General features: G+C 51.8%; 52 protein-coding genes and 7 tRNA genes (1 of these 59 running past the window's edge). 48 read left to right on the forward strand and 11 right to left on the reverse strand.

Annotated elements, in window-relative coordinates:
• Positions 1-270: 270 nt before the first annotated feature.
• A complete protein-coding gene (locus ACJHX3_RS13150; protein ID WP_000424926.1) occupies positions 271-477 on the reverse strand; it encodes a YbfA family protein in 207 nt (68 codons plus the stop codon).
• A gap of 312 nt (positions 478-789) precedes the next feature.
• On the opposite strand from ACJHX3_RS13150, the gene kdpF reads away from it, so the two are divergent.
• The 6 genes from kdpF to kdpE are packed head-to-tail and all read left to right on the forward strand — an operon-like array spanning position 790 to position 8,555.
• Positions 790-879 (forward strand): K(+)-transporting ATPase subunit F, encoded by a 90-nt coding sequence (gene kdpF / locus ACJHX3_RS13155; protein WP_001365534.1) that lies wholly within the window; start codon positions 790-792, stop codon positions 877-879.
• A complete protein-coding gene (kdpA, locus tag ACJHX3_RS13160; protein WP_094321792.1) occupies positions 879-2,552 on the forward strand; it encodes a potassium-transporting ATPase subunit KdpA in 1,674 nt (557 codons plus the stop codon). Before kdpF ends, kdpA begins: the two co-directional genes overlap by 1 nt.
• Before the next feature lie 22 nt (positions 2,553-2,574).
• Positions 2,575-4,623, forward strand: a complete 2,049-nt coding sequence (gene kdpB, locus ACJHX3_RS13165; protein ID WP_024216568.1) for a potassium-transporting ATPase subunit KdpB — start codon at positions 2,575-2,577, stop codon at positions 4,621-4,623.
• An 8-nt stretch (positions 4,624-4,631) separates the two neighbouring features.
• Positions 4,632-5,204 (forward strand): K(+)-transporting ATPase subunit C, encoded by a 573-nt coding sequence (gene kdpC, locus ACJHX3_RS13170; RefSeq protein ID WP_001366451.1) that lies wholly within the window; start codon positions 4,632-4,634, stop codon positions 5,202-5,204.
• The gene (gene kdpD / locus ACJHX3_RS13175) at positions 5,197-7,881 is read left to right on the forward strand and encodes a two-component system sensor histidine kinase KdpD (RefSeq protein WP_001301349.1); all 2,685 of its coding nucleotides are present in this window, start codon (positions 5,197-5,199) and stop codon (positions 7,879-7,881) included. The genes kdpC and kdpD overlap by 8 nt, the downstream gene beginning before the upstream one ends.
• On the forward strand, positions 7,878-8,555 hold the full coding sequence (gene kdpE / locus ACJHX3_RS13180) for a two-component system response regulator KdpE (protein ID WP_000186073.1): 678 nt from the start codon (positions 7,878-7,880) through the stop codon (positions 8,553-8,555). The genes kdpD and kdpE overlap by 4 nt, the downstream gene beginning before the upstream one ends.
• A 111-nt stretch (positions 8,556-8,666) precedes the next feature.
• Here the strand turns inward: kdpE and ACJHX3_RS13185 are convergent, their stop codons facing one another.
• The 3 genes from ACJHX3_RS13185 to seqA form a co-directional block, all read right to left on the reverse strand.
• Positions 8,667-9,161, reverse strand: coding sequence for a hypothetical protein (locus ACJHX3_RS13185; protein WP_001308486.1), 495 nt, complete (start codon positions 9,159-9,161; stop codon positions 8,667-8,669).
• 204 nt (positions 9,162-9,365) lie between these two features.
• The gene (gene pgm / locus ACJHX3_RS13190; protein ID WP_001297249.1) at positions 9,366-11,006 is read right to left on the reverse strand and encodes a phosphoglucomutase (alpha-D-glucose-1,6-bisphosphate-dependent); all 1,641 of its coding nucleotides are present in this window, start codon (positions 11,004-11,006) and stop codon (positions 9,366-9,368) included.
• Positions 11,007-11,031: 25 nt separating this feature from the next.
• Positions 11,032-11,577 carry a replication initiation negative regulator SeqA gene (seqA, locus tag ACJHX3_RS13195; protein ID WP_000848387.1) on the reverse strand — a complete coding sequence of 182 codons (546 nt, stop codon included), beginning with the start codon at positions 11,575-11,577 and terminating at the stop codon, positions 11,032-11,034.
• A 184-nt stretch (positions 11,578-11,761) separates the two neighbouring features.
• Between seqA and ybfF the strand changes: the two genes are divergently transcribed.
• The 5 genes from ybfF (at position 11,762) to fur (ending at position 14,363) form a co-directional block, all read left to right on the forward strand.
• Positions 11,762-12,526 carry an esterase gene (gene ybfF, locus ACJHX3_RS13200; RefSeq protein WP_024042057.1) on the forward strand — a complete coding sequence of 255 codons (765 nt, stop codon included), beginning with the start codon at positions 11,762-11,764 and terminating at the stop codon, positions 12,524-12,526.
• 139 nt (positions 12,527-12,665) lie between these two features.
• Positions 12,666-12,959 carry a LexA regulated protein gene (ybfE, locus tag ACJHX3_RS13205; protein ID WP_001300829.1) on the forward strand — a complete coding sequence of 98 codons (294 nt, stop codon included), beginning with the start codon at positions 12,666-12,668 and terminating at the stop codon, positions 12,957-12,959.
• A gap of 139 nt (positions 12,960-13,098) precedes the next feature.
• Positions 13,099-13,629, forward strand: coding sequence for a flavodoxin FldA (gene fldA, locus ACJHX3_RS13210; RefSeq protein ID WP_001018618.1), 531 nt, complete (start codon positions 13,099-13,101; stop codon positions 13,627-13,629).
• 208 nt (positions 13,630-13,837) lie between these two features.
• On the forward strand, positions 13,838-13,924 hold the full coding sequence (uof, locus tag ACJHX3_RS13215; protein ID WP_001695552.1) for a fur leader peptide: 87 nt from the start codon (positions 13,838-13,840) through the stop codon (positions 13,922-13,924).
• Positions 13,917-14,363, forward strand: a complete 447-nt coding sequence (gene fur, locus ACJHX3_RS13220) for a ferric iron uptake transcriptional regulator (protein ID WP_000131702.1) — start codon at positions 13,917-13,919, stop codon at positions 14,361-14,363. Before uof ends, fur begins: the two co-directional genes overlap by 8 nt.
• Before the next feature lie 83 nt (positions 14,364-14,446).
• Here the strand turns inward: fur and chiQ are convergent, their stop codons facing one another.
• The 4 genes from chiQ to nagE all read right to left on the reverse strand — a co-directional run bounded on the left by chiQ (position 14,447) and on the right by nagE (position 20,491).
• Positions 14,447-14,773 carry a ChiQ/YbfN family lipoprotein gene (chiQ, locus tag ACJHX3_RS13225; RefSeq protein WP_000733588.1) on the reverse strand — a complete coding sequence of 109 codons (327 nt, stop codon included), beginning with the start codon at positions 14,771-14,773 and terminating at the stop codon, positions 14,447-14,449.
• Between the two features lie 49 nt (positions 14,774-14,822).
• Complete coding sequence (chiP, locus tag ACJHX3_RS13230) at positions 14,823-16,229, reverse strand: chitoporin ChiP (protein ID WP_001258828.1); 1,407 nt, start codon at positions 16,227-16,229, stop codon at positions 14,823-14,825.
• A 448-nt stretch (positions 16,230-16,677) separates the two neighbouring features.
• Entirely contained in the window at positions 16,678-18,342 is a 1,665-nt protein-coding gene (glnS, locus tag ACJHX3_RS13235) for a glutamine--tRNA ligase (protein ID WP_024042059.1), read from the reverse strand.
• Positions 18,343-18,544: 202 nt separating this feature from the next.
• Positions 18,545-20,491, reverse strand: coding sequence for a PTS N-acetyl glucosamine transporter subunit IIABC (gene nagE / locus ACJHX3_RS13240; RefSeq protein WP_001023129.1), 1,947 nt, complete (start codon positions 20,489-20,491; stop codon positions 18,545-18,547).
• A gap of 332 nt (positions 20,492-20,823) precedes the next feature.
• On the opposite strand from nagE, the gene nagB reads away from it, so the two are divergent.
• From nagB to ACJHX3_RS13300, 12 genes are all read left to right on the forward strand, one after another.
• Positions 20,824-21,624 (forward strand): glucosamine-6-phosphate deaminase, encoded by an 801-nt coding sequence (nagB, locus tag ACJHX3_RS13245; RefSeq protein WP_001237072.1) that lies wholly within the window; start codon positions 20,824-20,826, stop codon positions 21,622-21,624.
• A 59-nt stretch (positions 21,625-21,683) separates the two neighbouring features.
• Positions 21,684-22,832 (forward strand): N-acetylglucosamine-6-phosphate deacetylase, encoded by a 1,149-nt coding sequence (gene nagA / locus ACJHX3_RS13250; RefSeq protein WP_000271153.1) that lies wholly within the window; start codon positions 21,684-21,686, stop codon positions 22,830-22,832.
• Positions 22,833-22,840: 8 nt separating this feature from the next.
• Complete coding sequence (gene nagC / locus ACJHX3_RS13255; RefSeq protein ID WP_000187594.1) at positions 22,841-24,061, forward strand: DNA-binding transcriptional regulator NagC; 1,221 nt, start codon at positions 22,841-22,843, stop codon at positions 24,059-24,061.
• Between the two features lie 47 nt (positions 24,062-24,108).
• Complete coding sequence (gene nagD, locus ACJHX3_RS13260) at positions 24,109-24,861, forward strand: ribonucleotide monophosphatase NagD (RefSeq protein ID WP_000153129.1); 753 nt, start codon at positions 24,109-24,111, stop codon at positions 24,859-24,861.
• 256 nt (positions 24,862-25,117) lie between these two features.
• Complete coding sequence (gene asnB / locus ACJHX3_RS13265) at positions 25,118-26,782, forward strand: asparagine synthase B (protein ID WP_000337063.1); 1,665 nt, start codon at positions 25,118-25,120, stop codon at positions 26,780-26,782.
• A 379-nt stretch (positions 26,783-27,161) separates the two neighbouring features.
• Positions 27,162-27,238 (forward strand) — tRNA-Met (locus ACJHX3_RS13270).
• Between the two features lie 8 nt (positions 27,239-27,246).
• Positions 27,247-27,331: transfer RNA gene (locus tag ACJHX3_RS13275), tRNA-Leu, on the forward strand.
• Positions 27,332-27,354: 23 nt separating this feature from the next.
• Positions 27,355-27,429: transfer RNA gene (locus ACJHX3_RS13280), tRNA-Gln, on the forward strand.
• Between the two features lie 34 nt (positions 27,430-27,463).
• A tRNA-Gln gene (locus ACJHX3_RS13285) sits at positions 27,464-27,538 on the forward strand.
• Between the two features lie 15 nt (positions 27,539-27,553).
• Positions 27,554-27,630 (forward strand) — tRNA-Met (locus tag ACJHX3_RS13290).
• 48 nt (positions 27,631-27,678) lie between these two features.
• A tRNA-Gln gene (locus tag ACJHX3_RS13295) sits at positions 27,679-27,753 on the forward strand.
• A 37-nt stretch (positions 27,754-27,790) separates the two neighbouring features.
• A tRNA-Gln gene (locus ACJHX3_RS13300) sits at positions 27,791-27,865 on the forward strand.
• 153 nt (positions 27,866-28,018) lie between these two features.
• Here ACJHX3_RS13300 and ubiF read toward each other — a convergent pair.
• Positions 28,019-29,194: a 3-demethoxyubiquinol 3-hydroxylase gene (ubiF, locus tag ACJHX3_RS13305; RefSeq protein ID WP_024043727.1), complete on the reverse strand. Its 1,176-nt coding sequence runs from the start codon at positions 29,192-29,194 to the stop codon at positions 28,019-28,021.
• A gap of 145 nt (positions 29,195-29,339) precedes the next feature.
• Here ubiF and miaB point away from each other — a divergent pair, with 145 nt between their 5' ends.
• The 5 genes from miaB to lnt all read left to right on the forward strand — a co-directional run bounded on the left by miaB (position 29,340) and on the right by lnt (position 34,955).
• Positions 29,340-30,764 (forward strand): tRNA (N6-isopentenyl adenosine(37)-C2)-methylthiotransferase MiaB, encoded by a 1,425-nt coding sequence (gene miaB, locus ACJHX3_RS13310; protein WP_000162740.1) that lies wholly within the window; start codon positions 29,340-29,342, stop codon positions 30,762-30,764.
• A gap of 152 nt (positions 30,765-30,916) precedes the next feature.
• Positions 30,917-31,957, forward strand: coding sequence for a PhoH family protein (locus ACJHX3_RS13315; protein ID WP_001018040.1), 1,041 nt, complete (start codon positions 30,917-30,919; stop codon positions 31,955-31,957).
• Entirely contained in the window at positions 31,954-32,421 is a 468-nt protein-coding gene (gene ybeY / locus ACJHX3_RS13320) for an rRNA maturation RNase YbeY (protein ID WP_000084469.1), read from the forward strand. The genes ACJHX3_RS13315 and ybeY overlap by 4 nt, the downstream gene beginning before the upstream one ends.
• Positions 32,422-32,510: 89 nt before the next feature.
• Positions 32,511-33,389 (forward strand): CNNM family magnesium/cobalt transport protein CorC, encoded by an 879-nt coding sequence (gene corC / locus ACJHX3_RS13325; protein WP_001278605.1) that lies wholly within the window; start codon positions 32,511-32,513, stop codon positions 33,387-33,389.
• Between the two features lie 24 nt (positions 33,390-33,413).
• Complete coding sequence (gene lnt / locus ACJHX3_RS13330; protein WP_000853017.1) at positions 33,414-34,955, forward strand: apolipoprotein N-acyltransferase; 1,542 nt, start codon at positions 33,414-33,416, stop codon at positions 34,953-34,955.
• A gap of 132 nt (positions 34,956-35,087) precedes the next feature.
• On the opposite strand, the gene ACJHX3_RS13335 is transcribed toward lnt, so the two are convergent.
• Positions 35,088-36,965, reverse strand: a complete 1,878-nt coding sequence (locus ACJHX3_RS13335; RefSeq protein WP_001276778.1) for a rhomboid family intramembrane serine protease — start codon at positions 36,963-36,965, stop codon at positions 35,088-35,090.
• Positions 36,966-37,419: 454 nt separating this feature from the next.
• Between ACJHX3_RS13335 and gltI the strand changes: the two genes are divergently transcribed.
• The 5 genes from gltI (at position 37,420) to rihA (ending at position 41,690) form a co-directional block, all read left to right on the forward strand.
• The gene (gltI, locus tag ACJHX3_RS13340) at positions 37,420-38,328 is read left to right on the forward strand and encodes a glutamate/aspartate ABC transporter substrate-binding protein GltI (RefSeq protein WP_001177085.1); all 909 of its coding nucleotides are present in this window, start codon (positions 37,420-37,422) and stop codon (positions 38,326-38,328) included.
• 169 nt (positions 38,329-38,497) lie between these two features.
• The gene (gene gltJ / locus ACJHX3_RS13345) at positions 38,498-39,238 is read left to right on the forward strand and encodes a glutamate/aspartate ABC transporter permease GltJ (RefSeq protein ID WP_000020941.1); all 741 of its coding nucleotides are present in this window, start codon (positions 38,498-38,500) and stop codon (positions 39,236-39,238) included.
• Positions 39,238-39,912, forward strand: a complete 675-nt coding sequence (gltK, locus tag ACJHX3_RS13350) for a glutamate/aspartate ABC transporter permease GltK (protein WP_000272822.1) — start codon at positions 39,238-39,240, stop codon at positions 39,910-39,912. Before gltJ ends, gltK begins: the two co-directional genes overlap by 1 nt.
• Positions 39,912-40,637, forward strand: coding sequence for a glutamate/aspartate ABC transporter ATP-binding protein GltL (gltL, locus tag ACJHX3_RS13355; protein ID WP_000631384.1), 726 nt, complete (start codon positions 39,912-39,914; stop codon positions 40,635-40,637). The genes gltK and gltL overlap by 1 nt, the downstream gene beginning before the upstream one ends.
• A gap of 117 nt (positions 40,638-40,754) precedes the next feature.
• Positions 40,755-41,690 (forward strand): pyrimidine-specific ribonucleoside hydrolase RihA, encoded by a 936-nt coding sequence (rihA, locus tag ACJHX3_RS13360; protein ID WP_001207487.1) that lies wholly within the window; start codon positions 40,755-40,757, stop codon positions 41,688-41,690.
• A gap of 44 nt (positions 41,691-41,734) precedes the next feature.
• Here rihA and ACJHX3_RS13365 read toward each other — a convergent pair whose 3' ends face one another.
• The gene (locus tag ACJHX3_RS13365; protein WP_094308229.1) at positions 41,735-42,217 is read right to left on the reverse strand and encodes a zinc ribbon-containing protein; all 483 of its coding nucleotides are present in this window, start codon (positions 42,215-42,217) and stop codon (positions 41,735-41,737) included.
• A 234-nt stretch (positions 42,218-42,451) separates the two neighbouring features.
• On the opposite strand from ACJHX3_RS13365, the gene leuS reads away from it, so the two are divergent.
• The 15 genes from leuS to lipA all read left to right on the forward strand — a co-directional run.
• The gene (gene leuS, locus ACJHX3_RS13370) at positions 42,452-45,034 is read left to right on the forward strand and encodes a leucine--tRNA ligase (RefSeq protein ID WP_001366479.1); all 2,583 of its coding nucleotides are present in this window, start codon (positions 42,452-42,454) and stop codon (positions 45,032-45,034) included.
• Positions 45,035-45,048: 14 nt separating this feature from the next.
• The gene (lptE, locus tag ACJHX3_RS13375) at positions 45,049-45,630 is read left to right on the forward strand and encodes an LPS assembly lipoprotein LptE (protein ID WP_001269673.1); all 582 of its coding nucleotides are present in this window, start codon (positions 45,049-45,051) and stop codon (positions 45,628-45,630) included.
• A complete protein-coding gene (gene holA, locus ACJHX3_RS13380; RefSeq protein WP_000620511.1) occupies positions 45,630-46,661 on the forward strand; it encodes a DNA polymerase III subunit delta in 1,032 nt (343 codons plus the stop codon). Before lptE ends, holA begins: the two co-directional genes overlap by 1 nt.
• A 1-nt stretch (position 46,662) precedes the next feature.
• Positions 46,663-47,304 (forward strand): nicotinate-nucleotide adenylyltransferase, encoded by a 642-nt coding sequence (nadD, locus tag ACJHX3_RS13385; RefSeq protein WP_094308231.1) that lies wholly within the window; start codon positions 46,663-46,665, stop codon positions 47,302-47,304.
• Between the two features lie 23 nt (positions 47,305-47,327).
• On the forward strand, positions 47,328-47,939 hold the full coding sequence (locus ACJHX3_RS13390; protein ID WP_001241875.1) for an adenosylcobalamin/alpha-ribazole phosphatase: 612 nt from the start codon (positions 47,328-47,330) through the stop codon (positions 47,937-47,939).
• A 259-nt stretch (positions 47,940-48,198) separates the two neighbouring features.
• Entirely contained in the window at positions 48,199-48,516 is a 318-nt protein-coding gene (gene rsfS / locus ACJHX3_RS13395; RefSeq protein WP_001161664.1) for a ribosome silencing factor, read from the forward strand.
• Between the two features lie 3 nt (positions 48,517-48,519).
• Complete coding sequence (gene rlmH, locus ACJHX3_RS13400; protein WP_000776104.1) at positions 48,520-48,987, forward strand: 23S rRNA (pseudouridine(1915)-N(3))-methyltransferase RlmH; 468 nt, start codon at positions 48,520-48,522, stop codon at positions 48,985-48,987.
• Positions 48,988-49,017: 30 nt separating this feature from the next.
• Entirely contained in the window at positions 49,018-50,919 is a 1,902-nt protein-coding gene (gene mrdA / locus ACJHX3_RS13405) for a peptidoglycan DD-transpeptidase MrdA (RefSeq protein WP_000776191.1), read from the forward strand.
• 2 nt (positions 50,920-50,921) lie between these two features.
• Positions 50,922-52,034: a peptidoglycan glycosyltransferase MrdB gene (gene mrdB / locus ACJHX3_RS13410; protein WP_000131719.1), complete on the forward strand. Its 1,113-nt coding sequence runs from the start codon at positions 50,922-50,924 to the stop codon at positions 52,032-52,034.
• A 10-nt stretch (positions 52,035-52,044) separates the two neighbouring features.
• On the forward strand, positions 52,045-53,133 hold the full coding sequence (gene rlpA, locus ACJHX3_RS13415) for an endolytic peptidoglycan transglycosylase RlpA (RefSeq protein WP_001231418.1): 1,089 nt from the start codon (positions 52,045-52,047) through the stop codon (positions 53,131-53,133).
• A gap of 139 nt (positions 53,134-53,272) precedes the next feature.
• Positions 53,273-54,484, forward strand: a complete 1,212-nt coding sequence (dacA, locus tag ACJHX3_RS13420; protein ID WP_001092082.1) for a D-alanyl-D-alanine carboxypeptidase DacA — start codon at positions 53,273-53,275, stop codon at positions 54,482-54,484.
• Between the two features lie 109 nt (positions 54,485-54,593).
• Complete coding sequence (gene ybeD / locus ACJHX3_RS13425; protein WP_000850550.1) at positions 54,594-54,857, forward strand: DUF493 family protein YbeD; 264 nt, start codon at positions 54,594-54,596, stop codon at positions 54,855-54,857.
• Positions 54,858-54,957: 100 nt separating this feature from the next.
• Positions 54,958-55,599 carry a lipoyl(octanoyl) transferase LipB gene (lipB, locus tag ACJHX3_RS13430; RefSeq protein ID WP_000284027.1) on the forward strand — a complete coding sequence of 214 codons (642 nt, stop codon included), beginning with the start codon at positions 54,958-54,960 and terminating at the stop codon, positions 55,597-55,599.
• 259 nt (positions 55,600-55,858) lie between these two features.
• Positions 55,859-56,812, forward strand: a complete 954-nt coding sequence (locus ACJHX3_RS13435) for a YbeF family transcriptional regulator (RefSeq protein WP_094308232.1) — start codon at positions 55,859-55,861, stop codon at positions 56,810-56,812.
• A 208-nt stretch (positions 56,813-57,020) separates the two neighbouring features.
• Positions 57,021-57,671: the 5' portion of a lipoyl synthase gene (lipA, locus tag ACJHX3_RS13440; protein WP_000042632.1), read on the forward strand. Its footprint extends 315 nt past the window's final position; 651 of the gene's 966 nt are visible here — the first part of the coding sequence; it begins with the start codon at positions 57,021-57,023; its stop codon lies off the right edge, out of view.

The raw sequence follows: 57,671 nt of genomic DNA on the forward strand, positions 1-57,671 counted from the left end.
CTGACGCGCCGCCGGTTTTCCGCTCATCTGCTCATCCTTGTTTTATCGGGTTATTTGTCTGCTGACAGGCGAAACCCTACAGATTTATAAGAAAGCCTTAAGTGAGATATCTGTCAGATAAGAACAATTAGGAAAATATTTATATATGTTTCATGAATATATGTTTCGATTGGTATAACGGTGTCTAAATATTCCTCTGAACATCTTCCTGATACAAAAAAACCGCCAGCGTTTCCGCTGGCGGTTTTCAATGTATTCAGAACTCAGCAATCAGTAAAAATCACCAGTTGCCTTTTCTGCCTGATCCATCCACACCGGTTTCTCGCTGGTTTTCGACCAGACGCGGTGCAGGTAGCTGTAAAAGCGGGCGCGGTCTTTCCAGAAAAGCATGAAAGGCAGCGCCAGAACGCCCGCTGCAACCGCATAAGTACGGCGTAAAAAGATAAGCCATGCAGGATATTCTCTGTAGAGTTCCATACTTTTCTCCCCCTTTTGTATCTACCCGGTGAATGGCACCGGAAAAATGAATTTGTTTATCTGATGAAAATAGTACCGCCTTTTGTGTAATTTTACTACTCATCCGACCACTTATTTTTGCTTATTGATGGTTTATTTACATTCACCGTGTAATTAAGTTACACAAAAGTTAAATTAATACTAACCATCAGTTAAATCATGGCTTTTGCCATTTTTATACTTTTTTTACATCCCGCCCGAAGATTTTTGCGAAATCTTTGCAGCCAGAATTCTACCCTTCCGGTATCACTTTTAGGCCACTGGAGGTGCACTGTGAGTGCAGGCGTGATAGCCGGCGTGTTGCTGGTGTTTTTATTACTGGGTTATCTGGTTTATGCCCTGATCAATGCGGAGGCGTTCTGATGGCTGCGCAAGGGTTCTTACTGATTGCCACGTTTTTACTGGTGTTAATGGTGCTGGCACGTCCTTTAGGCAGCGGGCTGGCGCGGCTGATTAATGACATACCTCTTCCCGGTACAGCGGGTGTTGAACGCGTACTTTTTCGTTTACCTGGCGTCTCTGACAGTGAGATGAACTGGAAGCAGTATCTCTGTGCCATTCTCGGCCTGAACATGCTGGGGCTGGCGGTGCTGTTTTTTATGTTGCTCGGTCAGCACTATCTGCCGCTTAATCCACAGCAGTTGCCGGGGCTGTCGTGGGATCTGGCGCTGAATACTGCCGTCAGCTTTGTCACCAATACCAACTGGCAATCTTACAGCGGTGAAACCACGTTGAGCTATTTCAGCCAGATGGCGGGCTTAACGGTGCAAAACTTTCTTTCTGCCGCCAGCGGGATTGCGGTGATTTTTGCCCTCATCCGTGCGTTTACCCGCCAGAGCATGAGCACACTCGGGAATGCCTGGGTCGATCTGCTACGCATCACGTTATGGGTGCTAGTCCCTGTGGCGTTGTTGATCGCATTGTTTTTTATTCAACAAGGTGCGCTGCAAAACTTTCTGCCCTATCAGGCGGTGAATACCGTTGAAGGAGCGAAACAGCTGTTACCAATGGGGCCGGTGGCTTCTCAGGAAGCGATCAAGATGCTCGGCACTAACGGTGGTGGCTTCTTTAATGCCAACTCGTCGCATCCGTTTGAAAACCCAACCGCACTGACCAACTTCGTGCAGATGCTGGCGATCTTCTTGATCCCAACAGCGCTGTGCTTTGCCTTTGGTGAAGTGGCGGGCGATCGCCGCCAGGGGCGCATGTTGCTGTGGGCGATGTCAGTGATTTTTATCATCTGCACAGGCGTGGTGATGTGGGCAGAAGTTCAGGGTAATCCGTATCTGCTGGCACTGGGCGCGGACAGCAGCATCAATATGGAAGGTAAAGAGAGTCGTTTCGGCGTGCTGGTCAGTAGCCTGTTTGCGGTCGTGACTACGGCGGCTTCCTGCGGCGCGGTGATTGCGATGCATGATTCGTTTACCGCTCTTGGTGGCATGGTGCCGATGTGGCTGATGCAAATTGGTGAAGTGGTGTTCGGCGGTGTCGGTTCTGGTCTTTACGGCATGATGCTGTTTGTCCTGCTGGCGGTGTTTATTGCCGGGCTGATGATTGGTCGTACACCGGAATATCTGGGTAAAAAAATCGACGTACGCGAGATGAAACTGACTGCACTGGCAATTCTGGTTACCCCGACGCTGGTGCTGATGGGCGCGGCGTTGGCGATGATGACCGACGCCGGACGTAGCGCCATGCTCAACCCTGGCCCGCATGGTTTTAGCGAAGTGCTGTACGCCGTGTCATCCGCCGCTAACAACAACGGCAGCGCCTTTGCCGGATTAAGCGCCAACTCTCCGTTCTGGAACTGTTTACTGGCGTTCTGCATGTTTGTCGGTCGCTTCGGGGTGATTATCCCGGTGATGGCAATTGCCGGTTCGCTGGTGAGTAAAAAGAGCCAACCCGCCAGCTCCGGCACGCTGCCAACGCACGGCCCGCTGTTTGTTGGCCTGTTAATCGGCACCGTGTTGCTGGTTGGCGCACTGACCTTTATCCCTGCCCTGGCGCTTGGTCCGGTGGCGGAATATCTCTCCTGATGATATTGAGTGAGCACTGAATATGAGTCGTAAACAACTGGCGCTATTCGAACCAACACTTGTCGTTCAGGCGCTGAAAGAAGCGGTGAAAAAATTAAACCCGCAGGCGCAATGGCGCAATCCGGTGATGTTTATCGTCTGGATCGGCAGTCTGCTGACCACCTGTATTAGCATCGCGATGGCAAGCGGTGCGATGCCCGGCAATGCGCTGTTTAGCGCGGCCATTAGCGGTTGGCTGTGGATCACCGTACTGTTCGCTAATTTCGCCGAGGCGCTGGCAGAAGGCCGCAGTAAAGCGCAGGCCAACAGTCTGAAAGGGGTGAAAAAAACTGCCTTTGCCCGCAAGCTGCGTGAGCCGAAATATGGCGCTGCGGCGGACAAAGTTCCTGCCGATCAACTTCGTAAAGGCGATATCGTACTGGTAGAAGCTGGCGATATTATCCCCTGCGATGGTGAAGTCATTGAAGGCGGCGCATCGGTCGATGAAAGCGCCATCACCGGGGAATCGGCACCGGTGATCCGTGAATCCGGCGGCGATTTTGCCTCCGTCACTGGCGGCACGCGTATTCTTTCTGACTGGCTGGTGATTGAGTGCAGCGTTAACCCCGGCGAGACATTTCTGGATCGGATGATCGCGATGGTGGAAGGCGCGCAGCGACGCAAAACGCCGAACGAGATTGCCCTGACCATCCTGCTGATTGCCCTGACCATCGTCTTTTTACTGGCAACCGCCACGCTGTGGCCATTTTCCGCGTGGGGCGGTAATGCAGTCAGCGTAACGGTACTGGTGGCGCTGCTGGTCTGTCTGATCCCAACGACCATTGGCGGTCTGTTGTCAGCGATCGGCGTCGCCGGGATGAGTCGGATGCTGGGCGCGAATGTGATTGCCACCAGCGGACGTGCTGTTGAAGCGGCGGGTGACGTTGACGTCCTGCTGCTGGATAAAACCGGCACAATCACGCTAGGTAACCGTCAGGCATCGGAGTTTATCCCTGCACAGGGCGTGGATGAAAAAACGCTGGCCGACGCCGCACAACTGGCTTCGCTGGCTGATGAAACGCCGGAAGGTCGCAGTATTGTGATCCTCGCCAAGCAGCGTTTTAACCTGCGCGAGCGCGATGTGCAGTCGCTCCACGCAACCTTTGTACCGTTTACTGCGCAAAGCCGGATGAGCGGGATCAACATCGACAACCGCATGATCCGTAAAGGTTCTGTCGATGCCATTCGCCGCCATATTGAAGCTAACGGCGGTCACTTCCCTGCCGATGTCGATCAAAAAGTCGATCAGGTTGCGCGTCAGGGGGCCACGCCGCTGGTGGTGGTGGAAGGTTCCCGTGTGCTGGGCGTTATTGCGCTGAAAGATATCGTCAAAGGCGGCATTAAAGAACGCTTCGCGCAACTGCGCCAAATGGGCATTAAAACGGTGATGATTACCGGCGATAACCGTCTGACTGCCGCCGCGATAGCTGCGGAAGCGGGTGTCGATGATTTTCTCGCCGAAGCGACACCAGAAGCCAAGCTGGCATTGATTCGTCAGTATCAGGCAGAAGGCCGTTTAGTGGCGATGACCGGCGACGGCACCAACGATGCTCCGGCGCTGGCGCAGGCAGATGTCGCGGTGGCGATGAACTCCGGTACTCAGGCGGCGAAAGAAGCGGGCAATATGGTGGATCTCGACTCTAACCCGACCAAGTTGATCGAGGTGGTACATATTGGCAAACAGATGCTGATGACCCGTGGCTCGCTCACTACCTTCAGCATTGCCAACGATGTAGCGAAATACTTCGCCATTATTCCGGCGGCGTTCGCGGCAACATATCCGCAGTTAAATGCGCTGAACATCATGCGCCTGCATTCGCCCGACTCCGCAATCCTCAGTGCGGTCATTTTCAACGCCTTGATTATCGTCTTTTTGATTCCCCTGGCGTTAAAAGGCGTGAGTTATAAACCGCTTACCGCTTCTGCCATGTTGCGCCGTAACTTATGGATTTACGGTCTGGGTGGGCTGCTGGTGCCATTTATTGGTATCAAAGTCATTGATTTACTGCTGACCGTTTGCGGTCTGGTGTGAGGTTTACCATGCGTGGATTACGTCCGGCATTATCGACATTTATCTTTCTGTTATTGATTACTGGCGGCGTTTACCCGCTGCTAACCACCGCGCTGGGGCAATGGTGGTTTCCCTGGCAGGCCAACGGTTCGTTGATTCGTGAAGGTGATACGGTGCGCGGTTCGGCATTAATCGGGCAGAATTTTACCGGCAACGGCTATTTTCATGGTCGCCCGTCGGCAACGGCAGAAATGCCCTATAATCCACAGGCTTCTGGCGGGAGCAATCTGGCGGTCAGTAATCCTGAGCTGGATAAACTAATAGCCGCACGCGTTGCTGCATTACGGGCCGCTAACCCGGATGCCAGCGCGAGCGTTCCGGTTGAACTGGTGACGGCATCGGCAAGCGGGCTGGACAATAACATCACCCCGCAAGCGGCAGCCTGGCAGATCCCACGTGTGGCGAAAGCGCGTAATCTCAGCGTTGAACAGCTCACGCAACTGATCGCAAAATACAGCCAACAACCGCTGGTGAAATATATCGGCCAGCCGGTCGTCAACATTGTCGAACTCAATCTGGCGCTGGATAAGCTTGATGAATAACGAACCCTTACGTCCCGATCCCGATCGTCTGCTGGAACAAACTGCCGCGCCGCATCGGGGGAAGCTGAAAGTTTTCTTCGGTGCCTGCGCAGGCGTCGGGAAGACCTGGGCGATGCTGGCAGAAGCCCAGCGACTGCGGGCGCAAGGGCTGGATATTGTGGTTGGCGTGGTAGAAACCCACGGGCGGAAAGATACCGCCGCAATGTTGGAAGGGCTGGCTGTTCTGCCGCCCAAACGCCAGGCGTACCGTGGGCGGCACATCAGCGAGTTTGATCTCGATGCCGCCCTCGCCCGCCGTCCGGCACTGATCTTAATGGACGAACTGGCGCACAGTAATGCGCCAGGTTCTCGTCATCCTAAACGCTGGCAGGACATCGAAGAGCTGCTGGAAGCTGGCATTGATGTTTTCACAACCGTCAACGTTCAGCATCTGGAAAGTCTGAATGATGTGGTCAGCGGCGTCACCGGAATTCAGGTACGGGAAACCGTGCCCGATCCTTTTTTTGATGCCGCCGACGACGTAGTGCTGGTGGACTTGCCCCCGGACGATCTGCGCCAGCGACTGAAAGAAGGCAAAGTCTATATTGCCGGGCAGGCGGAGCGCGCCATTGAACATTTTTTTCGTAAAGGTAATCTGATCGCCCTGCGCGAACTGGCACTGCGCCGTACTGCCGATCGCGTTGATGAGCAAATGCGCGCCTGGCGGGGGCATCCTGGCGAAGAGAAAGTCTGGCACACGCGCGACGCGATCCTTTTATGCATCGGGCATAACACCGGCAGCGAAAAACTGGTCCGCGCGGCGGCGCGGCTGGCGTCACGGCTGGGAAGCGTCTGGCACGCGGTGTATGTTGAAACCCCTGCCCTGCACCGCTTACCGGAGAAAAAACGTCGGGCAATTCTCAGCGCCTTACGTCTGGCGCAGGAGCTGGGCGCAGAGACGGCAACACTTTCTGATCCAGCGGAAGAGAAAGCGGTAGTGCGTTATGCCCGTGAACATAATCTCGGCAAGATTATTCTCGGTCGCCCAGCCTCGCGCCGCTGGTGGCGTCGGGAAACGTTTGCTGACCGACTGGCGCGCATCGCCCCCGATCTCGATCAGGTGCTGGTCGCGCTTGATGAACCACCCGCCCGCACGATTAACAACGCGCCGGATAGCCGCTCTTTTAAAGACAAGTGGCGGGTACAGATTCAGGGATGCGTGGTTGCCGCCGCGTTATGCGCCGTTATCACCTTAATTGCCATGCAGTGGCTGATGGCGTTTGATGCCGCCAACCTGGTGATGCTGTATCTGCTTGGCGTGGTGGTGGTGGCGCTATTTTATGGACGCTGGCCTTCGGTGGTTGCCACCGTCATTAATGTGGTGAGTTTCGATCTCTTTTTTATCGCCCCACGCGGCACGCTCGCCGTCTCTGATGTGCAATATCTGCTGACCTTCGCGGTGATGTTAACCGTCGGGCTGGTGATCGGGAACCTTACTGCTGGCGTGCGTTATCAGGCGCGGGTAGCCCGTTACCGCGAGCAACGCACACGGCACTTATATGAAATGTCGAAAGCTCTGGCTGTGGGCCGCAGTCCGCAGGACATCGCCGCCACCAGCGAACAATTTATTGCCTCCACGTTTCATGCCCGCAGCCAGGTGTTGCTGCCTGATGACAACGGTAAATTGCAGCCGTTAACACATCCGCAAGGAATGACGCCGTGGGACGATGCCATCGCGCAGTGGAGTTTTGATAAAGGCCTGCCTGCGGGTGCGGGCACCGACACGTTACCCGGCGTGCCGTACCAGATTTTGCCGTTAAAAAGCGGTGAGAAAACCTACGGACTGGTGGTGGTGGAGCCGGGGAATCTGCGCCAGTTGATGATCCCGGAACAGCAGCGCCTGCTGGAGACGTTTACGCTGTTAGTCGCCAATGCCCTTGAGCGGCTGACGCTAACCGCCAGCGAAGAACAGGCGCGGATGGCAAGCGAACGAGAACAGATCCGCAACGCTCTGCTGGCGGCACTTTCGCATGATTTACGCACGCCGCTCACGGTGTTATTCGGTCAGGCAGAAATCTTAACGCTCGATCTGGCAAGCGAAGGATCGCCCCACGCCCGCCAGGCCAGCGAGATTCGTCAGCATGTGCTGAACACGACCCGACTGGTGAATAATCTACTGGATATGGCGCGAATTCAGTCCGGCGGCTTTAATTTGAAGAAAGAGTGGTTAACGCTGGAAGAAGTGGTCGGCAGCGCGCTGCAAATGCTGGAACCGGGTTTATCGTCGCCCATCAATCTTTCTCTGCCAGAACCGCTGACCTTAATCCACGTTGACGGGCCACTGTTTGAACGGGTGCTGATTAATCTGCTGGAGAACGCGGTGAAATACGCGGGTGCGCAGGCCGAAATTGGTATCGATGCCCACGTTGAGGGCGAAAATCTACAACTGGATGTCTGGGATAATGGCCCCGGTCTTCCGCCAGGCCAGGAGCAGACGATATTTGATAAGTTTGCTCGCGGGAATAAAGAGTCGGCGGTGCCGGGTGTAGGGCTTGGGCTGGCAATTTGTCGGGCGATTGTGGATGTACACGGCGGCACCATTACCGCGTTCAACCGACCGGAAGGTGGTGCCTGTTTTCGTGTTACACTTCCCCAGCAAACTGCCCCTGAACTTGAAGAATTTCATGAGGATATGTGACAAACGTTCTGATTGTTGAAGATGAACAGGCTATTCGTCGCTTTCTGCGCACAGCGCTGGAGGGCGACGGGATGCGCGTCTTTGAGGCCGAAACGCTGCAACGCGGCTTGCTGGAAGCGGCAACCCGTAAGCCAGATTTGATTATTCTCGATCTCGGCCTGCCCGATGGCGATGGAATTGAGTTTATCCGCGACCTGCGCCAGTGGAGCGCAGTGCCGGTGATTGTGCTTTCCGCACGTAGCGAAGAGAGCGACAAAATCGCCGCGCTGGATGCCGGAGCGGATGATTACCTGAGTAAGCCATTTGGTATTGGCGAATTGCAGGCACGTCTGCGCGTCGCTTTACGCCGCCACTCCGCCACCACCGCGCCCGATCCGCTGGTGAAATTTTCCGATGTTACCGTCGATTTAGCGGCTCGTGTGATCCATCGCGGTGACGAAGAGGTGCATCTCACCCCGATTGAGTTCCGCCTGCTGGCAGTGTTGCTTAATAATGCGGGAAAAGTGCTCACCCAGCGCCAGCTCCTCAACCAGGTGTGGGGGCCAAACGCGGTCGAACACAGTCATTATTTGCGTATTTATATGGGGCATCTGCGACAAAAACTGGAGCAAGATCCCGCCCGCCCCCGCCACTTCATTACTGAAACCGGTATTGGGTATCGGTTTATGCTTTAGGGTCTGAATTGCCGGATGCGGCGTGAACGCCTTATCCGACCTACATATCGTCCCGTAGGCATGATAAGACGCGTCAGCGTCGCATCAGGCATGGCACTCATCGCGATATGTTTAATGCGTATTTATCTGTTTCAACTCTTGCTGGCATTTTTCTGACTGGCAGCGTCGCAACTCGATAATCCCGACATGCATCATCGAGCCAAAAAATCCGCTTTCGCTGACATAATCCTCATTAACAATCGGTCGAGTGCCAGGCTTGCCCTGGCAAACCCGCATAAAAAATGAGGTGTAGCACTGCCAGCCACGATTTAAACTGCTCTTTTCTTGTGGTGACATATCGTGAAGATAAGTAAGTTCTTTTTCGTTCCCGCCTGACAACTGCCAGCGGCGGGTATTATCAGGTAAGTTATCGCCACGGCAATTTGTCTTACACCGGGAAGGCGCAATATTTACCGCAATGCTCCCCGTTAATCCTCTGGTTTTATCTTTAGGGGTCAGTAACCAGTCACCAGCTAATGATGATTGTTCAGGTTGGGCGCATGCTGTCAGCAGTAGTGTGGCGGTAATTAATGTCACTCTGACGACCAGACTCCTTTTGGTCTTCATTTTGAATTCCCTTGAGCTATTCAGTTTGTTGACAAATTGCTCGTTGTTCATGCCGGATGCGGCGTGAACGCCTTACCCGGCCTACAAAATCGCGTAAATTCAATATATTGCACCATCTTCCCAGGCCTGATAAGCGTAGCGCATCAGGCAGTCATAAGTAAAAAAGGGCGATCTTCCGACCGCCCTTTTTCTTATTAAATGTGTTTACGCGTTTTTCAGAACTTCGCTAACAATCTCAACCGCTTCTTTCTCAATCTGCTTGCGATGTTCTTCCCCGAGGAAGCTTTCACAATAGATCTTATAGGCGTCTTCCGTGCCTGACGGACGCGCGGCGAACCAGCCGTTGTCAGTCATCACTTTCAGACCGCCAATAGAAGCACCATTACCCGGAGCCGCCGTCAGGCGTGCGGTGATCGGGTCACCTGCCAGGGTGCTGGCGCTCACCATTTCCGGAGACAGCTTAGACAGCGCCGCTTTTTGTGCGGAAGTCGCTGCTGCCTGCAAACGGTTGTAGCTCGGCGCACCAAAGCGTTTTGCCAGTTCGTTGTAGTGTTCTTGCGGGTTCTTACCGGTAACGGCAGTGATTTCCGCCGCCAGCAGACACATAATGATGCCGTCTTTGTCGGTGGACCACGGCGTGCCGTCGAAACGCAGGAAGGAAGCCCCTGCGCTCTCTTCGCCGCCAAAGCCGAAGCTGCCGTCGAACAGACCATCAACAAACCATTTGAAACCTACCGGGACTTCTACCAGCTTACGGCCCAAGTCATTGACCACACGGTCGATCATCGCAGAAGAAACCAGCGTTTTACCGACAGCAACATCTTTGCCCCACTGCGGACGATGCTGGAACAGGTAGTTGATCGCCACCGCCAGGTAGTGGTTCGGATTCATCAAACCTGCCGGAGTGACGATACCGTGACGGTCATAATCCGGGTCGTTAGCAAACGCCAGATCGAACTTATCACGCAGTGCCAGCAGGCCCGCCATCGCACACTCGGAGGAGCAGTCCATACGGATCGCACCGTCTTTATCGAGGTGCATAAAGCGGAAGGTTTGATCGACCTGATCGTTAACGATGGTCAGGTTGAGGTTGTAATACTCGCCAATGCGCTTCCAGTATTCGATACCGGAACCACCCAGCGGATCAACGCCCAGCGTCAGGCCCGCTTTCTGAATCGCCGCCATATCAACGATATCGGCCAGCCCTTCCACAAACGGCTGCACCAGATCCTGCTCTTTCACATGACCGGATGCCATCGCTTCGTCGAGGGAGATACGCTTCACGCCTTTCAGGCCATCAGCCAGCAGTGCGTTGGCTCTGTCTTCCACCACTTTAGTGACGTTGGTATCAGCCGGGCCACCATTTGGCGGATTGTACTTGATACCACCATCTTCCGGCGGGTTATGGGACGGTGTAATCACGATACCGTCTGCCAGCGGGCCACCTTTTTTATTGTGAACCAGGATGGCATTGGAAACGGCAGGCGTCGGAGTGAAGCCATTGTTTTCCTGCACAATAACATCTACGCCGTTCGCTGCCAGCACTTCCAGTACGGAAATGAACGCAGGCTCGGACAGGGCGTGAGTATCTTTACCCACATAGCAAGGGCCAGTGATGCCGTTTTTCGCACGTTCTTCAGCAATTGCCTGAGCGATCGCCAGAATGTGCGGCTCGTTAAAGCTGTGGCGCGCTGCACTGCCACGGTGACCGGAAGTACCGAATTTCACCGCGTGCTCCGCATTCCCTGCTTCTGGTTTCAGTACATAATATTGCGCCGTCAGTTGGGCGACGTTAATCAAATCACTCTGTTGTGCAGGTTGGCCTGCACGATTGTGGATTGCCATTGCTTTGTCCTTTGTCTGCAACGTTTTAGATAGTTCCGCAAACCTTCTCAATCAATTCCGCCGGGAATTGCATCGACTGCATGATGTGTTCGATCATGCTGCATTTACGGCCGGTGTTGGTGTTGGTGATCACCCAATACGGCGTGCCAGGCACATGTTTCGGCTTGGTCTGATTACCATTTTTCAGCAGCGTTTGTTCATCTGCCGCAAAGTAAACGCGTGTACGACCGTGCAACGATTCCGTTGCCTCGGCAAACGCCTGGGCGTCAAGAGAATATAGTGTAGACAACAGCAGCATAAAGCGATTGACCGCTCGCTTTTGCTCTGCGTATTCATCCGAAAGCAGAAGTTCACGCATTGCGCGAACCTTGTCTTTAATCGTTTTGACCGGCTTCGCTTCGACGATAGCAGGTGACGCAACGCGAACCTCTTTCGTCACCGGAGCAGCAGGCTGTGATGCGGCGGAAAATTTCAACATACGCCGTAAAATGTCGGATGCGCTCTCGCCGATATGCTTAGTGTGGCTGGCAATATAGCTGTAGAGTTCATCATCAACTTCAATCGTTTTCATCTTAATCCAGTGCAGTGTCTTAGCTGAATACAAGTCGCCAGGAGTATATGAATAAATCCCGGCAGCGGATAGCGTCAAGCCTGGCTTGCAGAAAAACTCGGAATAAACCTTATTTGTTGCAGCCCTGTGGCACAATGGTCAACATAATACCCTAACCCGACAACGCGAAAAAAAGAACTTTGCCATGAAATTGAATATCCGCGCGCAAACTGCACAAAACCAGCACAATAATTCTCCCATCGTTCTTGTCCACGGTCTGTTTGGCAGCCTCGACAACCTTGGCGTACTGGCTCGCGATCTGGTAAACGATCACAATATCATCCAGGTTGATATGCGTAACCACGGTCTTTCACCGAGAGATCCGGTAATGAATTACCCGGCGATGGCCCAGGATCTTGTTGATACCCTGGATGCACTGCAGATCGACAAAGCAACATTTATCGGTCACTCCATGGGCGGTAAAGCGGTAATGGCACTTACTGCACTGGCCCCCGATCGCATCGATAAATTGGTGGCGATTGACATCGCGCCGGTCGACTATCACGTACGCCGTCATGATGAGATTTTCGCGGCTATCAACGCCGTCAGTGAATCGGACGCACAAACTCGCCAGCAAGCAGCAGCAATAATGCGCCAGCATCTTAATGAAGAAGGGGTGATTCAGTTTCTGTTGAAATCTTTTGTTGACGAGGAGTGGCGCTTTAACGTGCCGGTATTGTGGGAACAGTATCCGCATATTGTGGGTTGGGAGAAAATCCCGGCATGGGATCACCCTGCCCTGTTTATCCCAGGCGGCAATTCTCCGTATGTTAGCGAGCAGTATCGTGATGATTTACTGGCGCAATTTCCACAGGCGCGTGCACATGTGATTGCTGGCGCGGGTCACTGGGTCCATGCTGAAAAACCGGATGCGGTATTACGCGCTATCCGTCGCTATCTCAATGATTAACGTAACTGATTAAAAACCCAGCGTCCGCGTCGCTTTCCGCGCGTGGGCGTTGGCGTGACTCATCGCGCTGATGTATTATGGCGCGCTATCCATCCGGGCAGAAGCCTGGCTGATTGTTTCCCCCGAAGTCACCAAGATCATGGCCAAAGAACAAACGGACCGTACGACATTAGATCTGTTCGCGCACGAGCGTCGACCGGGACGACCGAAAACTAATCCGCTTTCGCGCGATGAACAGCTGCGTATTAATAAACGCAACCAGCTAAAACGCGACAAAGTACGTGGCCTTAAGCGTGTCGAACTGAAGCTGAACGCGGAAGCTGTCGAGGCACTGAACGAGCTGGCAGAATCGCGCAATATGAGCCGTAGCGAACTGATCGAAGAGATGTTAATGCAGCAACTGGCGGCGCTGCGTAGTCAGGGCATCGTTTAAATTTCCACTTTCATGTAGCACAGTGTGCAGTCCTGCTCGTTTGCTGATTCCGCAAGACTGCCTGTTCTGCTATGATTGCCTTTATCCGTGGGCAATTTTCCACCCCCATTTCAATAAGTTTCAAGAGGTTATTTCACTCATGGCTATCACTGGCATCTTTTTCGGCAGCGACACCGGTAATACCGAAAATATCGCAAAAATGATTCAAAAACAGCTTGGTAAAGACGTTGCCGATGTCCATGACATTGCAAAAAGCAGCAAAGAAGATCTGGAAGCATATGACATTCTGCTGCTGGGCATCCCAACCTGGTATTACGGCGAAGCGCAGTGTGACTGGGATGACTTCTTCCCGACTCTCGAAGAGATTGATTTCAATGGCAAACTGGTTGCGCTGTTTGGTTGTGGTGACCAGGAAGATTACGCAGAATACTTCTGCGATGCATTGGGCACCATCCGCGACATCATTGAACCGCGCGGTGCAACCATCGTTGGTCACTGGCCAACCGCGGGCTACCACTTCGAAGCGTCAAAAGGTCTGGCAGATGACGACCACTTTGTCGGTCTGGCTATCGACGAAGACCGTCAGCCGGAACTGACCGCTGAACGTGTAGAAAAATGGGTTAAACAGATTTCTGAAGAGTTGCATCTCGACGAAATTCTCAATGCCTGATGTGATGCGGCGTAGACTCATGTCTACGCCGTATTAATAGATAATGCCAATCAAAATAATTGCTACAAATTTGTAACTTTTGCTGTTGTACCTGTACAATGTCCCGGTGTTCAAGTGGCCTTGCCGTTGTAAATGTAAGCAGTGCCACGTTTTATTAACAATATTTGCCAGGGACTTGTGGTTTTCATTTAGGCGTGGCAATTCTATAATGATACGCATTATCTCAAGAGCAAATTCTGTCACTTCTCCTAATGAAGTGAACCGCTTAGTAACAGGACAGATTCCGCATGACTGATAACAATACCGCCCTAAAGAAAGCTGGCCTGAAAGTAACGCTTCCTCGTTTAAAAATCCTGGAAGTTCTTCAGGAGCCGGACAACCATCACGTCAGTGCGGAAGATTTATACAAACGTCTGATCGATATGGGTGAAGAAATTGGTCTGGCTACGGTATATCGCGTACTGAACCAGTTTGACGACGCTGGTATCGTCACCCGCCACAATTTTGAAGGCGGTAAATCCGTATTTGAACTGACACAGCAACATCACCACGATCACCTGATCTGCCTCGACTGCGGCAAGGTTATCGAATTTAGTGATGATTCCATCGAAGCGCGTCAGCGTGAAATTGCCGCAAAACATGGCATTCGCCTGACTAACCACAGTCTCTATCTTTACGGTCACTGTGCCGAAGGCGATTGCCGCGAAGATGAGCACGCGCACGAAGGCAAATAAGCCAGCCGGAACGAGAAAAGCCAACCTGCGGGTTGGCTTTTTTATACACGGGAAATAAGAAAAGCGAGAGTTACAGCTCTCACTTATTTGTTATTACTGCGAATTTCCTGCCAGACCTTATCACAGTCGGCTTTTACCGCCTGATCATTTCCGGTTTGCGTTGCGCGCAGACACTGCTGATAATCCAGTACGCGTACACTTTCCTGGTCGGCAAAATGCTGATGTTGTTTCTCTTTCTTCAGCACGTTTAACACGCTCTGGCAGGCTTCAATTTTTTCCGGCGAACCTTGCGCGGTGTTGATACAGGCGCTGTAAGCCTCTTTCAGACGACTGTCTTCCTGTGGCGCGGTTGATTGCGCACAAGCCACCAGCCCCGATGCCATCATGGCGATGAGAATCAGTTTTTTCATAGCAAATTCCTCAAATGTGCGGCAGGCACAAAACCTGCCGCGTCAGGCATCAGAAGATGGTGAATGGTGCGATTACCATAAATTTCACGTCACGCTCATCCTGGAAGATGTTGCCGTAACCACCGCCCCAGCTTGGGATGTCGGAGTGGTTGTCGTATTCGGTGAAGTGCAGTTTGAACATCGTGCCTTTGGCGCGGCCGTCCTGAATGGTGTACACCGCATCCAGGCTGTAGGCAGACTCTTCAATAGTCCGGTTTTTATCGTAGTACGCATCCGGATTGCTCTGCCAGGTCGCAGGTTTAGCATCCCATGCGTAAACGTAGGAAGCGCCGATGGCGAAGCCTGGAAGATTCCAGTTTTTCAGGTCATACATCGCACCGAAGAAGACCGCTTTTTCGCCGTTAGCGTTGAAGTCAGAACGGTTATCCCACCAGATATCCAGGCGACCGTTCGAGGAAGCGTAGGTTGGAGTCATACGTTGCAGGAAGTATCCCTGCTGACCGTCAGCTTTAACCCAGGTGCCTTCGAGGCGCAAATCCACTACGTCAGCCGCCCGGTAACCAAAGGTCAACGCTTGCAGCCAGGCGGTGCCGTCATAAAGATCGTTGACGCTGCGATCGTCAACTTTATCGCGGGTACCGTAGAACTGGTAGCTGGTGGTTAACGGGCTACCGGCGATATCAAATTTGTAGCTGGCTTTGGCAAAATATTGATCGATATACCCTTCTGCCTGACCAAATGCCGCTTCCAGTACAAAGTTATTTTTGAAGTCGTACTTCGCACCAATAGAATGCAGATAATCAACTTTGGTGGTTTTATCGTTCTGATAAAACTCATCCATTTCCAGATGCCACGGTGCTTTGTATTCGTTGGTCCACATGTAGGAGAAACTCAACGCACCAGCATCGCCGTAATCAAAATTCGCTCCGGCTTCCGCACCCTGATAAGTACCTGGCATAAAGCTCCAGTGCGGCGCTAACAGCGTCTGACCGGTTGGCTGAATATAACCTGCCCTCGCCCAAACCGGACCGTATTTAAATTTGGCCGCAGCTTTATACAGGCTTATACCGCTTTTGTCGCCGGACCAGTCTTCGTCATAGGCTTTATTACTTTTTGAAAACGCGATTTCGTTCGGGTGAGAGCTGTCGCCGTTTTCCGCCATTTCAATCGCCGTAAACGCAGCAATATCAAGGCCGAACATATCAGCAGCATAACCGGACTGAAAATCGAGGTTGGCATTCCAGGTGGAGTGAGAAAGGTTGGTTTTGTATTTGTCGCCGTCGGTAACATCTTTACGGTCGCGTTCACGCTGCCAGTAATAGATACCGCCGGTTAAGGTTGAATCGTCGATGAATCCTTCGGCGCGAGCCTCCGGCATTGCCATAAAGCCCGACATTGCTGTAACACCGGCGATAGCCAGCGCCAGCGTACTACGTTTGCCACTAAACGTACGCATGGGTTAATCCTCTTTGACGTATAAATTGCTGCACCAAAGGTGAACAGCGAAAAAAATAAAAATTAAAAAAGTAGCGTTGAGAAAAGTCTCGCTGACTACAGGAACAGACTATTTTTCGCGACGCGAATTATCAATCTCTTTCTGTAACCAGAATGTAAGAACATGAGCAACCGCACATATTTTGATGATTTTTGTTACAAGGCTTAAGTTTGCAGTTGAAAGGCTTGCAGAAGAATAAAAGCGTGAAATTCCAGCAAGATGAAAGCGGTTACATTTTATTTAATTATGGCTTGTAATTTTAAATTTGTTTTATGGATAAATTGCGAAGCGGAATTAATTCGCGAAGAAAAGCAGAAAAAAACGCCGCAGAGCGCGGCGTTTTGGATTGTTTGCATGTTTCATGCCGGATGCGGCGTAAACGCCTCACCCGGCCTGGTAGAACGTAAAATTACTCGCCAACCTTCGCCCAGGTATCACGCAGCCCAACGGTGCGGTTAAATACCAGTTTTTCCGCCGTGGAATGGCGGCTGTCGAGGCAGAAGTATCCTTCACGCTCAAACTGGAATGCTTTACCCGCTACCGCATCTTTCAGCGACGGTTCCGCAAAGCCCTGTTTGATCACCAGCGATTCTGGGTTAATCACCGACAGGAAATCATCCGCAGCACCTGGGTTAGGCACGCTGAACAGACGGTCATACAAACGGATTTCAACCGGCAGCGCATGTGCCGCGCTCACCCAGTGAATAACACCTTTGACTTTACGACCATCTGCCGGATCTTTGCTTAAGGTGTCGGCGTCATAAGTACAGAAGATGGTGGTGATATTACCTTCGGCATCTTTCTCGACACGTTCAGCCTTAATGACGTAAGCATTACGCAGACGCACTTCTTTACCCAGCACCAGACGTTTGTACTGCTTGTTAGCTTCTTCGCGGAAATCGGCGCGATCGATCCAAATCTCACCGCTAAATGGCACCTGGCGGCTGCCCATTTCCGGTTTGTTCGGATGGTTCGGCATAGTGACCATTTCGCCTTCGCCCTGATAGTTTTCGATAACCAGTTTCACCGGATCGATAACCGCCATTGCGCGCGGCGCATTTTCGTTGAGATCTTCACGGATGCAGGATTCCAGCGACGCCATCTCAATGGTGTTGTCCTGCTTGGTCACGCCGATGCGTTTGCAGAACTCACGAATAGAAGCCGCAGTGTAACCACGACGACGCAGACCGGAAATGGTCGGCATACGCGGGTCATCCCAGCCTTCAACGTGCTTGTCGGTCACCAGCAGGTTCAGCTTACGCTTGGACATCACAGTGTATTCCAGATTCAGGCGCGAGAATTCGTACTGGCGCGGGTGAACAGGAATGGTGATGTTGTCCAGCACCCAGTCGTACAGGCGACGGTTGTCCTGGAACTCAAGCGTACACAGAGAGTGCGTAATACCTTCCAGCGCATCGCTGATGCAATGGGTGAAGTCGTACATCGGGTAGATGCACCACTTGTTGCCAGTCTGGTGGTGTTCAGCAAATTTAATGCGGTACAGCACCGGATCGCGCATTACGATAAATGGCGACGCCATGTCGATTTTAGCACGCAGGCAGGCTTTACCTTCTTCAAAACCACCGGTACGCATTTTTTCGAACAGCGCCAGGTTCTCTTCAACGCTGCGGTCGCGGTACGGGCTGTTTTTACCCGGCTGCGTCAGGGTGCCGCGGTATTCGCGGATCTGTTCCGGTGTCAGTTCATCAACGTACGCCAGGCCTTTATTGATCAGTTCGATCGCATAGGCGTGGAGCTGATCAAAATAATCGGAGGAGTAACGGACGTTACCAGACCAGTGAAAACCTAACCACTCAACGTCGTTTTTGATCGACTCAACATACTCGATATCTTCTTTTACCGGGTTAGTGTCGTCGAAACGCAGGTTGCACTGGCCTTTATAGTCCTGGGCGATCCCGAAGTTCAGGCAGATAGATTTCGCATGGCCAATATGCAGATAGCCATTCGGCTCCGGCGGGAAACGGGTGTGTACTGTGGTGTGCTTACCACTGGCCAGATCTTCATCGATGATCTGACGAATAAAGTTAGTCGGGCGGGCTTCTGCCTCACTCATCGTGGATTCCTCAAAGCGTAAACAACGTATAACGGCGTATGATCTTATAAGCGGGACAGGCTGACAACTGTTAGTTAGTGAAAATCGAAAATCTCACTGAGATTATGGGAATGATTGATGAAAAAAAAAGCGGCAGAGAAGATCTCCACCGCTTGTCATTGTTGGATGCGACGCTCAAGCGTCGCATCAGGCATAAAGAAGATTACTTTTTGATTTCATACAGCGGCGTTTGACCCGCCACGACATGGCCCTGAGCTTTAATGATCAAGCCGCTGAAATCGTCGATATTGCTGCAAACCACCGGGCTAATCATCGAGCGGGCGTTTTCGTTCAGATAATCCAGATCCATTTCCAGAATCGGTTGCCCTGCGCTTACTTGCGCGCCCTCTTCCACCAGACGTTTAAAGCCTTTACCTTCCAGCGCTACGGTGTCGATACCCATATGGACGACGATCTCCGCGCCTTTTTCGGTTTCCAGGCAGAACGCGTGGTTGGTATTGAAGATTTTCACGATTGTCCCTGCGGCTGGTGATACGACGATTTTATCTGTCGGTTTCACCGCCACACCGTCACCCACCGCTTTGCTGGCGAATGCTTCGTCAGGAACCTGATCCAGTGCCACAACATCACCGGTAATCGGCGATACCAGCTCCGCGATAGACACCGCGTTTGGTACAGCCTGCGGTTTTGCTACAGGCGCGGCAGTTGCAGGCGCAGTTTCAGCTGACGCAGCGGCTACCGGACCACGGGCAACAACTTTCTTCATTGCATCGCCAATGGATTCCGCTTTCGCGCCAACAATCACCTGAATAGTCTGTTTGTTCAGTTTCACTACCCCAGAAGCACCCAGCCGTTTACACATCGCATCGTTGACGCGAGCCGAGTCAACCACGGTCAGGCGCAGACGAGTAATACAGGCGTCAATTGCTTTCAGGTTGTCAGTACCGCCAACCGCAGCAATATAGTTGGTCGCCAGTTGAGTCAGACCTTCTTCCGTGTTGCTGTTGGCTTCTTCAGTAACGATCTCGTCTTCTTTATCTTCACGGCCCGGCGTTTTCAGGTTGAACATACGGATAACCAAACTGAACACCACGAAGTAGATAGCGAAGAAGACAACACCCATCACCAGCAGCATCCAGACGTTCTGGCTGGCGGCCGGCAGGTTATACATCAACGCGTAGTCGATAGCCCCCGCAGAGAAGGAGAAGCCCGCGTGGATACCCAGCAGCGTTGCCACAAACAGGCTGATACCGGTCAGCAGTGCGTGCAGGAGGTACAGCAGCGGCGCAAGGAACATGAACAGGAATTCCAGCGGCTCAGTCACACCGGTCAGGAACGCAGTAACAGCAACAGAAAGCAGCATACCGCCAACCATCGGACGACGCTCTTTCGGTGCTGCAAAGTACATCGCCAGCGCCGCACCCGGCAGACCGAACATCATGATCGGGAAGAAGCCGGACATGAACATCCCCGCGGTGCCGTCACCGGCATAGAAGCGGTTAATGTCGCCGTGGAAAACCGTACCCGCCGCGTTGGTGAATTCACCAATCTGGAACCAGGCGATGGTGTTCAGTACCTGATGCAGACCGGTTGGGATCAGCAGACGGTTGATGAAACCAAAGATACCGGAACCCAGCGCGCCCGCAGAAACGATCCACTCGCCGCCTGCATGGATAGCGTGCTGTACCGGCGGCCAGACGTAACCAAAAATGGCCGCCAGCACCAGGCAGAAGAAGCCGGTGGCAATCGGCACAAAGCGTTTGCCGCCGAAGAAGCTCAGGAAGTCAGGCAGTTTAATATCGGACCAACGGTTATAGGCTGCGCCACCAACCAGACCGGTTATGATACCCGCCAGTACACCCATGTTAATTTCTGGGTTGATGGTCACCATCGCTTTGGTTAACACAAAGTAACCTACCGCACCCGCCAGCGCCGCCGCACCCGCGCTGTCTTTCGACCAGCTGGATGCCACACCGATGGCGAAGATTAATGCGAGGTTATCAAAAATCGCACCGCCCGCCTGGGCAATAAACGCAACGTTAAGTAAATCTGGCTGACCGAATCGCAGCAACAGCGCCGCCACCGGCAGCACCGCGATAGGGAGCTGTAACGCCCTACCGAGTCGCTGGAAAAAACCTAAAATATTCATCTTATTCCCCCTACGAGAACCCTATTTGGCTCGTTTAAAGCCGTATTTTTATTTTGCTGCAAATTGTACTGCCGATGTTCTGTAATCAGATTGTTAGATCATCTGCTACAGAGTGTGTGAAAATTTAATTCGTATCGCAAATTAAACGCGTGTCTTTTGTGAGTTTTGTCACCAAATATCGTTATCACCACTCCCTTTTACTGGCTAAACCAGAAAACTTATTTTATCATTCAAAAAATCAGGTCGGATTGACGCCTGTCTGCGCAAATCCAGGTTACGCTTAAAGATGCCTAATCCGCCAACGGCTTACATTTTACTTATTGAGGTGAATAATGAGACTGATCCCCCTGACTACCGCTGAACAGGTCGGCAAATGGGCTGCTCGCCATATCGTCAATCGTATCAATGCGTTCAAACCGACTGCCGATCGTCCGTTTGTACTGGGCCTGCCGACTGGCGGCACGCCGATGACCACCTATAAAGCGTTAGTCGAAATGCATAAAGCAGGCCAGGTCAGCTTTAAGCACGTTGTCACCTTCAACATGGACGAATATGTCGGTCTGCCGAAAGAGCATCCGGAAAGCTACTACAGCTTTATGCACCGTAATTTCTTCGATCACGTTGATATTCCAGCAGAAAACATCAACCTTCTCAACGGCAACGCCCCGGATATCGACGCCGAGTGCCGCCAGTATGAAGAAAAAATCCGTTCTTACGGAAAAATTCATCTGTTTATGGGCGGTGTAGGTAACGACGGTCATATTGCATTTAACGAACCGGCGTCTTCTCTGGCTTCTCGTACTCGTATCAAAACCCTGACTCATGACACTCGCGTCGCGAACTCTCGTTTCTTTGATAACGATGTCAATCAGGTGCCAAAATATGCCCTGACTGTCGGTGTTGGTACATTGCTGGATGCCGAAGAAGTGATGATTCTGGTGCTGGGTAGCCAGAAAGCACTGGCACTGCAGGCCGCAGTTGAAGGTTGCGTGAACCACATGTGGACCATCAGCTGTCTGCAACTGCATCCAAAAGCGATCATGGTGTGCGATGAACCTTCCACCATGGAGCTGAAAGTTAAGACTTTAAGATATTTCAATGAATTAGAAGCAGAAAATATCAAAGGTCTGTAATAGTTATCCCTGCCCTGACACCTTGCTCAGGGCAATATTTTTTAAAATCGGGGGTCAGAATGTATGCATTAACCCAGGGCCGGATCTTTACCGGCCACGAATTTCTTGATGACCACGCGGTTGTTATCGCTGATGGCCTGATTAAAAGCGTCTGTCCGGTAGCGGAACTGCCGCCAGAGATCGAACAACGTTCACTGAACGGGGCCATTCTCTCCCCCGGTTTTATCGATGTGCAGTTAAACGGCTGCGGCGGCGTGCAGTTTAACGATACTGCTGAAGCGGTCAGCGTGGAAACGCTGGAAATCATGCAGAAAGCCAATGAGAAATCAGGCTGTACTAACTATTTGCCGACGCTTATCACCACCAGCGATGAGCTGATGAAACAGGGCGTGCGCGTTATGCGCGAGTACCTGGCAAAACATCCGAACCAGGCGTTAGGTCTGCATCTGGAAGGTCCGTGGCTGAATCTGGTAAAAAAAGGCACCCATAATCCGAATTTTGTGCGTAAGCCTGATGCCGCGCTGGTCGATTTCCTGTGTGAGAACGCCGACGTGATTACCAAAGTGACCCTGGCACCGGAAATGGTTCCTGCGGAAGTCATCAGCAAACTGGCAAATGCCGGGATTGTGGTTTCTGCCGGTCACTCCAACGCGACGTTAAAAGAAGCGAAAGCCGGTTTCCGCGCGGGGATTACCTTTGCCACCCATCTGTACAACGCGATGCCGTATATTACCGGTCGTGAACCGGGTCTGGCAGGCGCGATCCTCGACGAAGCCGATATTTATTGCGGTATTATCGCTGATGGACTGCATGTTGATTACGCCAACATTCGTAATGCTAAACGTCTGAAAGGCGACAAACTGTGTCTGGTTACTGACGCCACCGCGCCAGCAGGTGCCAACATTGAACAGTTCATTTTTGCGGGTAAAACAATATACTACCGTAATGGACTTTGTGTGGATGAGAACGGTACGTTAAGCGGTTCATCCTTAACCATGATTGAAGGCGTGCGTAATCTGGTCGAACATTGCGGTATCGCACTGGATGAAGTGCTGCGTATGGCGACGCTCTATCCGGCGCGTGCGATTGGCGTTGAGAAACGTCTCGGCACACTCGCCGCAGGTAAAGTAGCCAACCTGACCGCATTCACACCTGATTTTAAAATCACCAAGACCATCGTTAACGGTAACGAGGTCGTAACTCAATAAGAGAAAGTATGACACCAGGCGGACAAGCTCAGATAGGTAATGTTGATCTCGTAAAACAGCTTAACAGCGCGGCGGTTTATCGCCTGATTGACCAGTATGGGCCAATCTCGCGGATTCAGATTGCCGAGCAAAGCCAGCTTGCCCCCGCCAGCGTAACCAAAATTACGCGTCAGCTTATCGAACGCGGGCTGATCAAAGAAGTTGATCAACAGGCCTCCACCGGGGGCCGCCGCGCTATCTCTATCGTCACCGAAACCCGCAATTTCCACGCAATCGGTGTACGGCTTGGTCGTCACGACGCCACCATTACTCTGTTCGATCTCAGTAGCAAAGTGCTGGCAGAAGAACATTACCCGCTGCCGGAACGTACCCAGCAGACGCTGGAACATGCCCTGCTGAATGCCATTGCTCAGTTTATTGATAGCTACCAGCGCAAGCTGCGCGAGCTGATTGCCATTTCCGTGATCCTGCCAGGGCTTGTTGACCCGGACAGCGGCAAAATTCATTACATGCCGCATATTCAGGTAGAAAACTGGGGGCTGGTAGAAGCACTGGAAGAGCGTTTTAAAGTGACCTGTTTTGTCGGCCACGATATCCGTAGTCTGGCGCTGGCAGAGCACTACTTCGGTGCAAGTCAGGATTGCGAAGACTCCATTTTAGTGCGTGTCCATCGCGGGACCGGGGCAGGGATTATCTCTAACGGGCGCATTTTTATTGGCCGCAACGGTAACGTCGGTGAAATTGGCCATATTCAGGTCGAACCGCTGGGTGAACGCTGCCACTGCGGCAACTTTGGCTGCCTGGAAACTATTGCTGCCAACGCTGCTATTGAACAACGGGTGTTGAATCTGTTAAAGCAGGGCTACCAGAGCCGCGTGCCGCTGGACGACTGCACCATAAAAACTATCTGCAAAGCTGCGAACAAAGGCGATAGCCTGGCGTCGGAAGTGATTGAGTATGTCGGTCGTCATCTGGGCAAAACCATCGCCATTGCGATCAACTTATTTAATCCGCAAAAAATTGTTATTGCCGGTGAAATCACCGAAGCCGATAAAGTGCTGCTCCCTGCTATTGAAAGCTGCATTAATACCCAGGCGCTGAAGGCGTTTCGCACTAATCTTCCGGTGGTACGTTCTGAGTTGGATCACCGCTCGGCAATCGGCGCTTTTGCGCTGGTAAAACGCGCCATGCTCAACGGTATTTTGCTCCAGCATTTGCTGGAAAATTAATGTGCTTTTATAGTGGCGCTTATTGTTGTCAATATTCTGGGTAGTCCATGACCATTAAAAATGTAATTTGCGATATCGACGGCGTGCTGATGCACGATAACGTCGCCGTACCGGGTGCAGCGGAATTTTTGCACGGGATTATGGATAAAGGCCTGCCGCTGGTGTTGCTGACCAACTATCCTTCGCAGACCGGGCAAGATCTGGCGAATCGCTTTGCCACTGCGGGTGTCGATGTGCCGGACAGCGTGTTTTATACCTCCGCGATGGCAACCGCCGATTTCCTGCGTCGCCAGGAAGGCAAGAAAGCATATGTGGTGGGCGAAGGCGCACTGATTCATGAACTGTACAAAGCCGGTTTCACTATTACCGATGTGAACCCTGATTTTGTGATTGTTGGCGAAACGCGTTCCTACAACTGGGACATGATGCATAAAGCAGCCTATTTCGTCGCTAACGGTGCACGCTTTATCGCCACCAACCCGGACACCCACGGGCGCGGTTTTTATCCGGCCTGTGGCGCGCTATGCGCGGGGATCGAAAAAATCTCCGGACGTAAACCGTTCTATGTTGGTAAGCCGAGTCCGTGGATCATCCGCGCAGCATTAAACAAAATGCAGGCGCATTCGGAAGAAACGGTGATTGTTGGCGATAACCTGCGTACCGATATTCTGGCGGGCTTCCAGGCCGGTCTGGAGACGATTCTGGTACTCTCCGGTGTTTCGTCGCTCGACGATATCGACAGTATGCCATTCCGCCCCAGCTGGATTTACCCATCGGTCGCCGAAATCGACGTTATCTGAATAGCAACCACGCCTCAGGGCGTGGTTTCTTATTTTTACCCATCACTAAAATTCGCCCATTCAATAAAACCCGCCAAAAATTATCGATTCATCAATAAATACACCTCCACACCCTACCCTTTTTCATTAATCAGCAATCACCATTACGTTTTTTATTTACCCCCTGCCAAATCGCTTGCGCACAGTGCTGCTTTGCGGCATTTTTTTAAACAAGCAAACACAACAAGCAACAAATACCAGGTTAACGGAGAAGGTTATGTGTTCAATTTTTGGCGTATTCGATATCAAAACAGACGCAGTTGAGCTGCGCAAGAAAGCACTCGAGCTGTCACGCCTGATGCGTCATCGTGGCCCGGACTGGTCCGGTATTTATGCCAGCGATAACGCCATTCTCGCCCACGAACGTCTGTCCATTGTTGACGTTAACGCGGGGGCGCAACCTCTCTACAACCAACAAAAAACCCACGTGCTGGCAGTAAACGGTGAAATCTACAACCACCAGGCATTGCGCGCTGAATATGGCGATCGTTACCAGTTCCAGACCGGGTCTGACTGTGAAGTTATCCTCGCGCTGTATCAGGAAAAAGGGCCGGAATTTCTCGACGACTTGCAGGGCATGTTTGCCTTTGCCCTGTACGACAGCGAAAAAGATGCGTATCTGATTGGTCGCGACCATCTGGGGATCATCCCACTGTATATGGGCTATGACGAACATGGTCAGCTGTATGTGGCCTCAGAAATGAAAGCCCTGGTGCCGGTATGCCGCACGATTAAAGAGTTCCCGGCGGGGAGCTATTTGTGGAGTCAGGACGGCGAAATCCGTTCTTATTATCACCGCGACTGGTTCGACTTTGATGCAGTGAAAGATAACGTGACCGACAAAAACGAGCTGCGTCAGGCACTGGAAGATTCCGTTAAAAGCCATCTGATGTCTGATGTGCCTTACGGTGTGCTGCTTTCTGGTGGTCTGGATTCCTCAATTATTTCCGCGATCACCAAGAAATACGCCGCCCGTCGCGTGGAAGATCAGGAACGTTCTGAAGCCTGGTGGCCGCAGTTACACTCCTTTGCTGTAGGTCTGCCGGGTTCACCGGATCTGAAAGCAGCCCAGGAAGTGGCAAACCATCTGGGCACTGTGCATCACGAAATTCACTTCACTGTACAGGAAGGTCTGGACGCCATCCGCGACGTGATTTACCACATCGAAACCTATGATGTGACCACTATTCGCGCTTCAACACCGATGTATTTAATGTCGCGTAAGATCAAAGCGATGGGCATTAAAATGGTGCTGTCCGGTGAAGGTTCTGATGAAGTGTTTGGCGGTTATCTTTACTTCCACAAAGCACCGAATGCCAAAGAACTGCATGAAGAGACGGTGCGTAAACTGCTGGCCCTGCATATGTATGACTGCGCGCGTGCCAACAAAGCGATGTCAGCCTGGGGCGTGGAAGCACGCGTTCCGTTCCTCGACAAAAAATTCCTTGATGTGGCGATGCGCATTAACCCACAGGATAAAATGTGCGGTAACGGCAAAATGGAAAAACACATCCTGCGTGAATGTTTTGAAGCGTATCTGCCTGCAAGCGTGGCCTGGCGGCAGAAAGAGCAGTTCTCCGATGGCGTCGGTTACAGTTGGATCGATACCCTGAAAGAAGTGGCGGCGCAGCAGGTTTCTGATCAACAGCTGGAAACTGCCCGCTTCCGCTTCCCGTACAACACGCCGACGTCCAAAGAAGCGTATCTGTACCGGGAGATCTTTGAAGAACTGTTCCCACTTCCGAGCGCCGCTGAGTGCGTGCCGGGCGGTCCTTCCGTCGCGTGTTCTTCCGCTAAAGCGATCGAATGGGATGAAGCGTTCAAGAAAATGGACGATCCATCTGGTCGTGCGGTTGGTGTTCACCAGTCGGCGTATAAGTAAGAAATGCGAAACAGCCCCGGTGAAATCCGGGGCTGTTTCAGTTATTGTGCTGCTTGTTGATTCTGATATGCAGTAAGGAAATGTTCCGGGTTTGCCACATCACTGTTTGACAACTCATCACTGTAGGCCAGTATTTCATAGATTAATTTCCCACCACTATTGTTGAATTCCGAATTTCATCCTGTATGACAAAAGAATGGCTGTAGGGTGGGGAAAAAACACAAAGTAAACAATAATTGACGAATATAGCGCCACGCTGTTCGCAACCTAACCAAACAGTCACTTTCGAGCAATTTTCCTTGAAAAAGAGGTTGACGCTGCAAGGCTCTATACGCATAATGCGCCCCGCAACGCCGATAAGGTATCGCGAAAAAAAGATGGCTACGTAGCTCAGTTGGTTAGAGCACATCACTCATAATGATGGGGTCACAGGTTCGAATCCCGTCGTAGCCACCATCTTTTTTGCGGGAGTGGCGAAATTGGTAGACGCACCAGATTTAGGTTCTGGCGCCGCAAGGTGTGCGAGTTCAAGTCTCGCCTCCCGCACCATTCACCAGAAAGCGTTGTACGGATGGGGTATCGCCAAGCGGTAAGGCACCGGTTTTTGATACCGGCATTCCCTGGTTCGAATCCAGGTACCCCAGCCATCTTCTTCGAGTAAGCGGTTCACCGCCCGGTTATTGGGGTATCGCCAAGCGGTAAGGCACCGGTTTTTGATACCGGCATTCCCTGGTTCGAATCCAGGTACCCCAGCCATCGAAGAAACAATCTGGCTACGTAGCTCAGTTGGTTAGAGCACATCACTCATAATGATGGGGTCACAGGTTCGAATCCCGTCGTAGCCACCAAATTCTGAATGTGTCGAATATGTTCGGCAAATTCAAAAACCAATTTGTTGGGGTATCGCCAAGCGGTAAGGCACCGGATTCTGATTCCGGCATTCCGAGGTTCGAATCCTCGTACCCCAGCCAATTTATTCAAGACGCTTACCTTGTAAGTGCACCCAGTTGGGGTATCGCCAAGCGGTAAGGCACCGGATTCTGATTCCGGCATTCCGAGGTTCGAATCCTCGTACCCCAGCCACATTAAAAAAGCTCGCTTCGGCGAGCTTTTTGCTTTTCTGCGTATATTCAATGCCGAATGCGATGTTGACTCGTCTTATCCTTCAAAGTCGGATGCGACGCTGCCGCGTCTTATCCGACCTACGGTTGGCATGCATCCAGCAATGTTGTGAGGCTACAACCCTAACGCATATTTCAGCGCCTGACGTTTCAACATGCCAGCACGCTCCGCCGCCATCAAACCAAGATTACGCACAAAACGCAGTGGTGGCAGATTATTGCTGAATCCGGCATAGAACAGATCCATACCGCTCTGCATAATGAAGTTATCCGCCATGCGCCGCATCTGGTAACGCTTGAGGATCGGATAACTGGCCCACGCTTCGCCACGGCTGCGAGCGTTGACCAGAACGTCAATCAGGGCATCGACATCACGATAACCAAGATTCACCCCCTGCCCCGCCAGCGGATGGATGGTATGCGCGGCATCGCCCACCAGCGCAAGCCCCGGCTGCACATACTGCAACGCATGGCGGCGCGTCAGCGGAAAAGCGCCAGCGGCAAGCGGTGTTACATACCCAAGACGCGACGGGAAATGCTTCGCGATTTCCGCCTGTAACTGCGCCATATTCATATTCTGCAACTGGCGAATGCGTGCCGGAGAGTCATACCACACCAGCGATGCCCAGTTATCAAACAACGGCAGAAACGCACGAGGTCCATCCGGGGTAAATTGCTGCCAGGTGCTGTCGCCGGGATCGTTCTCACACTGTACGCTAATCAACATGCACGACTGCGCATACTGCCAGGCATGAACGCCAATTCCCGCCATCTGCCGCACCTGCGAATTTGCGCCGTCGGCACCAATCACCAGCTTCGCGCGGATCGTTTCACCGCCCTTCAGTTCCAGCTCCTGAAGATCATCATGGCGATGCAGCGCAATCAGCGAGGTTGGCACACGTAACGTTACTTTCGGATGCGCTTCCAGCGCCTGCCACAACGCCTGTTGCAGGACAGTGTTTTCCACCATATAGCCAAGCAGCGGTAGCTTAAGTTCAGCGGCGTCAAACACCACATGCGCCGTTTCCCACTCCCACGTTTCCAGCCTTCGATAAGGATGGCAACGCATGGCCTGTACCGCGTCCCAGACACCTAAACCTTTAAGCAGAGACACCGACGCGGCGCTGATCGCTGAGATCCGCACGTCCGGTTGGCTGTCAGCGATAAACGGTGCAGGTTCTGCGTGCTCGATCACCGTTACCGAAAATCCGTGCTGTGCCAGCCCCAGCGCCAGTGCGCCGCCGACCATTCCTCTGCCGACAATGGCAATTTCCGTTGGTTGATTTGTCATGGTCAATCATCCTGTTAGCAATATGCTTTAAGTTTACAGGATTTTTACCCCTAAGGGCTGATAACGCTCATACTGGTCACAACGGCAGCAAAGCATTACACTATGCGCCCTGCATTCCTGGCTACTATTTCGCAAGAGCAAGTCGATGACCAAAAAACTCCATATTAAAACCTGGGGCTGTCAGATGAACGAGTACGATTCATCGAAGATGGCCGATCTGCTGGATGCCACCCACGGCTATCAACTGACCGACGTGGCGGAAGAAGCGGATGTGCTGCTGCTGAACACCTGCTCAATCCGCGAGAAGGCTCAGGAAAAAGTCTTCCATCAGTTGGGTCGCTGGAAACTGTTAAAAGAGAAGAATCCAGACCTGATTATCGGCGTCGGCGGCTGCGTGGCATCGCAAGAAGGCGAGCACATTCGCCAGCGCGCCCACTATGTCGATATTATTTTTGGACCGCAAACGCTGCACCGTCTGCCGGAGATGATCAACTCCGTGCGCGGCGACCGCAGCCCGGTTGTAGATATCAGCTTCCCGGAAATCGAGAAGTTTGACCGTCTGCCGGAACCGCGCGCCGAAGGGCCGACCGCGTTTGTCTCCATCATGGAAGGCTGCAATAAATATTGCACCTACTGCGTAGTGCCTTACACCCGTGGTGAAGAGGTAAGCCGTCCGTCCGACGATATTCTGTTTGAGATCGCCCAGCTTGCGGCTCAGGGCGTGCGTGAAGTCAACCTGCTCGGTCAGAACGTGAACGCCTGGCGTGGTGAAAACTACGACGGCACCACCGGATCGTTTGCCGATCTGCTGCGTCTGGTTGCGGCGATCGACGGGATCGATCGTATTCGCTTTACCACCAGCCATCCGATCGAATTCACCGACGATATCATCGAAGTGTACCGCGACACGCCGGAGCTGGTGAGCTTCCTGCATCTGCCGGTACAGAGCGGTTCCGATCGCATTCTGAACCTGATGGGACGTACCCATACAGCGCTGGAGTACAAAGCGATCATCCGTAAACTGCGTGCAGCGCGTCCGGATATTCAGATCAGTTCTGACTTCATCGTTGGCTTCCCTGGTGAAACCACCGAAGACTTCGAGAAAACGATGAAGCTGATTGCCGACGTCAATTTCGACATGAGCTACAGCTTTATCTTCTCTGCACGTCCGGGTACGCCAGCCGCCGATATGGTTGATGATGTTCCGGAAGAAGAGAAGAAGCAGCGTCTGTATATTCTACAAGAACGTATTAATCAGCAAGCGATGGCATGGAGCCGCCGGATGCTCGGCACCACCCAGCGTATTCTGGTAGAAGGTACATCGCGTAAGAGCATCATGGAGCTTTCCGGTCGCACTGAAAATAACCGCGTGGTCAACTTCGAGGGCACACCGGATATGATCGGTAAATTCGTCGATGTAGAAATTACCGACGTCTACCCGAACTCTCTGCGCGGTAAAGTGGTGCGAACTGAAGATGAAATGGGTCTGCGCGTGGCAGAAACACCGGAATCGGTCATTGCCCGTACCCGCAAAGAAAACGACCTTGGCGTGGGTTATTATCAGCCGTAATTCTCAGGCCCGCCGTTCCGGTGGGCCTTGTTTTTTCTCTCTTTATCCCCATCTTTATCGCAATGCTTGCGCCTTTTTCCTGTGGCGTGAATAATTTCCTTATAGGCCGGTGAATGTTCAGCTTCCGGCGACATACAGATAAGAGGAACGGTTTGAACATAGACACTCGCGAAATCACCCTGGAGCCAGCAGACAATGCGCGTCTGTTGAGCCTGTGCGGCCCGTTTGATGACAACATCAAACAGCTCGAACGCCGTCTCGGCATCGAGATCAATCGCCGCGATAACCACTTTAAACTGACCGGCCGTCCGATTTGCGTCACCGCTGCGGCAGACATTCTGCGTAGCCTGTATGTCGATACAGCCCCGATGCGCGGTCAGATTCAGGATATTGAACCGGAACAGATCCACCTTGCGATTAAAGAAGCGCGGGTACTGGAGCAAAGCGCGGAGAGCGTGCCGGAGTACGGCAAAGCGGTCAATATCAAAACCAAACGTGGCGTAATCAAGCCGCGCACGCCAAACCAGGCGCAGTACATCGCCAATATTCTCGACCATGACATCACCTTCGGCGTTGGCCCGGCGGGTACGGGTAAAACCTACCTGGCAGTGGCTGCGGCAGTTGATGCCCTAGAGCGTCAGGAAATTCGCCGTATTCTGCTGACTCGTCCGGCGGTAGAAGCCGGTGAGAAACTGGGCTTCCTGCCTGGCGATTTAAGCCAGAAAGTAGACCCGTATTTGCGCCCGCTGTACGACGCGCTGTTTGAAATGCTGGGCTTTGAGAAAGTCGAGAAACTGATTGAGCGCAACGTTATTGAAGTCGCGCCGCTGGCCTATATGCGTGGCCGTACGCTGAACGACGCGTTTATCATTCTCGATGAGAGCCAGAACACTACCATCGAACAGATGAAGATGTTCCTGACCCGTATCGGTTTTAACTCAAAAGCGGTTATCACCGGCGACGTCACGCAGATCGACCTGCCGCGTAATACCAAGTCAGGCTTACGTCATGCCATCGAAGTGCTGGCTGACGTCGAAGAGATCAGCTTTAACTTCTTCCACAGCGAAGACGTGGTTCGTCACCCGGTGGTGGCGCGTATCGTTAACGCTTATGAAGCCTGGGAAGAAGCAGAACAAAAACGTAAAGCGGCGCTGGCAGCAGAACGCAAGCGCGAAGAACAGGAACAAAAATGAGTCAGGTGATCCTCGATTTACAACTGGCATGTGAAGATAATTCCGGGTTACCGGAAGAGAGCCAGTTTCAGACATGGCTGAATGCGGTGATCCCGCAGTTTCAGGAAGAATCGGAAGTGACGATTCGCGTGGTCGATACCGCCGAAAGCCACAGTCTGAATCTGACCTATCGTGGTAAGGATAAGCCGACCAACGTGCTCTCCTTCCCGTTTGAAGTACCGCCTGGCATGGAAATGTCGCTACTGGGCGATCTGGTTATCTGCCGTCAGGTGGTTGAGAAGGAAGCACAGGAGCAAGGCAAACCACTGGAGGCGCACTGGGCGCATATGGTGGTGCACGGCAGTCTGCATTTGTTAGGTTACGATCACATCGAAGATGACGAAGCAGAAGAAATGGAAGCCCTCGAAACAGAGATTATGCTTGCTCTGGGCTATGAGGATCCGTACATTGCCGAGAAAGAATAATTTGCCAGGCATTTGACTGGCAGACGTCCCCGCCGTTGGTGATTAACGACGGCGTTTTGATTAACTAACATGAGAACCCATACGACGCCATGAGCGACGACAATTCACACAGTAGTGACACGATAAGCAACAAGAAGGGATTTTTCTCCCTGTTACTCAGCCAACTTTTCCACGGTGAACCGAAAAACCGTGACGAACTGCTGGCGCTGATCCGTGATTCCGGGCAGAACGACCTTATCGACGAAGATACGCGCGATATGCTCGAAGGGGTGATGGACATCGCAGACCAACGCGTCCGCGACATAATGATCCCCCGCTCCCAGATGATTACCCTGAAACGCAACCAGACGCTGGACGAATGCCTTGATGTCATCATCGAGTCCGCCCACTCACGTTTCCCGGTGATTAGCGAAGACAAAGATCACATTGAAGGGATTCTGATGGCGAAAGACTTGCTGCCGTTTATGCGCAGCGATGCTGAAGCCTTCAGCATGGACAAAGTGTTACGTCAGGCAGTTGTCGTTCCTGAAAGTAAGCGCGTAGACCGGATGCTGAAAGAGTTTCGCTCTCAGCGTTACCACATGGCGATCGTCATTGACGAATTCGGTGGGGTTTCCGGTCTGGTGACCATTGAAGACATCCTGGAACTGATTGTTGGTGAGATTGAAGACGAGTATGACGAAGAAGATGATATCGACTTCCGTCAGCTGAGTCGTCATACCTGGACCGTGCGCGCACTGGCTTCCATTGAAGACTTCAACGAGGCGTTCGGCACCCACTTTAGCGATGAAGAGGTCGACACTATCGGTGGTCTGGTGATGCAGGCATTTGGGCATCTTCCGGCGCGTGGCGAAACCATCGACATCGACGGTTACCAGTTCAAAGTGGCGATGGCCGACAGTCGGCGTATTATTCAGGTTCATGTCAAAATCCCGGATGACTCACCCCAGCCGAAGCTGGATGAATAAAACCGAAACTGGATAGATAACTACATGGCTTTTGCCTCATTAATTGAACGCCAGCGCATTCGCCTGCTGCTGGCGTTATTATTCGGTGCCTGCGGAACGCTGGCCTTCTCTCCTTACGACGTCTGGCCTGCGGCGATTATTTCGCTGATGGGGCTTCAGGCGCTGACCTTTAACCGCCGTCCACTCCAGTCTGCCGCTATTGGCTTTTGCTGGGGATTTGGCCTCTTTGGCAGCGGTATTAACTGGGTCTATGTCAGCATCGCTACTTTTGGCGGAATGCCTGGCCCGGTTAACATCTTCCTGGTGGTGCTGCTGGCGGCGTATTTGTCGCTGTATACCGGACTGTTTGCTGGCGTGCTGTCGCGTCTGTGGCCGAAAACCACCTGGCTGCGCGTGGCGATTGCCGCCCCTGCTCTCTGGCAAGTGACCGAGTTTCTGCGCGGTTGGGTGCTGACCGGCTTCCCGTGGTTACAATTCGGCTATAGCCAGATTGATGGCCCGTTAAAAGGGCTGGCACCGATAATGGGCGTGGAAGCCATTAACTTCCTGCTGATGATGGTTAGTGGCCTGCTGGCACTGGCGTTGGTCAAACGCAACTGGCGTCCGCTGGTAGTGGCCGTCGTGCTGTTTGCCCTTCCCTTCCCGCTGCGTTACATCCAGTGGTTTACCCCGCAACCGGAGAAAAACATTCAGGTTTCGATGGTTCAGGGCGATATTCCGCAATCACTGAAATGGGACGAAGGCCAGCTTCTTAATACGCTGAAGATTTACTACAACGCAACGGCACCGCTGATGGGCAAATCATCGTTGATTATCTGGCCGGAGTCGGCGATAACCGATCTGGAAATTAATCAGCAACCGTTCCTCAAAGCACTGGACGGTGAGTTGCGTGATAAAGGTAGCTCGCTGGTCACCGGGATTGTCGACGCGCGTCTCAATAAGCAGAACCGCTACGATACCTACAACACCATCATCACGCTGGGTAAAGGTGCACCGTACAGCTACGAATCAGCCGATCGCTATAACAAAAACCATCTGGTGCCATTTGGCGAGTTTGTCCCGCTGGAGTCGATTCTGCGTCCGTTAGCGCCGTTCTTTGATCTGCCGATGTCGTCGTTCAGCCGTGGGCCATATATCCAGCCACCGCTGTCGGTAAACGGTATTGAGCTTACTGCGGCTATTTGCTACGAGATCATACTTGGCGAGCAAGTGCGTGATAACTTCCGCCCGGATACCGATTATCTGCTGACTATCTCCAACGATGCGTGGTTTGGTAAATCTATTGGTCCATGGCAGCACTTCCAGATGGCGCGAATGCGTGCGCTGGAGTTGGCTCGCCCACTGCTGCGTAGCACCAACAACGGCATTACGGCGGTGATTGGTCCGCAGGGTGAGATTCAGGCGATGATCCCGCAATTCACCCGCGAGGTGTTAACCACTAACGTGACGCCGACCACCGGACTCACACCGTACGCACGTACCGGCAACTGGCCGCTGTGGGTACTGACGGCATTGTTTGGTTTTGCCGCCGTGTTGATGAGTCTGCGTCAGCGACGTAAACGTTGATGTGAATGATGCGCTGGCCTGCAAAATTGCATCAATTTTGCAGGCCAGATAAACCGTTCACACCGCATCCGGTATCAACAAAACGTACTTCCTCATTGAGCTGTGGGGCGTGATTATCATGCCCCTTTTTTCTTACGGTTCAGGGATACAAGCCACATCGCCATATTGGGGATGCCGAATAATTGCCTGCGGATCAAGCGAGCGCGTCCTGTCCATTTGGATTAACCCGTTCTTCGCCATAACAAATATCTTTCTACTATCCGCTGAAAAACGAAGATGATTAACGTAGCTGGCAGGATAAACGCCAACAATCTGCCCGGCATTAATATTGAGCAGGATGACATAACCTTGCAGGCCATATGACACCAACGCTAAATACTGACCGTCCGGGCTAATACCCTCAACGGAATAAACGCTCCTGCTACACCATTGCGTCATAATGCTGGCTTGTTGATCCTCAGCTCTTATACGTGAAATCCCCTGGCTATCGGCAAAAATTACATCCCCGTTTTCAGGTCGAAAACGCATCGCCGATATCGTTCCACGCGCATCACTAGCCGGATAGCTTTCTTTCTGATGCGTGATGGTATTGATCCGTACAATGTCACCTCTGACCATACCGGGTATCAACAATGTTTTTTCATCCGGGGAAAGTGCCATAACCCAGGCACCTGGTTTACCGCTCGTCCCCGTCCCGTCGTATTTCTCCATCGGGATATCCGCCACATGCTGATAAGTCACCAGATCAATGGCTGACACACTATTACTGGTGCGATTAATCACCCAGGCTTTTGTGCCATCGCGCGAGAGGATAAGGCTGTCAGGATGTGCGCCGGTGGTAATCGACTGAATAATCTCCCCCGTCGCCACGTTAATGACCGATAACGCATTCGCTTCAAATGACGTCGCATAAAGTAACGTTTCATCCGGGCTTAACGCCAGCGCTCTGACACCCTGATCTTTACAGCCACCACAATGTTTGAGTGACTTTTCTTTCGCTATAGGCGCTGTAAAGGTATGCAGGATTTTCTTTTGTCCGAGGTCGAAAACAACAATGCTGTTGGTGTTTTCAATTGCGGCATACAACGTATTACCATCCCGACTGATCGCCATATCATGGATATCGGCAATCTCAGCGAGTAAATCACCACTGGCCTGCTCACGACTTACCGGAGCGGATAATGTTTCCCTGAGGGCGTTGCGCTCCTCCACTAACTGCTGCTTTTTTTGTCGTCGCTCTTGTTCAATCTCCTGCGGATAAAACTCTTCACGCAGGCTTTGCCTGACCTGTAAAACTGATTCATCAATCTGCTGCTGCACAAGCCAGATAGCCCCGGTCGGAAGAAGAGTGACCGCAACAATAATCCCGCCTTCCGTAACGAATCGGTTCTGCCCAACTAAACGCGCGCTCAGCCAACCCAACGCGCCACCCGCAATCAGGCCGCCAATGTGGCAAGCGTTATCTATTCCTGTTTGCCGGGCACCGTACAACAGTGTCAGCGCCACCATACCCAACAGAGGAAATACTCGCCGCTGGTTTTTATGGTGTGTGCCCGCACCTGAAGCAAGCTGTGTTGCTATCGCAGCGCCAGCTATTCCCATAATCGCCCCGGATGCCCCAACGCTGATGACTATCTGCTCACTTTCGCGTAACGCATAACAGGCACTGATTAGCCCACCAAAGACGCCAGAGAATAGCCAGACAATCAGGAGTCGCCATTTCCCCAGTATCCGTTCCGCCACTGCCCCCACCACCAGGAGTGCAAACATATTGATCAGCAAATGGGGAAAACTACTGTGCAGAAAGACACTGCTCAATAAGCGCCAGGATTCACCCGACAACGTGAGAGAAGCAACGTTAGCACCAAGATGGATGAGTGCGGATTGATCGACTTCTTCATAACTCATCCATTGTGCGAGATAACAAAATATCCCAACACAAAGCGCAAAAAGGATAAGAGTTATTGCGGGTAATTGAACATTTAACGGCTTAACCGAAGATGCAGACATGAGGTAATTCTTCCTTGAAAAGACAGGTAAAAAGCATTTTTCTCGTGTGCAGTTACCATCCCGGCAAACGTCCCATACCGAAAAGTTAACCCTGTCCGAAATATGACTTTTTCAGCCTGAAATTACAATCGTAATTAATTCCCCCCTAACTATTTTTTGGCATGTAAGTTGCTTTATTTACTGTGTAAGCAATGAAATCAGCCGCGACGCAACCGGGTTGCACCACCACAAATCAGCGGTAGCACCAAAAAGGTGCGATTTAAGAATTTTGCTTCGGAATGGTGCGGCGCATCTCGCAAAAACAAACAATAAAACAGCAATATCTTTACATTTAGCCAAACTAAATGTTACCTAACAAGCACAACACTGCACAATAAAGTTGCAGATGATAACAACACAAACACTCACAACGGGTATCCATGCGTTCTTAACGCAGAAGATAAAGGAGTTGGATATGCAATTACGTAAACCTGCCACAGCAATCCTGGCCCTGGCGCTTTCCGCAGGACTGGCACAGGCAGATGACGCCGCCCCGGCAGCGGGCAGTACGCTGGACAAAATCGCCAAAAACGGTGTGATTGTCGTCGGTCACCGTGAATCTTCAGTACCTTTCTCTTATTACGACAATCAGCAAAAAGTGGTGGGTTACTCGCAGGATTACTCCAACGCCATTGTTGAAGCAGTGAAAAAGAAACTCAACAAACCGGACTTGCAGGTGAAACTGATTCCGATCACCTCACAAAACCGTATTCCTCTGCTGCAAAACGGCACTTTCGATTTTGAATGTGGTTCTACCACCAATAACGTCGAACGCCAGAAACAGGCGGCTTTCTCTGACACTATTTTCGTGGTCGGTACGCGCCTGCTGACCAAAAAGGGCGGCGATATCAAAGATTTTGCCGACCTGAAAGGCAAAGCCGTAGTCGTCACTTCCGGCACTACCTCTGAAGTTTTGCTCAACAAATTGAATGAAGAGCAAAAAATGAATATGCGCATCATCAGCGCCAAAGATCACGGTGACTCTTTCCGCACCCTGGAAAGCGGTCGTGCTGTTGCCTTTATGATGGATGACGCTCTGCTGGCAGGTGAACGTGCGAAAGCGAAGAAACCGGACAACTGGGAAATCGTCGGCAAGCCGCAGTCTCAGGAAGCCTACGGTTGTATGTTGCGTAAAGATGATCCGCAGTTCAAAAAGCTGATGGATGACACCATCGCGCAGGTGCAGACCTCCGGTGAAGCGGAAAAATGGTTTGATAAGTGGTTCAAAAATCCCATTCCGCCGAAAAACCTGAACATGAATTTCGAGCTGTCAGACGAAATGAAAGCACTGTTCAAAGAACCGAATGATAAGGCACTGAACTAATTACAAGAACCAGGGGCGGAAATTCCAGCCCTCTCGATTGTTACGTAGCACGGACAGACTATACGCCTGATGGTCGTTCCCCATCGGGCCTGAAAACCGCAATACGCTGGGTAACAATCTTCGAGGGTAGCAGTTAACGCTGCTACCCTCTTTTTTCTGGAGTAGATTTATGTCTATAGACTGGAACTGGGGTATTTTTTTACAACAAGCCCCGTTCGGCAACACCACCTATCTTGGTTGGATCTGGAGTGGCTTTCAGGTGACGATCGCTTTGTCGATCTGCGCCTGGATTATCGCTTTCCTCGTCGGTTCATTTTTCGGCATTTTACGTACCGTTCCAAACCGTTTTCTCTCCGGTCTGGGTACGTTGTATGTCGAACTGTTCCGCAACGTGCCGTTGATTGTGCAATTCTTTACCTGGTATCTGGTGATCCCGGAGCTGTTGCCGGAGAAAATCGGCATGTGGTTTAAGGCCGAGCTGGATCCCAATATTCAGTTTTTCCTTTCATCCATGCTCTGCCTGGGGCTGTTTACCGCCGCCCGTGTTTGCGAACAGGTACGCGCCGCGATTCAGTCGTTGCCGCGTGGGCAAAAGAACGCCGCGCTGGCAATGGGTCTGACGCTACCGCAGGCTTACCGCTATGTACTGTTGCCTAATGCTTATCGCGTTATCGTCCCGCCGATGACTTCCGAGATGATGAACCTGGTGAAAAACTCCGCCATCGCCTCGACTATCGGTCTGGTGGATATGGCAGCGCAGGCCGGTAAATTGCTTGATTACTCAGCCCACGCCTGGGAGTCGTTTACCGCCATTACGCTTGCGTATGTGTTGATTAACGCTTTTATCATGCTGGTGATGACGCTGGTTGAACGTAAAGTTCGCCTGCCCGGCAACATGGGGGGCAAATAATGTACGAGTTTGACTGGAGTTCTATTGTCCCTTCCCTGCCCTATCTGCTGGATGGACTGGTGATCACCCTGAAAATCACCGTCACGGCAGTGGTGATTGGTATTTTGTGGGGCACCATGCTGGCGGTGATGCGCTTGTCCAGCTTTGCGCCTGTTGCGTGGTTTGCCAAAGCCTACGTTAACGTATTCCGCTCGATTCCTTTAGTCATGGTTTTGCTGTGGTTTTACCTGATTGTGCCGGGTTTTCTGCAAAACGTGCTGGGATTATCGCCAAAAAATGATATCCGTTTAATTTCGGCAATGGTGGCGTTTTCGATGTTTGAAGCGGCCTACTATTCAGAGATTATCCGTGCCGGTATTCAAAGTATTTCCCGTGGTCAGTCGAGCGCCGCGCTGGCGTTGGGGATGACTCACTGGCAGTCGATGAAACTGATTATTCTGCCGCAGGCTTTCCGCGCGATGGTGCCGCTGCTGCTCACTCAGGGCATCGTACTGTTCCAGGATACCTCACTGGTGTATGTGTTATCTCTGGCCGATTTCTTCCGTACCGCTTCAACCATTGGTGAGCGTGATGGTACGCAGGTCGAGATGATCCTGTTTGCCGGATTTATTTATTTCGTTATTAGCCTTAGCGCATCGTTGTTGGTCAGCTACTTGAAAAGAAGGACAGCATAATGATTACCCTGAAAAATGTTTCAAAATGGTATGGTCACTTTCAGGTGCTGACCGACTGCTCAACCGAAGTGAAAAAAGGCGAAGTGGTGGTGGTTTGCGGCCCGTCTGGTTCCGGCAAATCAACGCTGATTAAAACCGTCAACGGCCTCGAACCGGTGCAGCAAGGTGAAATCACCGTCGATGGCATCGTGGTTAACGATAAGAAAACCGATCTGGCAAAGCTGCGTTCCCGCGTCGGGATGGTGTTCCAGCATTTCGAGTTGTTCCCCCATTTGTCGATTATTGAAAACCTGACCCTGGCGCAGGTGAAAGTGCTTAAACGCGATAAAGCACCCGCTCGTGAAAAAGCATTGAAATTGCTGGAGCGCGTCGGGCTTTCCGCTCATGCCAATAAGTTTCCGGCGCAGCTTTCCGGCGGTCAGCAGCAGCGTGTGGCGATCGCTCGCGCATTGTGCATGGATCCTATCGCGATGCTGTTCGACGAACCGACATCGGCGCTGGATCCGGAGATGATCAACGAAGTGCTGGACGTGATGGTGGAACTGGCGAACGAAGGAATGACCATGATGGTGGTGACCCACGAAATGGGCTTTGCCCGTAAAGTGGCGAATCGGGTGATCTTTATGGACGAGGGTAAAATTGTCGAAGACTCGCCGAAAGACGCTTTCTTCGATGATCCGAAATCGGACCGCGCAAAAGACTTCCTCGCGAAAATCCTGCATTAATCACTCTGGCGCGCATACCCAAGTGCGCGCCATCTCACGCTTTATCGTTTCGCTCCTCGTATCTGTTACATCCTGGCGGTACCCTTGTCGCAAAGAAGCACACAACAAGGAGCAACAATGGCACTGCCAATTCTGTTAGATTGCGACCCAGGTCATGATGACGCTATCGCAATAGTTCTCGCCCTCGCCTCACTAGAGCTTGATGTCAAAGCAATTACGTCTTCCGCCGGAAACCAGACTCCAGAAAAAACCTTACGCAATGTTCTGCGTGTGCTGACCTTGCTTAATCGCACCGATATTCCGGTAGCCGGCGGCGCGGTAAAACCGTTAATGCGTGAGTTGATTATCGCGGACAATGTGCACGGCGAAAGCGGTCTCGACGGCCCGACATTACCGGAACCGACGTTCGCACCGCAAAACTGTACGGCGGTGGAGTTGATGGCGAAAACGCTGCGCGAAAGTGCGGAACCTGTCACGATTGTTTCTACCGGGCCGCAAACTAACGTTGCCTTGCTGCTCAATAGCCATCCGGAACTGCATAGTAAAATTGCTCGTATCGTGATTATGGGCGGCGCAATGGGGCTTGGTAACTGGACGCCTGCGGCTGAATTTAATATTTACGTTGACCCGGAAGCGGCAGAAATTGTCTTCCAGTCAGGAATTCCGGTGGTGATGGCCGGTCTGGATGTTACTCATAAAGCGCAAATCCACGTTGAAGACACCGAGCGTTTCCGCGCGATTGGCAACCCTGTTTCAACCATTGTTGCCGAACTGCTGGATTTCTTCCTCGAATATCATAAAGACGAAAAATGGGGCTTTGTCGGCGCACCGCTGCATGACCCATGTACCATCGCCTGGCTGTTAAAACCGGAGTTGTTTACCACTGTTGAGCGCTGGGTTGGCGTGGAAACACAAGGGAAATATACCCAAGGTATGACGGTTGTTGATTATTATTATCTGACCGGCAATAAACCGAATGCCACTGTAATGGTCGATGTTGATCGTCAGGGCTTTGTTGATTTACTGGCTGATCGTCTGAAATTTTACGCTTAATCACTCGCCGGATGACATCACGCCATCCGGCACCACTCATTTCATTACGGCTCGAACGGGCGTCTCTGGAACTGGTCATGACCACATTTCGGGCATAGCGTCAGCACTTCCGGTGTGTAGATTGGGAGATGGAAGTGACATTTCTCGCAGACCAGATTTCCCAGCCCTACCACTTCTCCGCTGTGATAAACCCCGTGATGATTGAGGTCCTGGAAAACTTCGCGCCATTCAAGCTGCGTTTTATCGGTGATGTCTGCCAGCTCCTGCCATAAGCTTTCTTTAATCACCCGCATAAAGACGCTGTCAGATTCTTCTTTCAGGCTCTCTTCATAGCTCATGGCGAACTCTTCCAGGTCACGTCTGACAGCTCGCGTCAGCTCATCGACCTCGGTTCGCGTTAACTCCCCTGTTTTTATTACGCGCTCGCGCACCTGTTCCACCAGTGCGTCGATATCACGTTCGCCATTGCGCAGGCGTTCGCTCAGTGACGCGACCAGTTCACGGTAATATTGAGCAACCTTGTTCATCGTTTCATCTCCCGGGTCGTTAACTGACTATAATAATAGACGTTCTTTGTTCCTTGCTTTGCTAATACGCCCACAAACTCTGTAAATTAATGTATGAATAATCCGGGCATCATTTCAACGTCGAGTGCGCGAAAGGCTGTTTTGACGCGGACGTTTGGGCTATGCTATGCGGATCTGAAAAACCACCTCAACGCTACATTTGTAGCCGTATTGAAAACAGGACCACTGGCTGCCATGCAAGAGCAATACCGCCCGGAAGAGATAGAATCCAAAGTACAGCTTCATTGGGATGAGAAGCGCACATTTGAAGTAACCGAAGACGAGAGCAAAGAGAAGTATTACTGCCTGTCTATGCTTCCCTATCCTTCTGGTCGACTACACATGGGCCACGTACGTAACTACACCATCGGTGACGTGATCGCCCGCTACCAGCGTATGCTGGGCAAAAACGTCCTGCAGCCGATCGGCTGGGACGCGTTTGGTCTGCCTGCGGAAGGCGCGGCGGTGAAAAACAACACCGCGCCAGCACCGTGGACGTACGACAACATCGCGTACATGAAAAACCAGCTCAAAATGCTGGGCTTTGGTTATGACTGGAGCCGCGAGCTGGCAACCTGTACGCCGGAATACTACCGTTGGGAACAGAAATTCTTCACCGAGCTGTATAAAAAAGGCCTGGTATATAAGAAGACTTCTGCGGTCAACTGGTGCCCGAACGACCAGACCGTACTGGCGAACGAACAAGTTATCGACGGCTGCTGCTGGCGCTGCGATACCAAAGTTGAGCGTAAAGAGATCCCGCAGTGGTTTATCAAAATCACTGCTTACGCTGACGAGCTGCTCAACGATCTGGATAAACTGGATCACTGGCCAGACACCGTTAAAACAATGCAGCGTAACTGGATCGGTCGTTCCGAAGGCGTGGAAATCACCTTCAACGTTAACGACTATGACAACACGCTAACCGTTTACACTACCCGCCCGGACACCTTTATGGGTTGTACCTACCTGGCGGTAGCGGCGGGTCATCCGCTGGCGCAGAAAGCGGCGGAAAATAATCCTGAACTGGCGGCCTTTATTGACGAATGCCGTAACACCAAAGTTGCCGAAGCTGAAATGGCAACGATGGAGAAAAAAGGCGTCGATACTGGCTTTAAAGCGGTTCACCCATTAACGGGCGAAGAAATTCCCGTTTGGGCAGCAAACTTCGTATTGATGGAGTACGGCACGGGCGCAGTTATGGCGGTTCCGGGTCACGACCAGCGCGACTACGAGTTTGCCTCTAAATACGGCCTGAACATCAAACCGGTTATCCTGGCAGCTGACGGCTCTGAGCCAGATCTTTCTCAGCAAGCCCTGACTGAAAAAGGCGTTCTGTTCAACTCTGGCGAGTTCAACGGTCTTGACCATGAAGCGGCCTTCAACGCTATCGCCGATAAACTGACTGCGATGGGCGTTGGCGAGCGTAAAGTGAACTACCGCCTGCGCGACTGGGGTGTTTCCCGTCAACGTTACTGGGGCGCGCCGATTCCGATGGTGACGCTGGAAGACGGTACCGTAATGCCGACCCCGGACGACCAGCTGCCGGTGATCCTGCCGGAAGATGTGGTGATGGACGGCATTACCAGCCCGATTAAAGCAGATCCGGAGTGGGCAAAAACTACCGTTAACGGTATGCCAGCGCTGCGTGAAACCGACACTTTCGACACCTTTATGGAGTCCTCCTGGTACTATGCGCGCTACACTTGCCCGGAGTACAAAGAAGGTATGCTGGATTCCAAAGCGGCTAACTACTGGCTGCCGGTGGATATCTACATTGGTGGTATCGAACACGCCATTATGCACCTGCTCTACTTCCGCTTCTTCCACAAACTGATGCGTGATGCGGGCATGGTGAACTCTGACGAACCAGCGAAACAGTTGCTGTGTCAGGGTATGGTGCTGGCAGATGCCTTCTACTATGTTGGCGAAAACGGCGAACGTAACTGGGTTTCCCCGGTTGATGCTATCGTTGAACGTGACGAGAAAGGCCGTATCGTGAAAGCGAAAGATGCGGCAGGCCATGAACTGGTTTATACCGGCATGAGCAAAATGTCCAAGTCGAAGAACAACGGTATCGACCCGCAGGTGATGGTTGAACGTTACGGCGCGGACACCGTTCGTCTGTTTATGATGTTTGCTTCTCCGGCTGATATGACTCTCGAATGGCAGGAATCCGGCGTGGAAGGGGCTAACCGCTTCCTGAAACGTGTCTGGAAACTGGTTTACGAGCACACAGCGAAAGGTGATGTTGCGGCACTGAACGTTGATGCGCTGACTGAAGATCAGAAAGCGCTGCGTCGCGATGTGCATAAAACGATCGCTAAAGTGACCGATGATATCGGCCGTCGTCAGACCTTCAACACCGCAATTGCAGCGATTATGGAGCTGATGAACAAACTGGCGAAAGCACCGACCGATAGCGAGCAGGACCGCGCCCTGATGCAGGAAGCACTGCTGGCCGTTGTCCGTATGCTTAACCCGTTCACCCCGCACATCTGCTTCACGCTGTGGCAGGAACTGAAAGGCGAAGGCGATATCGACAACGCGCCGTGGCCGGTTGCTGACGAAAAAGCGATGGTGGAAGACTCCACGCTGGTCGTGGTGCAGGTTAACGGTAAAGTCCGTGCAAAAATCACCGTTCCGGTGGACGCAACGGAAGAACAGGTTCGCGAACGTGCTGGCCAGGAACATCTGGTAGCAAAATATCTTGATGGCGTTACCGTGCGTAAAGTGATTTACGTACCCGGTAAACTCCTCAATCTGGTCGTTGGCTAAGCGCGGGAGGAAGCGTGCGATATCTGGCAACATTGTTGTTATCTCTGGCGGTGTTAATCACCGCCGGGTGTGGCTGGCATCTGCGTGATACCACGCAGGTTCCTTCCACTATGAAGGTCATGATCCTGGACTCAGGCGATCCGAACGGGCCATTAAGCCGTGCGGTGCGTAACCAGTTACGTCTGAATGGTGTCGAGTTGCTTGATAAAGAAACCACGCGTAAGGACGTTCCATCCCTGCGTTTGGGTAAAGTGAGCATCGCGAAAGATACCGCATCGGTATTCCGTAACGGTCAAACAGCAGAGTATCAGATGATCATGACGGTCAATGCGACCGTGTTGATCCCCGGCCGTGACATCTACCCGATTAGCGCCAAAGTCTTCCGTTCGTTCTTCGATAACCCGCAAATGGCGTTAGCGAAAGATAACGAACAAGACATGATCGTAAAAGAGATGTACGACCGTGCTGCCGAACAGCTGATTCGTAAGCTGCCAAGCATCCGTGCTGCGGATATTCGTTCCGACGAAGAACAGACGTCGACCACAACGGATACTCCGGCAACGCCTGCACGCGTCTCAACCACGCTGGGTAACTGATGATTCGGTTGTACCCGGAACAACTCCGCGCGCAGCTCAATGAAGGGCTGCGCGCGGCGTATCTTTTACTTGGTAACGATCCTCTGTTATTGCAGGAAAGCCAGGACGCTATTCGTCAGGTAGCTGCGGTACAAGGATTCGAAGAACACCACACTTTTTCCATTGATCCCAACACTGACTGGAATGCGATCTTTTCGTTATGCCAGGCCATGAGTCTGTTTGCCAGTCGACAAACGCTATTGCTGTTGTTACCAGAAAACGGACCGAATGCGGCGATCAATGAACAACTTCTCACACTCACCGGACTTCTGCATGACGACCTGCTGTTGATCGTCCGCGGTAATAAATTAAGCAAAGCGCAAGAAAATGCCGCCTGGTTTACTGCTCTTGCGAATCGCAGCGTGCAGGTGACCTGTCAGACACCGGAGCAGGCTCAGCTTCCCCGCTGGGTTGCTGCGCGCGCAAAACAGCTCAACTTAGAACTGGATGACGCGGCGAATCAGGTGCTCTGCTACTGTTATGAAGGTAACCTGCTGGCGCTGGCTCAGGCACTGGAGCGTTTATCGCTACTCTGGCCAGACGGCAAACTGACATTACCTCGCGTTGAACAGGCGGTGAATGATGCCGCGCATTTCACCCCTTTTCATTGGGTTGATGCTTTGTTGATGGGAAAAAGTAAGCGCGCGTTGCATATTCTTCAGCAACTGCGTCTGGAAGGCAGCGAACCGGTTATTTTGTTGCGCACATTACAACGTGAACTGTTGTTACTGGTTAACCTGAAACGCCAGTCTGCCCATACGCCACTGCGTGCGTTGTTTGATAAGCATCGGGTATGGCAGAACCGCCGGGGCATGATGGGCGAGGCGTTAAATCGCTTAAGCCAGCCGCAGTTACGTCAGGCCGTGCAACTCCTGACACGAACGGAACTCACCCTCAAACAAGATTACGGTCAGTCAGTGTGGGCAGAGCTGGAAGGGTTATCTCTTCTGTTGTGCCATAAACCCCTGGCGGACGTATTTATCGACGGTTGATATGAAATCTTTACAGGCTCTGTTTGGCGGCACCTTTGATCCGGTGCACTATGGTCATCTTAAACCCGTGGAAACGCTGGCGAATTTGATTGGTCTGACGCGGGTCACAATCATCCCTAATAATGTTCCTCCGCATCGTCCCCAGCCGGAAGCGAACAGCGTGCAGCGTAAACACATGCTTGAACTGGCGATTGCCGACAAGCCATTATTTACTCTTGATGTACGCGAGCTAAAGCGCAATGCCCCCTCTTACACTGCGCAAACACTGAAAGAGTGGCGGCAGGAACAAGGGCCGGACGTGCCGCTGGCGTTTATTATAGGTCAGGATTCACTGCTGACCTTTCCGACCTGGTACGAATACGAAACGATACTCGACAATGCACATTTGATCGTCTGTCGGCGTCCAGGTTACCCACTTGAAATGGCGCAACCGCAATACCAGCAATGGCTGGAAGATCATTTGACACATAACCCGGAAGATCTTCACCTTCAGCCTGCCGGTAAAATTTATCTGGCTGAAACGCCGTGGTTTAACATCTCGGCGACCATCATCCGCGAACGTTTGCAAAACGGTGAATCGTGTGAGGATTTATTGCCGGAACCGGTACTGACTTACATTAACCAACAAGGCTTGTATCGCTGATACCTGTCGTTACGGAGGGCATGATGCGACTGTGGTTAATTCGTCATGGCGAAACGCAAGCGAATATCGATGGTCTGTACAGCGGTCATGCTCCCACACCCCTGACTGCGCGCGGTATTGAGCAAGCGCAAAATCTGCATACGCTGCTACATGGTGTTTCCTTTGACCTGGTTTTATGCAGTGAACTGGAACGGGCACAGCATACCGCGCGACTGGTTCTCAGTAACCGCCAGCTCCCCGTGCAAATCATCTCTGAACTCAACGAAATGTTTTTTGGCGACTGGGAGATGCGGCATCATCGCGACCTCATGCAAGAAGATGCCGAAAACTATAGCGCGTGGTGCAATGACTGGCAGCATGCTATCCCCACGAACGGTGAAGGATTTCAGGCATTTTCACAACGTGTGGAACGGTTTATCGCAAGGCTTAGTGAATTTCAGCACTATCAGAATATTTTAGTCGTCAGCCATCAGGGTGTACTGAGTCTGTTAATCGCCCGTTTAATTGGCATGCCTGCCGAAGCTATGTGGCATTTTCGCGTTGACCAGGGATGTTGGAGCGCCATTGATATCAACCAAAAATTCGCGACGTTACGCGTCCTCAATAGCCGTGCCATCGGGGTCGAAAATGCATGACTTTTCTGTTTTTTTACGGGTAAGCCGCAACGACCATTGACAGCCCCGGGCAGGCTGATATTCTCCGCAGCCAGACTTTTTTCGCCAGACACGACTTTGTAGAAATTGTTTTACAAAAATGGCGATGCAATCTGCGGCTCGGGGTGGGATGATAGCCCACTTTCGAAAGCCGATTCGGCGACAATTGTCCCGAAATCGCCTCTGGTTCAGGTATACTGACAGACCATTTTTATCTATTTGATTCACCCAGGGGGAAAACTTGCAGGGTAAAGCACTCCAGGATTTTGTTATCGACAAAATTGATGACCTCAAAGGTCAGGACATCATCGCCTTAGACGTTCAGGGCAAATCCAGCATCACCGACTGCATGATCATCTGTACGGGTACGTCCAGCCGTCATGTTATGTCCATTGCTGACCACGTTGTGCAGGAGTCTCGCGCAGCGGGCCTGTTACCGCTCGGCGTAGAAGGTGAAAACAGCGCCGACTGGATTGTCGTGGATTTGGGCGATGTGATTGTCCATGTCATGCAGGAAGAGAGCCGTCGCCTGTATGAACTGGAAAAACTCTGGAGTTAATGCGTGAAGCTGCAACTTGTCGCCGTGGGAACGAAAATGCCGGACTGGGTACAAACCGGTTTTACCGAGTACCTGCGTCGTTTTCCGAAAGATATGCCCTTCGAGCTGATTGAAATTCCGGCCGGAAAACGCGGCAAGAATGCGGACATCAAGCGCATACTCGACAAAGAGGGTGAGCAGATGTTGGCGGCCGCAGGCAAAAACCGCATTGTCACCCTCGATATTCCAGGCAAGCCCTGGGATACGCCGCAGTTAGCCGCTGAGCTGGAACGCTGGAAGCTGGATGGTCGCGACGTCAGTCTACTGATTGGCGGGCCTGAAGGGTTGTCGCCTGCCTGTAAAGCGGCGGCGGAGCAGAGCTGGTCGCTGTCGGCGCTTACCCTCCCCCATCCGCTGGTTCGCGTGCTGGTCGCAGAGAGTCTGTACCGGGCGTGGAGCATCACCACCAACCATCCTTATCACCGTGAGTGATAAGGGAGCTTTGAGTAGAAAACGCAGCGGATGAAACTACAGAACTCTTTTCGCGACTATACGGCAGAGTCCGCGCTGTTTGTGCGCCGGGCGCTGGTCGCCTTTTTGGGGATTTTGCTGCTGACCGGCGTGCTTATCGCCAACCTGTATAATCTGCAAATTGTTCGCTTTACCGACTACCAGACCCGCTCTAATGAAAACCGCATTAAGCTCGTGCCTATCGCGCCCAGCCGCGGCATTATCTACGACCGTAACGGTATCCCTCTGGCCCTCAACCGCACTATCTACCAGATAGAAATGATGCCGGAGAAAGTCGATAACGTGCAGCAAACGCTGGACGCTTTGCGCAGCGTGGTAGATCTGACCGATGATGATATTGCTGCATTCCGAAAAGAGCGCGCACGTTCACACCGTTTCACCTCTATTCCGGTGAAAACTAACCTGACCGAAGTACAAGTAGCTCGCTTTGCCGTCAATCAGTACCGTTTTCCGGGTGTTGAAGTTAAAGGCTATAAACGTCGTTACTATCCTTACGGTTCGGCGTTGACCCACGTCATCGGCTATGTGTCGAAAATCAACGATAAAGACGTCGAACGCCTGAATAATGACGGCAAACTGGCCAACTATGCGGCAACGCATGATATCGGTAAGCTGGGCATTGAGCGTTACTATGAAGACGTGCTGCACGGTCAGACTGGTTATGAAGAGGTTGAAGTTAACAACCGTGGGCGTGTTATCCGCCAGTTAAAAGAAGTACCACCGCAAGCCGGACACGATATTTACCTGACGCTGGATCTCAAACTCCAGCAATATATTGAAACGCTGCTGGCGGGTAGCCGCGCAGCGGTGGTAGTCACCGATCCGCGTACAGGTGGGGTGCTGGCGCTGGTTTCCACGCCTAGTTATGACCCAAACCTGTTTGTTGACGGTATCTCCAGCAAAGATTATTCCGCCTTGCTGAACGACCCGAATACACCGCTGGTGAACCGCGCCACACAGGGGGTTTATCCTCCCGCGTCTACAGTTAAACCCTATGTGGCGGTTTCGGCATTGAGCGCCGGAGTGATCACGCGCAATACGACGCTGTTTGACCCAGGCTGGTGGCAACTGCCAGGTTCGGAAAAACGTTATCGTGACTGGAAAAAATGGGGCCACGGGCGTCTGAATGTCACAAGATCGCTGGAAGAATCTGCGGATACCTTCTTCTATCAGGTGGCCTACGATATGGGAATCGATCGCCTCTCCGAATGGATGGGTAAATTCGGTTATGGTCATTACACTGGTATCGACCTGGCGGAAGAACGTTCCGGCAACATGCCTACCCGCGAATGGAAACAGAAACGCTTTAAAAAACCGTGGTATCAGGGTGACACCATTCCGGTTGGTATCGGTCAGGGTTACTGGACAGCGACCCCAATCCAGATGAGTAAGGCACTGATGATCCTGATTAATGACGGTATCGTGAAGGTTCCGCATTTGCTGATGAGCACCGCCGAAGACGGCAAACAGGTGCCATGGGTACAACCGCATGAACCGCCCGTCGGCGATATTCATTCCGGTTACTGGGAGCTGGCGAAAGACGGTATGTACGGTGTTGCTAACCGCCCTAACGGTACGGCGCATAAATACTTTGCCAGCGCACCGTACAAAATTGCGGCGAAATCTGGTACCGCTCAGGTCTTCGGTCTGAAAGCGAACGAAACCTATAATGCGCACAAAATTGCCGAGCGTTTACGTGACCACAAACTGATGACCGCCTTTGCGCCATACAACAATCCGCAAGTGGCTGTCGCCATGATTCTGGAGAACGGTGGCGCGGGTCCGGCGGTTGGTACGCTGATGCGCCAGATCCTCGACCACATTATGCTGGGTGATAACAACACCGATCTGCCTGCGGAAAATCCAGCGGTTGCCGCAGCGGAGGACCATTAATCATGACGGATAATCCGAATAAAAAAACATTCTGGGATAAAGTCCATCTCGATCCCACAATGCTGCTGATTTTACTGGCATTGCTGGTTTACAGCGCCCTGGTTATCTGGAGCGCCAGCGGTCAGGATATTGGCATGATGGAGCGTAAAATCGGCCAAATCGCGATGGGTCTGGTCATCATGGTGGTGATGGCGCAAATTCCTCCACGCGTTTATGAAGGCTGGGCCCCCTATCTCTATATCATCTGTATTATTTTGCTGGTGGCGGTAGATGCTTTCGGTGCCATCTCTAAAGGTGCTCAACGCTGGCTGGACCTCGGTATTGTTCGTTTTCAGCCGTCGGAAATTGCCAAAATAGCCGTACCACTGATGGTTGCGCGCTTTATCAACCGCGACGTTTGCCCGCCATCGTTGAAGAACACTGGCATCGCGCTGGTGCTGATATTTATGCCCACGCTGCTGGTGGCTGCACAGCCTGACCTGGGAACATCAATCCTCGTTGCGCTTTCCGGTCTGTTTGTACTGTTCCTCTCTGGCCTTAGCTGGCGTCTGATTGGCGTCGCAGTAGTGCTGGTAGCGGCGTTCATTCCGATTCTGTGGTTCTTCCTGATGCATGATTACCAGCGCCAGCGCGTAATGATGCTCCTGGACCCGGAATCAGACCCACTCGGCGCGGGCTATCATATTATTCAGTCTAAAATTGCTATTGGCTCCGGCGGATTACGCGGCAAAGGCTGGCTGCACGGTACTCAGTCACAGCTTGAATTTCTCCCCGAACGCCATACCGACTTTATCTTCGCGGTACTGGCGGAAGAGCTGGGATTAGTGGGTATTTTGATTCTGCTCGCTCTTTACATTCTGCTGATCATGCGCGGGCTGTGGATAGCCGCCAGAGCGCAAACCACCTTTGGTCGCGTCATGGCTGGCGGCTTAATGCTGATATTATTCGTTTATGTCTTCGTAAATATTGGTATGGTAAGCGGTATTCTGCCGGTTGTAGGGGTTCCGCTCCCACTGGTCAGTTATGGAGGATCGGCGCTAATTGTGCTGATGGCTGGGTTCGGGATTGTAATGTCAATCCACACCCACAGGAAAATGTTGTCGAAAAGCGTGTAAGAGGTGCGCAATGCGTAAGCAGTGGCTCGGGATCTGCATCGCGGCAGGAATGCTCGCGGCATGTACAAGCGATGATGGTCAGCAACAGACGGTAAGTGTACCGCAGCCTGCGGTATGTAACGGCCCCATAGTTGAAATTAGCGGGGCGGACCCGCGTTTCGAACCACTGAACGCGACGGCAAATCAGGATTACCAGCGCGACGGTAAAAGCTACAAAATCGTGCAGGATCCGTCTCGATTTAGCCAGGCGGGACTGGCGGCAATCTATGATGCCGAACCCGGCAGTAACCTGACGGCCTCTGGCGAAGCATTCGATCCGACACAGTTGACGGCGGCCCATCCAACGCTTCCGATCCCCAGCTACGCCAGAATCACTAACCTGGCTAACGGGCGAATGATCGTGGTGCGCATTAATGATCGCGGTCCTTACGGCAACGACCGCGTTATTTCGCTTTCTCGCGCGGCAGCTGACCGTCTTAACACGTCAAACAACACCAAAGTTCGTATCGATCCGATTATTGTCGCCCAGGATGGTTCGCTTTCTGGTCCTGGTATGGCTTGTACCACAGTTGCCAAACAGACTTACGCCCTGCCTGCACCTCCCGATTTAAGCGGCGGCGCGGGAACAAATTCAGTGTCTGGCCCACAGGGTGACATTCTTCCGGTCAGTAATTCGACGCTAAAAAGCGAAGATCCGACCGGCGCGCCGGTAACCAGCAGCGGTTTCCTCGGCGCACCAACGACCTTAGCGCCTGGTGTTCTGGAAAGCAGCGAACCAACACCTGCACCACAACCCGTTGTTACAGCTCCGGCGACAACGCCTGCAACCTCGCCTGCAATGGTGACACCGCAAGCCGCCTCGCAAAGCGCCAGCGGCAACTTTATGGTGCAAGTCGGAGCCGTTAGCGATCAGGCTCGTGCGCAACAGTACCAACAGCAACTGGGACAGAAGTTCGGCGTCCCCGGTCGCGTAACTCAAAATGGCGCGGTCTGGCGGATCCAGCTTGGCCCATTCGCCAGCAAAGCCGAAGCCAGTACCTTGCAGCAACGTTTGCAAACCGAAGCCCAATTACAGTCATTTATTACCACCGCGCAGTAGCGTAAAGCAGGCATCTGATGTGTCAATTTCTGTAAATGACGTTAACAAAGTCACGCGGAAAGTCAGATGCCTGCCGGTAGTGCATTTGCTATAGTAGGGCACTTTTTTTAATTCCATCACGGATGTCGTAGTTCAGACCATGAATACCATTTTTTCCGCTCGTATCATGAAGCGCCTGGCGCTCACCACGGCTCTTTGCACAGCCTTTATCTCTGCTGCACATGCCGATGACCTGAATATCAAAACTATGATCCCGGGTGTACCGCAGATCGATGCGGAGTCCTACATCCTGATTGACTATAACTCCGGCAAAGTGCTCGCCGAACAGAACGCAGATGTCCGCCGCGATCCTGCCAGCCTGACCAAAATGATGACCAGTTACGTTATCGGCCAGGCAATGAAAGCCGGTAAATTTAAAGAAACTGATTTAGTCACCATCGGTAACGACGCATGGGCTACCGGTAACCCGGTGTTTAAAGGTTCTTCGCTGATGTTCCTCAAACCGGGCATGCAGGTTCCGGTTTCTCAGCTAATCCGCGGTATTAACCTGCAATCGGGTAACGATGCTTGCGTCGCCATGGCCGATTTTGCCGCTGGTAGCCAGGACGCTTTTGTTGGCTTGATGAACAGCTACGTTAACGCCCTGGGCCTGAAAAATACCCACTTCCAGACGGTACATGGTCTGGATGCTGATGGTCAGTACAGCTCCGCGCGAGATATGGCGCTGATCGGCCAGGCGTTGATCCGTGACGTACCGAATGAATACTCGATCTATAAAGAAAAAGAATTTACGTTTAACGGTATTCGCCAGCTGAACCGTAACGGCCTGTTATGGGATAACAGCCTGAATGTCGACGGCATCAAAACCGGACACACTGACAAAGCAGGTTACAACCTTGTTGCTTCTGCGACTGAAGGCCAGATGCGCTTGATCTCTGCGGTGATGGGCGGACGTACTTTTAAAGGCCGTGAAGCCGAAAGTAAAAAACTGCTAACCTGGGGCTTCCGTTTCTTCGAAACCGTTAACCCACTGAAAGTAGGTAAAGAGTTCGCCTCTGAACCGGTTTGGTTTGGTGATTCTGATCGCGCTTCGTTAGGTGTTGATAAAGACGTGTATCTGACCATTCCGCGTGGCCGCATGAAAGATCTGAAAGCCAGCTATGTGCTGAACAGCAGTGAATTGCATGCGCCGCTGCAAAAGAATCAGGTCGTCGGTACTATCAACTTCCAGCTTGATGGCAAAACGATCGAACAACGCCCGCTGGTTGTGCTGCAAGAAATCCCGGAAGGCAACTTCTTCGGCAAAATCATTGATTACATTAAATTAATGTTCCATCACTGGTTTGGTTAAAAATCGAACACTTGAAAGTGTAATTTCCGCCCCCATATACTAAGCATCAGTAAAAAACTCCCGCCTTCTGGCGGGAGTTGCTATTTAATTACGTTACGCCGGAGCTGACATGAAAACCAAACTTAACGAACTGCTTGAATTCCCTACTCCTTTTACTTACAAAGTTATGGGGCAGGCGTTACCTGAGCTGGTTGATCAGGTGGTTGAAGTGGTACAGCGCCATGCGCCAGGTGACTACACCCCAACGGTAAAACCAAGCAGCAAAGGCAACTACCACTCGGTATCTATCACTATCAACGCTACTCATATCGAGCAGGTTGAAACACTGTATGAAGAACTGGGCAAAATCGATATTGTCCGCATGGTTCTGTAACTCGCTTCTCCGTTACCCGGCTCCTGGTCGGGTAACTCCCCTCTCCTCGCTGTGATATACTTTTCCCCCACTTTTACTCATTCTCCACGGAGATGCCGTTTTGTATCAGGATAAAATTCTTGTCCGCCAGCTCGGTCTTCAGCCTTACGAGCCAATCTCCCAGGCTATGCATGAATTCACCGATACCCGCGATGATAGTACCCTTGATGAAATCTGGCTGGTCGAGCACTATCCGGTATTCACCCAAGGGCAGGCAGGAAAGGCGGAGCACATTTTAATGCCGGGTGATATTCCGGTGATTCAGAGCGATCGCGGTGGGCAGGTGACTTATCACGGGCCGGGGCAACAGGTGATGTATGTGTTGCTTAACCTGAAACGCCGTAAACTCGGTGTGCGTGAACTGGTGACCTTGCTTGAGCAAACAGTGGTGAATACCCTGGCTGAACTGGGTATAGAAGCGCATCCTCGGGCTGACGCGCCTGGTGTCTATGTCGGGGAAAAGAAAATTTGCTCACTGGGTTTACGTATTCGACGCGGTTGTTCATTCCACGGTCTGGCATTAAACGTCAATATGGATCTTTCACCATTTTTACGTATTAATCCTTGTGGGTATGCCGGAATGGAAATGGCTAAAATATCACAATGGAAACCCGAAGCGACGACTAATAATATTGCACCACGTTTACTGGAAAATATTTTAGCGCTACTAAACAATCCTGACTTCGAATATATTACCGCTTAATTCCATACATCAATGGCCCAATTTACACTGGGTCATTACTCATAATACCTGCTAATGCTTTACATCTCCTTCGCGTTTGTATATTTTCTTTATCACTTGCAGAAATGCGATGCTACGCCTTGCTCCGTAACTCACCCCATTGATTAACTTATTGAAATAGTTGATTATGGTGAGCAAAAGCGTTCCGTTCCAATTAGACATAAGATTATTGTAATTTTTTTAAATATTATTTTTCCATGAATAAAATTGGAGTAAGTGCGTGGATAGTAATAATCAAATTGAAACCTGTTTAAGCAGAAAGTCGTCAGAAGGTAAACCACAAATATTTACAACCTTACGAAATATTGATCTTAACCTTCTGACTATTTTTGAAGCTGTATATGTACATAAAGGGATCGTTAATGCAGCGAAAGTGCTTAATCTGACACCCTCGGCAATCAGTCAGTCTATTCAGATACTGCGCGTTATATTCCCTGACCCATTGTTTATTCGCAAAGGCCAGGGTGTCACTCCTACCGCATTTGCGATGCATCTACATGAGTATATCAGTCAGGGCCTTGAGTCCATTCTTGGCGCGCTGGATATCGAAGGAAGCTATGATAAGCAACGAACGATAACTATTGCGACCACCCCCTCGGTCGGAGCCCTGGTCCTTCCTGTCATCTATCGGGCGATTAAAACTCACTATCCGCAGCTTTTACTGCGCAACCCGCCCATCAGCGACGCGGAAAACCAACTCAGTCAGTTTCAAACCGATCTCATCATCGATAACATGTTTTGCACCAATCGTACGGTGCAACATCATGTTCTGTTCACCGACAATATGGTGTTAATTTGCCGCGAGGGAAATCCACTACTCTCTTTAGAAGATGACAGAGGGACTATCGACAACGCTGCGCATATACTCCTGTTACCGGAAGGGCAAAATTTCAGCGGTCTGCGGCAGAGAGTTCAAGAGATGTTTCCGGACCGGCAAATCAGTTTCACCAGCTACAACATTTTGACAATCGCTGCACTGGTTGCCAACAGTGACATGTTAGCGATTATTCCCAGCCGTTTTTATAACCTGTTTAGCCGTTGTTGGCCGCTGGAAAAACTGCCTTTTCCGTCCTTAAATGAGGAGCAAATAGATTTCTCTATCCACTACAACAAATTCAGCCTGCGTGATCCCATCCTGCACGGGGTAATAGATGTTATCCGTAATGCATTTTGAAAAAGTATTGTTACAGCCAGATCACAGCGAAGAACGAAAAAATGGCACAATCCAACAACAATTTTACATTTTCGCGACCGCTTTGGCTGCTTTCAGGTCCGTTTCAATGATATACTGCCAGTCGTTAATTCAAAAATAGTTGATAATTACAACAATCTATTGAATTGAAACGCTTTCCTTCGTAATTCGCAACTGGAACACGCACGCTATGAGTAAACCCATTGTGATGGAACGCGGTGTTAAATACCGCGATGCCGATAAGATGGCCCTTATCCCGGTTAAAAACGTGGCAACAGAGCGCGAAGCCCTGCTGCGCAAGCCGGAATGGATGAAAATCAAGCTTCCAGCGGACTCTACACGTATCCAGGGCATCAAAGCCGCAATGCGCAAAAATGGCCTGCATTCTGTCTGCGAGGAAGCCTCCTGCCCTAACCTGGCGGAATGCTTCAACCACGGCACAGCAACGTTTATGATCCTCGGCGCTATTTGTACCCGCCGTTGTCCGTTCTGTGACGTTGCCCATGGTCGCCCGGTAGCTCCGGATGCCAATGAACCAGTGAAACTGGCGCAGACCATTGCCGATATGGCGCTGCGTTATGTGGTTATCACCTCCGTTGACCGTGATGACCTGCGCGATGGCGGTGCCCAGCACTTTGCGGATTGCATTACTGCCATTCGGGAAAAAAGCCCGCAAATCAAAATTGAAACTCTGGTGCCGGATTTCCGCGGTCGTATGGATCGTGCTCTGGATATTCTGACCGCCACACCACCAGATGTGTTCAACCATAACCTGGAAAACGTACCGCGTATTTACCGTCAGGTACGGCCTGGTGCAGATTACAACTGGTCGCTGAAGCTG

It is taken from the genome of Escherichia sp. WS1265 (assembly GCF_046487585.1).
Classification (GTDB): Bacteria; Pseudomonadota; Gammaproteobacteria; order Enterobacterales; family Enterobacteriaceae; genus Escherichia; species Escherichia coli.

What these genes read in the sequence shown, in the direction of transcription:
- lnt (WP_000853017.1), top strand. Translation starts at nt 33,414, where the DNA reads ATGGCTTTTGCCTCATTAATTGAACGCCAGCGCATTCGCCTGCTGCTG.
- leuS (WP_001366479.1), top strand. Translation starts at nt 42,452, where the DNA reads ATGCAAGAGCAATACCGCCCGGAAGAGATAGAATCCAAAGTACAGCTT.
- kdpB (WP_024216568.1), top strand. Translation starts at nt 2,575, where the DNA reads ATGAGTCGTAAACAACTGGCGCTATTCGAACCAACACTTGTCGTTCAG.
- ybeD (WP_000850550.1), top strand. Translation starts at nt 54,594, where the DNA reads ATGAAAACCAAACTTAACGAACTGCTTGAATTCCCTACTCCTTTTACT.
- uof (WP_001695552.1), top strand. Translation starts at nt 13,838, where the DNA reads ATGATACGCATTATCTCAAGAGCAAATTCTGTCACTTCTCCTAATGAA.
- chiP (WP_001258828.1), bottom strand. Translation starts at nt 16,229, where the DNA reads ATGCGTACGTTTAGTGGCAAACGTAGTACGCTGGCGCTGGCTATCGCC.
- ACJHX3_RS13390 (WP_001241875.1), top strand. Translation starts at nt 47,328, where the DNA reads ATGCGACTGTGGTTAATTCGTCATGGCGAAACGCAAGCGAATATCGAT.
- miaB (WP_000162740.1), top strand. Translation starts at nt 29,340, where the DNA reads ATGACCAAAAAACTCCATATTAAAACCTGGGGCTGTCAGATGAACGAG.
- holA (WP_000620511.1), top strand. Translation starts at nt 45,630, where the DNA reads ATGATTCGGTTGTACCCGGAACAACTCCGCGCGCAGCTCAATGAAGGG.
- nagB (WP_001237072.1), top strand. Translation starts at nt 20,824, where the DNA reads ATGAGACTGATCCCCCTGACTACCGCTGAACAGGTCGGCAAATGGGCT.
- ybfF (WP_024042057.1), top strand. Translation starts at nt 11,762, where the DNA reads ATGAAATTGAATATCCGCGCGCAAACTGCACAAAACCAGCACAATAAT.
- chiQ (WP_000733588.1), bottom strand. Translation starts at nt 14,773, where the DNA reads ATGAAAAAACTGATTCTCATCGCCATGATGGCATCGGGGCTGGTGGCT.
- ACJHX3_RS13150 (WP_000424926.1), bottom strand. Translation starts at nt 477, where the DNA reads ATGGAACTCTACAGAGAATATCCTGCATGGCTTATCTTTTTACGCCGT.
- rihA (WP_001207487.1), top strand. Translation starts at nt 40,755, where the DNA reads ATGGCACTGCCAATTCTGTTAGATTGCGACCCAGGTCATGATGACGCT.
- ACJHX3_RS13365 (WP_094308229.1), bottom strand. Translation starts at nt 42,217, where the DNA reads ATGAACAAGGTTGCTCAATATTACCGTGAACTGGTCGCGTCACTGAGC.
- ybfE (WP_001300829.1), top strand. Translation starts at nt 12,666, where the DNA reads ATGGCCAAAGAACAAACGGACCGTACGACATTAGATCTGTTCGCGCAC.
- nagC (WP_000187594.1), top strand. Translation starts at nt 22,841, where the DNA reads ATGACACCAGGCGGACAAGCTCAGATAGGTAATGTTGATCTCGTAAAA.
- ybeY (WP_000084469.1), top strand. Translation starts at nt 31,954, where the DNA reads ATGAGTCAGGTGATCCTCGATTTACAACTGGCATGTGAAGATAATTCC.
- rlpA (WP_001231418.1), top strand. Translation starts at nt 52,045, where the DNA reads ATGCGTAAGCAGTGGCTCGGGATCTGCATCGCGGCAGGAATGCTCGCG.
- nagE (WP_001023129.1), bottom strand. Translation starts at nt 20,491, where the DNA reads ATGAATATTTTAGGTTTTTTCCAGCGACTCGGTAGGGCGTTACAGCTC.
- seqA (WP_000848387.1), bottom strand. Translation starts at nt 11,577, where the DNA reads ATGAAAACGATTGAAGTTGATGATGAACTCTACAGCTATATTGCCAGC.
- corC (WP_001278605.1), top strand. Translation starts at nt 32,511, where the DNA reads ATGAGCGACGACAATTCACACAGTAGTGACACGATAAGCAACAAGAAG.
- gltI (WP_001177085.1), top strand. Translation starts at nt 37,420, where the DNA reads ATGCAATTACGTAAACCTGCCACAGCAATCCTGGCCCTGGCGCTTTCC.
- kdpA (WP_094321792.1), top strand. Translation starts at nt 879, where the DNA reads ATGGCTGCGCAAGGGTTCTTACTGATTGCCACGTTTTTACTGGTGTTA.
- kdpC (WP_001366451.1), top strand. Translation starts at nt 4,632, where the DNA reads ATGCGTGGATTACGTCCGGCATTATCGACATTTATCTTTCTGTTATTG.
- gltL (WP_000631384.1), top strand. Translation starts at nt 39,912, where the DNA reads ATGATTACCCTGAAAAATGTTTCAAAATGGTATGGTCACTTTCAGGTG.
- nagA (WP_000271153.1), top strand. Translation starts at nt 21,684, where the DNA reads ATGTATGCATTAACCCAGGGCCGGATCTTTACCGGCCACGAATTTCTT.
- glnS (WP_024042059.1), bottom strand. Translation starts at nt 18,342, where the DNA reads ATGAGTGAGGCAGAAGCCCGCCCGACTAACTTTATTCGTCAGATCATC.
- dacA (WP_001092082.1), top strand. Translation starts at nt 53,273, where the DNA reads ATGAATACCATTTTTTCCGCTCGTATCATGAAGCGCCTGGCGCTCACC.
- pgm (WP_001297249.1), bottom strand. Translation starts at nt 11,006, where the DNA reads ATGGCAATCCACAATCGTGCAGGCCAACCTGCACAACAGAGTGATTTG.
- kdpD (WP_001301349.1), top strand. Translation starts at nt 5,197, where the DNA reads ATGAATAACGAACCCTTACGTCCCGATCCCGATCGTCTGCTGGAACAA.
- ubiF (WP_024043727.1), bottom strand. Translation starts at nt 29,194, where the DNA reads ATGACAAATCAACCAACGGAAATTGCCATTGTCGGCAGAGGAATGGTC.
- mrdA (WP_000776191.1), top strand. Translation starts at nt 49,018, where the DNA reads ATGAAACTACAGAACTCTTTTCGCGACTATACGGCAGAGTCCGCGCTG.
- mrdB (WP_000131719.1), top strand. Translation starts at nt 50,922, where the DNA reads ATGACGGATAATCCGAATAAAAAAACATTCTGGGATAAAGTCCATCTC.
- fldA (WP_001018618.1), top strand. Translation starts at nt 13,099, where the DNA reads ATGGCTATCACTGGCATCTTTTTCGGCAGCGACACCGGTAATACCGAA.
- ACJHX3_RS13335 (WP_001276778.1), bottom strand. Translation starts at nt 36,965, where the DNA reads ATGTCTGCATCTTCGGTTAAGCCGTTAAATGTTCAATTACCCGCAATA.
- asnB (WP_000337063.1), top strand. Translation starts at nt 25,118, where the DNA reads ATGTGTTCAATTTTTGGCGTATTCGATATCAAAACAGACGCAGTTGAG.
- gltK (WP_000272822.1), top strand. Translation starts at nt 39,238, where the DNA reads ATGTACGAGTTTGACTGGAGTTCTATTGTCCCTTCCCTGCCCTATCTG.
- nagD (WP_000153129.1), top strand. Translation starts at nt 24,109, where the DNA reads ATGACCATTAAAAATGTAATTTGCGATATCGACGGCGTGCTGATGCAC.
- fur (WP_000131702.1), top strand. Translation starts at nt 13,917, where the DNA reads ATGACTGATAACAATACCGCCCTAAAGAAAGCTGGCCTGAAAGTAACG.
- nadD (WP_094308231.1), top strand. Translation starts at nt 46,663, where the DNA reads ATGAAATCTTTACAGGCTCTGTTTGGCGGCACCTTTGATCCGGTGCAC.
- gltJ (WP_000020941.1), top strand. Translation starts at nt 38,498, where the DNA reads ATGTCTATAGACTGGAACTGGGGTATTTTTTTACAACAAGCCCCGTTC.
- ACJHX3_RS13185 (WP_001308486.1), bottom strand. Translation starts at nt 9,161, where the DNA reads ATGAAGACCAAAAGGAGTCTGGTCGTCAGAGTGACATTAATTACCGCC.